Source organism: Leptotrichia trevisanii DSM 22070 (assembly GCF_000482505.1).
Classification (GTDB): Bacteria; Fusobacteriota; Fusobacteriia; order Fusobacteriales; family Leptotrichiaceae; genus Leptotrichia; species Leptotrichia trevisanii.
Genome location: NZ_AXVL01000006.1, coordinates 30,641 through 88,311 on the forward strand (window position 1 = coordinate 30,641; position 57,671 = coordinate 88,311).

Below are 57,671 nucleotides of genomic sequence, written 5' to 3' on the forward strand. Positions count from 1 at the left end.
TAGGTAATGGGGAAGGACATATCTTGGCTCAAGCGTTCGATCAGATGAGAGGACACATTTATGGTGGAGTTCAACAAAGAATCAAGGCTACATCTGATATTATCGGTGGAGAAATCAAGGGACTTAGAAATGATTCTAATGGCTCTAAAGACTCTAACAAGTTCAAAGCATTTGGACAAAGAAACGAATTCAAGACTGACACAGCAGGAATGCCTGACTGGTACAGTAATGCGGGAGGATTTGCCTACGTTCATGAAGACGAAACTGTAAGACTTGGTGAATCTTCTGGATGGTATGCAGGGGTTGTAAACAACTACTTCACATTCAAGGATCTGTCTAAATCATATGAAAATCAGGCAATGGCCAAAGTTGGAGCATTCAAACAGATACCGCTTGATGAAAACGGAACTCTTACACTTAACCTAGGTGGAGACGGATTTGTTGGTAGAACTGACACTAAACGTAGATTCTGGGTAGTTGATCAGGAATTCAGGGCAAAAGCTAGCTACTATACTTATGGTGCCGGAGCAAACGTTGGACTTGAAAAGGCATTCGTAATAAATGAAGGGTTCAGCATTGTTCCAAATATCGGAATCAAGGCTGAATATGGAAGATTCTCAGGAATCCATGAAACTGGTGATATGGCGTTGAACGTTAAGAGCGACGACTATATCTCAGTAAAACCAAATGCAGGAATCGACTTCAGATACAGTCAGCCAGTGTTCAAGAATACAAACTTCACAGCTGCTTTAGGATTTACTTATGAAAATGAAATCGGAAAAGTAAACGACATAAACAATGAAGCAAGAATAGTGGGAGCATGGACAGACTACTACACAATCAGAGGAGACAAGGAAGACAAGAAAGGAAACTTCAAGTCACACCTTAACCTAGGATTGGATAACGGAAGACTAGGATTCACAGTAAATACAGGATACGAAACAAAAGGACATAACTTCAATGCAGGATTAGGATTGAAAGTATTGTACTAGTAAGGGGTACAAACTTAAAGACTTAAGAAAGTATGAAGTAATGGAAATAGCTTAAACTTAGGAGGGAGGCTGCCCATATGGGTGGCCTTTTCTGGCAAGAGAGTTAAAATTTCTTATTAAGGAAAGCCTGGTGTGAATAAAAAAATTGTTTTAACATTTATATTTTTACTGCTGGGAAATGATTTTTATTTAAAGTATAAGTAAGGGTTTACAAAGTTTAATTTCTATTTTTTAATGAGGTTTGGTATTATACACAAAAAAAACTTATAAAATATTAAATTCTATAAGTTCCAAAAATTATTTTTATTTCTTTATTAAAGTTATTTATTTAACAACTTGCCATTTATTATCCTTACCTTTTTCAAATTTAACTGTTGATGTAGCTAAATTTATTTTTTTAGTATTTTTTAGATAATCGTATTCTAATTTTATGTATTTTTCAATATTAACTTCAATCTCATCTTTTACATTGTTTACTTTTGTTACATATTTGTCGGTATTTTCTCCCAGATACTTATCCAGAGCTTTTTCATCGTATCCTTTTATCAAAAACACAACTTCACCTTTATTGCCATTTTCATTCACTTTATAGACAGATACATCAAATTGTTCGATAAGCATTGTATTTGTATCTTCCCATTGCTTTTTCAAGGCTGAATTATTTGCTTTTGCAACATATTTATCCACATCAGGATTTATGGATTTAAGCATTTTTCTTGAACCATAGTTCGATATTTCCTGCAAGGCTTTTGCGTAATCTTTTGCAGCCGCATTTAATGAATCATATTTTTTTACTTCCACAGCCTCTTTTGCAGACGGTGCCGCATTCGCTATCACTGGTATAGCCACCAATTGCCCCAAAACCATTAGCCCCATTAACATTTTTCTTACTTTTGTAAATTTTATCATCTTTCTTCTTCCTCCAATTTTATTAATAATATAAAAATCAAAATTATTATTTTAAAGACAAACTCCGTTCTTAACTGTTCATCAAAAAACTTTTTATACTTTCCTCTTTTACATAAAAAAATTCCTTTATAGATTTTTCTTCAAAAGCACTGTAATTTTTTTCCAGCTCTCCTACAGCCAGCCTTAAAATTTCTCCCTTTCTGACTCTTTGAGAAATCCCATAAAATGCTCGCTCCAAAAAATCTATATTTTTGTAATTGGACATTACTTTCTCACTTTCAATCCATTTGAATGTTTTGGCGAATTTCTTTGGAAAAAAAACTTGATTTTCAGATATATTATACAGTATCTTCTTTTCAATATTATTAATATTTTCATTGAATAACCTATCAAAATTTTTGGCTAAAAAATGATCAATAAACATATCGGACACAATCCCTTTAAAAATTCCAAATCTTTCCACAAGCAATTCATTCAAAAAATTCTCATTCCTGTCAGAAATACCATCAATTATCCGATGTAAAATAATCCCATCCTTCAGCTCCTTGGGAAGTTCTATTTTATCAACCAGCCCCTTGTAAAAATCTCCAGTAAAATTTCCATATAATGTCTTTTTATTTTCCTGTTCATCAATTTCCAGCGAAATTAGTGAATGTGCTAAAAAATTCATAATTTTTTCTCTTTTCCAATTTACTTTTAAAACTAAACCAGATTAAACGATAAGAGTTAAACAAATTTAGGATTTTCCCTATTTTTCATTTAATTTCAAAAATAGTTCAATCTGATTAATTTCAGTTTTAAAAAATTCCATTAATTATTTTTCGTCCAATTCATCAGCAAATTTGAATCCTTGATCTTCCAAGTCCTGTTTTGATTTATTATAGAAATTTTCATAGATTCTTACAATCATTTCCTTGTATGATGGTAATTGTGGTGTTCCATTTTCTTCACGCCAAGCTACTGTATCTTTTTCGTGAAATTCTACACCTTCCTCCACTTTTTTTGCATCATAAGTATCTTCAAATACAAATGTATCTAATGGAACTCTTGGTTTTACCCTAGTCAATTTTCTTTCCACAGGCACTCCAAGCGTGCTTCCTACTATTGGAAATACATATTCTGGTAACCCAAGCATTTTTATAAATTCCTTTGTTTTCTTTCTAATTGCTCCAATTACGGTACTTCCGTATCCAAGAGCAAAAGCTGCTGTCTGCAACGCACTTACAACAATTCCCGCATCTACTGCACCAACTAGAATTCCATCCGCAGATTTTGGAGCGATATTTCTCTTTCCAACAGAATTTGCCGCATAAACTCCACGATGGAAGTCAACTAATACAAATACAAAAGCGTCAGCCTCTGCAATATGCTTCTGTCCTCCACAAAGTTCCGCAATTTTTGCCAATTTTTCCTTATCTCTTACAACAATCAACGAAGTTTGCTGTCCATTAACTGAATTTGCCGCCCTTTGAGCAGTCGCAAGTATTGTCTTCAAATCTTCTTCCTTTATCTTTTCTCCTGTAAATTCCCTTACAGAACGTCTATTTTGCAATTGTTTTATCAATTCATCCATCCAAATCACTTCCCTTTTTCAAATTTATTTAATTAATGTTATCACATTATATTTGTATTGTCAAACTATTTAAAATCATTCTATCCCTTTAAAATTGGAGTGGTATAAACTACATAAAATTAGCATTTGAACATAATAATTATAATTTAAAAATTTAACTTCAAAGTGGTTTTACTATGACTCTTTTTATGGTATAATTGGTTATTATAAGCATTTTTAATGCCTTACCCTTTATAAAAAAGAAAGAGAAAAAAATGTCAAAAAATAAAATAATAACTAACCAAACTTGTGGAAAACTTTATATTGCTGGAGAATATTCAATTCTAACAGCTGAACAAAGTGCAATCATAAAAAATATAAATATCTTTATGACTTCAAAAATAAATTTTGCTGATAAATACACAATTTTTTCAGATATGTTCGATTATGCTATAACTCTTGAAAAAACGGCTTTCGATAAAAAAACTTCACAAAATTTTGACAAAAATTATTCACTCATCTGTGAAACAATAGCTGTTATAAATGAATATTTAAAATTCCAAAACTTGGAAATCAAGACTTTCAATCTGGAAATTAATGGAAAAATGGAAATAGATAACAAAAAACTAGGAATTGGCTCAAGTGGCAGTGTTGTTGTTTTAACAATAAAATCCATTTTAAGCCTATACAATCTAAAAGTTTCAAAGGAAATACTTTTCAAGCTGTCTTCCTATGTGCTGCTAAAACGTGGAGATAACGGCTCTATGGGGGATATAGCCTGCATTTCCTACGAAAACTTAATTTTTTATAAATCTTTCGACAGAAAAAAAATTAGTGAGTTAATGAAAAACGAAACTCTGGAAAGTGTTCTAAAAACTAACTGGAATTACGAAATTTCTGAACTTCACTTCAACAAAAACAATTTAAATTGTAATTTTTTAGTCGGCTGGACAAAAGAACCTGCTATTTCTAGTAATTTAATAAACATTGTAAAAAATTCAATTGATGAAAACTTTTTAAAAAATGTAGAAAATATCGTACAAGATTTGAGAATTGCCATGAAAAATGGAGATAAGCCAATGATAAAAAAATGCATTAATAAAAATGGGAAATTACTTCAAAACTTAAATGAAAATATTTATAGCCAAAAATTATTAAAATTAGTAAATTCTGCTCAAAAACTGGATATTTGTGCCAAAAGCAGCGGTGCTGGAGGCGGAGATTGTGGAATCGCCCTTTCCTTTAACAAAAATGATACAAAAACTATTATCGACAGATGGGAAAAATTCGGGATTGAATTACTGTATGCTGAAAAATTATAAAAAATATAGGAGAAATATGAAAAATAGAAAAGATGAGCATATTAAGTATGCGCTGGAACATAGGAGCGATCATAACAGCTTTGATGATGTCGAGCTTATTCACAGTTCCATTCCAAAATACAATTTAGATGAGATTGATTTATCAACTCATTTCGCAAACCACGATTTTGAATTTCCATTTTTTATTAACGCAATTACAGGTGGAAGCGAAAATGCGAAAAAAATTAATCAAAAACTGGCAAAAGTCGCAAATGAATGCAATTTGCTGTTCGTAACAGGCTCGTATAGTGCCGCTCTAAAAAATTCTGATGATGATTCATTTAATATTGTAAAAAAGGAAAATCCAGATTTACAACTTGCCACAAATATTGGAATTGATAAAAATTACACAGCTGGAATTACCGCTATAAAGGCTCTAAATCCATTATTTTTACAAGTTCACGTAAATCTAATGCAGGAATTAATTATGCCAGAAGGTAGCCGAAACTTTGATGAATGGGAAAACAATTTAAAAGAATTTGTACAAAATATAAAAATTCCAATTATTTTAAAAGAAGTTGGATTTGGAATGACAGAAGATACCATAAAACAGGGAATTAGGCTGGGAATAAAGACTTTTGACATAAGCGGGCGTGGTGGCACAAGTTTTGCCTTTATTGAAAATATGCGACGTGAAAACAGCCTTGATTACCTGAATAACTGGGGACAGACTACTGTTTCCTGCCTTTTAAATCTAAAAAATTACACAGACAAAGTGGAAATTATCGCAAGTGGCGGGGTACGAAATCCGCTGGATATAATAAAATGCCTTGTTTTAGGTGCAAAAGCTGTCGGAATTTCCAGAACGATTTTAGAATTGGTTGTAAAATATGATGTTGAAAAAGTAATCGAAATTGTGGAAAACTGGAAAACTGAATGTAAAATGATAATGTGTGCCTTAAATGCAAAACATATTAAAGAATTGCAAAATGTAAAATTTATTTTGTATGAAAAAACATTAGAATTTTCTACGCAAAAATTTTAATAAATCTGCTGATAACTTAATTGTATATTAAAAATTAGTTTTAAACGAATATAATCAAAGAAAGAGAGTTAATTAATGAAAAAAAAAATTATAGTTTATGATTTTGACAAAACAATTTACGATGGAGAAACTGGTGTTAATTTTTCCACATTTTATTTAAGAAAATATCCGTTAAAGTCCATTTTATTTTTGATAAAATATTCAAAGGACTTGCTTTTTTATCTAGTAAAAATAATAAATTTGACTACTTTGAAGGAAAGATATTTTGAATTTTTGGAAACCTATTCAAGAGAAGAAATTGAAAAATTAGTAGCAGATTTCTGGGAAACTAAAAAACATAAAATTTATCCGTGGATAAAAGTCGAGCTGGAAAGAAACAAAAAAGACTGTGAAATGGTTATCGTATCTTCTGCAAGCCCTCTGTTCCTAATCGAACACTTTTTATTATCACTTGGCTATGACAAAGTTTTTGGAACAAATTTTGTAAATGATAACAAGGAAACCTTTATTGCCAAAATTGACGGAGAAAACAACAAAGGCGATGAGAAAGTAAAAAAACTGAATGAATGGGCAAAACAAAATAATTTTGAATACGAAATTATAGAATTTTACTCTGACAGTCTAGCAGACAAACCACTTTACGATATTTCCAAAAAAACATACTGGATTAAGAATGGAGTTAAGTTGGAAGGGATGCCAAAGAGAAAGACTTTGATTGATAAATTATTTTGGAAATAATCATTTAAAAAAGGGAATTTATTCTAATTCTATCAAAACTAGATATAATTCCCTATTTTTATTTCATTTCTAAATTTTATCTTAAAAATTAAACTGTCAACAATTCTTTTTCTTTTTTACTCAAAGCATCATCAACTTGTGCGATAAATTTATCTGTTGATTTTTGCACTTTTTCTTCACTTGATTTTAATTCATCTTCTGTGATTTCGCTGTCTTTTTCAAGTTTTCTTAGTTTATTGTTTACATCTTTTCTTACGTTTCTGATTGCAACTTTTCCTTCTTCAGCTTCTTTTTTTACCATTTTTACATATTCTTTTCTACGATCTTCTGTAAGTTCTGGTACAACAAGTCTGATAACTTTACCATCGTTTGACGGGTTAAATCCTAAGTTTGCCTGTAAAATAGTTTTTTCAATTACTGGAATTAGTGATTTGTCCCAAGGATCAATTACTAATAATCTAGCTTCTGGAGCTGAAACTGTTCCAACTTGATTAAGTGGAGTTTGAGCACCATAGGCTTCCACTGTTACTCCATCAAGCATAGAAACACTTGCACGCCCTGCTCTTACGTGAGAAAACTTATCTTTTGTGTTTTCCACAGATTTTTGCATTTTTTCTTCAGCTTCTTTTAAAATTGCATTTAACATTCTTACCACCTTTTTATTTTTTATTAAAATATTTTATACCAATTTTTTCCTATCAATTATTTTTTTACAGTTGTTCCTATATTATCGCCTTGAGCCATTTTTAAGATATTTCCCTCTTCCAAAGCGTTAAATACCACGATTGGCATTTGGTTTTCCCTACATAGTGAAAGTGCCGCTGTATCCATTACTCCCAGATTTTTTGAGATAGCTTCGTCAAAGGTTACTGTATCATATCTCACAGCGTCATTAAACTTCATCGGATCCTTATCATAGATTCCATCGACTTTTGTTCCTTTTGCAAGTACATCTGCCTGAATTTCCACAGCTCTTAGTGCTCCCGAAGAATCCGTCGTAAAGTAAGGATTGCTTGTTCCTCCTGCAAAGATAACAACTCTTCCTTTTTCCAAATGTCTTATTGCCTTACGTCTGATATAAAGCTCAGCTACTTGTGGCATTTGAAGTGCTGTCATAACTCTTGTTGGCACTCCTATGCTTTCAATTGCATTTTGCAGTGCAAGTCCATTCATAATTGTCGCAAGCATTCCCATTGTATCGCCAGTCACTCTGTCAAAGCCTTTTTCCATTCCGCTTATCCCACGGAAAATATTTCCACCACCAATAACAATGGCAATTTCCACACCTTTTTCATGTACATCCTTTATCTGTTTTGCAAAACTTTCAAGCACTTCATTTGAAAAACCAAATTCCTTGTTCCCTGCCAGTGCCTCTCCACTTAGTTTTAATAATATTCTTTTATATTTAAGCATTATAGGAGCCTCCATAAATTTTATAGGTTATACTAAACCCCGTTTAAAAATGAGAATAAATTTTTATAATAGGGTTGTTCAATAGCTAATTCATAATCATTCAACTTTTTTCTTTTTTATTAGAAAAGTTTATAATAAATTCGTTATTTAAATGGGATTTAGTATTAAATAAAAGTAATTATTTAAAAATTTGCGAAAAAATAAGGGGATAATTCCCCTTATAATTAATTTCCAGAAATTTGTGCAGCTACTTCAGCAGCAAAATCTACTTCTTCTTTTTCGATTCCTTCTCCAACTTTGAATCTGTCAAATGAATTTATTGTACTAGGGGCAATAAATTTTTCAATAGTAACGCTGTCATCTCTAACATATTTTTGTTGCACTAAGCAGTTTTCTTCGTAGAATTTTCTCATTTTTCCTTCTAATATTTTTTCAATTATATTAGCCGGTTTTCCTTCTGATTCCAATTGATGTCTTGCAATTTCCTTTTCTCTTTCCAAATCATCAGCCGTAACTTGTGATTTATCCAAATATTTTGGATCCATTGCCGCAATGTGCATTGCAACACCTTTTGCTTTTTCGATATTTTCAGGAGTAGCTTCTCCATTAACATTTAATAATACACCAATTTTTCCGCCTAAGTGAATATAAGTTTCGATGAATCCGTCAGTTGAAACAACTTTTAGTCTTCTTACATTCATATTTTCACCAATTTTAGCGATTAATTCTGTTAGGTGAGTTTCAACAGTTTTTCCTTCAAGTTCAAACGCTTTTAATTCATCTTCGCTTGTCAAATCGTGATTTAAAGTCAATGCTACTAATTTTTCTCCAAAAGATTTGAATTCATCATTTTTAGCAACGAAGTCAGTTTCAGAGTTAAATTCTAAGATAGCACCTTTTTTTCTATCTTCAGATATTGCTGCAAATACCAATCCTTCTGCTGCAACTCTTCCAGATTTTTTAGCTGCCTTAGCAATCCCTTTTTCTCTTAACCAGTCAATCGCTTTTTCAATGTCTCCGTCATTTTCTTGTAAAGCCTTTTTACAGTCAAGCATTCCTGCTCCTGTTCTTTCTCTTAATTCTTTAATAAGTGCTGTTGTAATTGCCACTTTATTTCCCTCCTATATTTTTAATTTTTTATTTATTTAATTCTCCATCTAACATCATTAATAATTGTTCTATATGTTTACTAAAAGAACCTTCTTTTTTTGCTCCATCCAATGCCTTTTTTGCCCAGCTTTCTGCTTCTTTAAACTTCTTAGTTTCAAAATATCCCATTGCTAAAAACCATTGTGCTTGTGTATTCCCTTTTTTCGCAAGTGGTAAAAGAAATTTCTCTGCTTCCGCATATTTTTTTTGTTCAAAATATGTTCCAGACAGCATTTCTATAATAAAGTAATCTTCTTTATCAAATTCTAAAAACTCTTTTGCATATTTTTCAGCTTGTCTCGGATGTCCAGAATCATAATAAAAAGCTGCTAATCTTAATATCGCATAAGCATTACCAGTTAATGCTTCGGTTTTACTTATTCTAAGTTCCCTAAGCCCTCTTTCCGAATAGCTTCCTTGTGATAATTCTTCAAAATATTTATCAGCCTGTTTCCTTTTGACTCCTTTTTTTTCATTTGCATATAAAAGAACAAAAGAATATTTACCAGTATCATCATCACCTAATTCAATAGCTTTTGAAAAATATTTATCAGCTTCCTTTGTATTATTCTCTGAAACATATAATGATCCCATAACTTCGTATGCATAGGCATCATTTGGATATTTTTCAATGTATTTTTTCATTAGGGCAATTAAACCTTTATTATCATTTTTTTCCTGCATAGCTCGGAAATTTTTTCTAAAATCATCTTTTTCTTTTGCATAAGTACTCATAAATTTTTCATAATCTGGTACATGACTAACTTCATCCAGCATTAAAAACTTATCTTCCCTATCAGTGCTTAATTTACGTTCGGTATTTACATTTGCACCTAGAACACTTAAACTTGCTAATAAAAATAGTCCAACTAAAAATTTTTTCATAGTTTTCACCATTCCCTCTATTTCTTATTTTGCTTAATGATTAACTTATTATTCACAAAAATTATTTTGAAATATTTTTTAGTATATTCAAAATTTCTGGATTTTTATTATCAAATTCTAAAAAGTCCTTCGCATATTTTTCTGCCATCTTATAATTTTTAGTACCATAATAATGGACTGCTAATCGGTATATTGAATAAGCATTACCAATTAATGCCATTTGTTTGTGGCTTCTAAGTTCTTTAAGTTTATCATGCGTAAAACCAGCATCTGAGAGTTGCTTTTCATATTTGTCTACTATGCTCTTTTTTTCATTTTTCTCTTTAGCAGTCAAATTTAATAATTTTAGAGAATCTTCATCACTGTATAATAAAGCCAGTGAGTACACGCCTGTGTCGTTATCTCCTAATTCAATTGCTTTTAAATAATACTTCTCTGCCTCTTTTTGATTGCCTAATATATCATAATCAGTTCCTATCTCTTCATAAGCGTAAGCATCATTTGGATATTTTTTTACATATTCTTTTAATAATGCAATCAGATTTTTCTTATCTCTCTTTTCAGTTAAAGCCATATATTTATTTTTAAATTCTGTTTTTTCTTTTGAATACATATTCATAAGGCTTCCGTCTACTGCAAAATACTGGTTATTTACATTTGCCGTATAATTTGAAGTGCTTGCAGTTTTTTTCTGGCTCTTTGCACCTAGAACACTTAAACTTGTTACCAAAAATAATCCAATTAAAACTTTTTTCATAATTTTCACCATTCCCTTTATTTTTTATTTAATTCTTTTAATTTTGAATTTATTCGATTCAGCAATTCTTTCGCTGCTTCAATATCATCTGACTGTTTTCTTTCAGGTTTTTCCAGCGTCTTTTTAGCCCATTTTTCTGCTTCCTTAAGATTTCCAGCGTGATAATATCCAAGTGCTAAAAGATATTGTGCCTGCATCATCCCTTTTTGAGCGAGTGGTAAAAATAGTTTTTCTGATTCTGCATATTTTTTCTGAGCAATGTATGCGTTGCTTAAAAACATTAAATTATCTAAATTTTCCTTATCAAATTCCAAAAATTCCGTAGCATATTTTTCTGATATTTTATAATTTTCATAATTATCATAATAAGCCGCTAATCCAAATATTGGTTCAGCATACCCTATTAACGCACCATTTTTAACATTTCTAAGATTTTCAAGATTATAGTGGGAATTAATTCCTTCATTCTCTAATTCTTTCAAATATTTCTCAGCAAGTTTTGTTTTTTCCTTATCGTTATCCTTTTCGCCTTTATCAGCATACAAAAGAGCTAAAGAATACTTCGCTGTGTCATCATCCCCCAGCTTTATAGCCTTTAAAAAATTTGCTTCCGCTTCCTTAAAATTATCCGACATATACGCTGTACCTAGAACTTCGTAAGCATAAGCATCATCTGGATATTTTTCAATATATTTTTTTACTAGAGCAATTAAATTCTTTTTATTATTATTTCCCCATTTATCCTTAAATTCTTTCTTTTCTTTTGAGAATAAGTTTTCATACTTAGAATCCAATTCATAATGATACCGTACATAATCTATATCACGCTGCATTGGGACTTTTCCTTTATTCACACCCAAGACACTTAAACTTGCTATTAAAAATAAACCAATTAAAACTTTTTTCATAATTTCTCATCCTTCCTTTTTTAATTTTTTGACCAATAAGAAATATGAGTTTATTCTTTTGCTTTTTTAATTACTATTTTTACAAGAACAGGGGAATGGCTTTATTCCCCTATTACTTTTATTTAATTTTTTTTGGATTATGTTTTAACTATGCTTCTGTAGTTTCTTCAACAACTTCTTCTACTACTTCCTCAACGATTTCTTCGTTTGCAGGAACTTCTACTTCTGCTCCTTCAACAACGTTTTCAATTCCACCGTTTCCTTCGATTGCTGCATTTGCAATAACTTGTGCAAATAATTTTACTGATCTTATAGCATCATCATTTGCTGGGATTTTGTAAGTTACTAAATCAGGATCTACGTTTGTATCGATTAATGCGATTACAGGGATTCCCAATTTTTTAGCTTCTTCTAATGCTAAGAATTCTTTTTTGATGTCAACTACGAACAATGCAGCTGGTAAAGTGTTCATTTCTTTGATTCCACCGATATTTTTAGAAAGTTTTGCCATTTCCTTTCTTAATAATCCAGCTTCTTTTTTAGTATATGCTTCGTCTAAAGTTCCATCAGCATCCATTTCTTCTAATTCTTTTAATCTTTTTACTCTTGTTTTGATTGTGTTCAAGTTAGTTAAAAGTCCACCTAACCATCTGTGGTTTACATAGAATCCTCCAGCTCTTTCTGCTTCTTCTTTAATAGCTTCCTGAGCTTGTTTTTTAGTTCCTACGAATAATACTTTTCCACCTTCTTCAGAAATTTGTCTTACAAATTCGTAAGCTGTTTCAGTTGCTCCTAAAGTTTGGTGTAAATCCAAAATGTGGATTCCGTTTCTTTCTGTAAAAATATAAGGTTTCATTTTAGGGTTCCATCTTTTTGCCTGATGTCCAAAATGAGCTCCTACTTCTAATAATTGTTTCATTGTAATTACTGCCATTACGTTTTTCCTCCTAATTTTTTTTGGTTTTTCTCCCACTTTTCTTTAAAAGACAGATTGTAATTTTCACTTTTTATTTCATTTTTTTTGTTTTTCTAATTTAATAAATAAAAACCTTTTTAAAAATAAATTGTAAAATTGCAACACCCTATCCCTAAACAATACAAAGTGTGATTAATCGTTGTATTTTAACATTTTTTTATAACTTTTGTCAATACTCTAAAAATTTTCTATCAATTTTAATTGTTTATCCAATAGAACTGTACGCATTTTTTCGTTTCTTTCCTGCTGTAATTCCTGATATTTTGCAATAAAATTCTCTTCTGTCAGTCTTTGATCCTTCAATTTGCCAACTTCTCTTTTAAAATCTCTCTCATATTTCAAAATACGTGACTTTTGCTCATTTGACAAATTCATACTGTCAATAAAGTTTTTAATCTTATCATTTTTTTCATTAAATAAGGCCTTCTGGGAATTTATGTAAGAATTATAGGCTTCTAGTTGTTCATTTGACAAAACTTTTGCAATCGCTCTGTATCTATCCTCTTCTATTTTACCAATTTTAGCTTTTTTCCCATCAAACTGAACTAAATCCTTTTCTACTCCCTCAGCTTTTTTCTGATATTCATCAAATATTTTGGACAATTTTTTTTGTTGACTTTTAGTTGCATTTACAATTTTGAATAAATCATTTTTAGAAATTTTTACTGTATAAATTTTTTGATAATAATCTTCGTAGGAATAAGATAAAACACTTATTCCAAACACCAATACTGATAAAAGTGCTATTTTTTTTACTTTATTCATTCTCATCCTTTCACAAATTCCTTTAATTTTAATTATTTGAATTATTATAATTAGGTGCTTCCTTCGTAATTATAACATCATGCGGATGGCTTTCCTTCAATCCTGCTCCTGTTATTTTTACAAATTTTCCATTTTCTTTTAAATCTTCAATTGTAGCTGTTCCACAGTATCCCATTCCAGAACGAAGTCCACCGCAGATTTGATAAACTGTATCTTTTAATGCACCTTTGTATGGAACCATTGATTCTATTCCTTCTGGAACCAATTTTTCTGTTGCCGCTTCAAGTTGAAAATATCTGTCACTGCTTCCTCTCTTCATTGCCGCAAGTGAGCCCATCCCTGCATAAGTCTTGAATTTTCTTCCATTATATAAAATTTCTTCTCCTGGTGCCTCATCAGTTCCTGCAAGCATTCCTCCAAGCATAACACAGTCTGCTCCAGCCGCAATAGCCTTTACAACATCTCCAGACAGTTTTATTCCACCATCGGCAATAAGTCCGATCCCTTTATCCTTACAAACTTCCGCAATATTCATTACAGCCGAAATTTGTGGCACTCCAACTCCTGACACAACTCTAGTCGTACAGATTGAGCCTGGCCCTACTCCCACTTTTACGGCGTTTACTCCTGCTTCTATCAAGTCAAGTGCTGCCTCTGGAGTTACGATGTTTCCTCCAATAATGTCTAAATCAGGAAAAGCCGCTCTAATTTCCTTTATTTTTTCAATAACTCCTCTTGAATGTCCGTGTGCCGAATCAACAGCAATGATGTCAACTCCAGCTTCCACTAAAGCTGCAACTCTTCTTACTGTATCAGTTCCAACTCCAACTCCTGCTCCTACTCTAAGTCTACCATGTTCATCTTTTGCAGCATTAGGATAATTTATAACATTGTCAATATCTTTAATTGTAATCAAACCTTTTAATTTTGTACCTTCTACGATTGGCAACTTTTCAATTCTGTTTTCCAGAAGAATAGACTTTGCACCTTCAAGAGTCGTTCCAACAGGTGCTGTCACCAAATTTTCCTTTGTCATAATATCTACAACTTTTGATGATAAATCTTCTCTATATTTTAAATCACGGTTAGTAATAATTCCCTTTAAATTGCCTTCACCATCAACTACAGGAAGCCCAGAAATTTTATAATTTTTCATTAAATCGTATGCATCCTTTAGAATAGCGTCTTCCTTCAATGTAATCGGATTTGTAATCATACCGCTTTCATATCTTTTTACCCTTGATACTTCTTCAGCCTGTCTGTCAATAGTCATATTTTTATGAATAAATCCAATTCCACCTTCTCTTGCAAGTGCAATCGCAAGTTTTGATTCTGTAACCGTGTCCATTGCAGCACTTAGTATTGGTATATTTAATACCAATTTTTTAGTTAAATTAGTTTTTAACAATACTTCATGTGGCACCACACTTGATGCTTGCGGAATTAATAGTACATCATCAAAAGTTAATCCTTCAGAAATTACAATTTTGTCTTTTTGACTCATTTTAAATATCCTCCTTATTTTATTTTCAAGTTCACAGTTCTGCAAATTCAGCAAGTTAAGAGAAAATTTTATAAAATTAAACTCTTCTGTATTACTTTTTGCTTTATCTTATTTTAAATTATATTATTTTATCACAAAACAAGGCATAATTTCAATACTTTTTTTAAAAGATTTTTTTATAATTTTTCCAAACTTAAACTAAGTATAATCATATATTTTTTTGATTTTTTTTACACATTCGGTGTTTCAGGCAATACCTGTCCCCCGTCTACAACTATTGTCTGTCCTGTAATGAAGCCGGCTTCACGACTTGCCAAAAAAACAGCTGTATACCCAATATCTTCAGGTTTTCCTAAAGTATAAACAGGGATTATCTCCTTCATTTTTCTCATATATTCCTCTCCAGCCTGTATTAATCCATCTGTCAATATATTTCCTGGCTGAATGGCATTAACTGTAATTCCATATTTTGCATATTCCAGTGCTGCACTTCGCATAAACCCCAGTTGTGCCGATTTACTCGCCCCATAGTGTGCCCAGCCTGAAAATCCTGTAATAGGCCCTGTAATCGAAGATGTCAATATTACCCGCCCATAACTTTGCTTTTTCATATATTTAAGTGCTGCCTGTGCCACAAAAAAAGTTCCTTTTGCATTTATATTCTGAACCTTGTCCCAATCTTCCTCCGTCATATTTTCAATACTCACTTGTGGAAAAATTCCCGCATTTGAACAAAGAATACTTAATTTCCCATATTTTTCATAAATACTTTGAACAATATACTGAACCTGATCTCTGTCTGTAACATCAAGATAATAAAATTCCCCATCCAGCTCACTTGCCGTTTCTTTCCCTTTTTCCTTGTCAATATCTCCAATAAGGACTTTTGCCCTTGCCTGTTTCAACGCCTTTGCGATTCCTTTTCCAATACCTTTCGCTCCGCCCGTGACAAGAGCAACTTCCCCAGCTAAATCAAACATTCCAATCATCACCTTTCTTATTTTTTTATTTTATATCTTTTCTTTATTATTTTTGAATTTAATCTGCCTTTAAAGGGCTGAATTTTATAACCTTATCCCCAGTTTTCCCACTTTTTATTTCATTATTTGCCTTTACCAATTCCTCTGCAAATCTTAATCTATTTAAATTTGAAATATATTCCTTATATTTAGCCTTATTTTTATTTTTCATCTCTTCTGTAATATCAACAAGCATATTATAAATTTGAAATCTCAAATCATTATCATTTTGTGCCATAAAAATATATGCTTCCTTAGAATATTCAAATGCCTCATCATACTTTTTCATTTGAATATAATTTAAAAATACGAGATAATGGGCATCCGCCTTGTATCTATTTTTTGCTGATTCCGTAACATAAGAATAGTCTAGTTTCTTCATTTTATCATATTTTTCTATAGCCAATTTTGTATATTTTATTGAATCTGAATAATTTTTATTTTGAAAATCTATTGCAGCTATCGAATAATAACCTTCTGGAAACTCAGGAAATAATGTTATCATTTTTTTTGCAAGCTCTACCTGCTCCTTTTCCATCCCCGCCTGTCCATATCTTGCCACAAGATTAGTATAAGCCATCGGATTTTTAGGATTAGCCTTAATCGCATCCTTGTAATACTCCATCGCAACTTTGATATTATCCGCCTCTTGTGCTAAATAATAATATGGCAGATAATTCTTTTTATCCTCCTCTATCGCCTGCAAAAATAGTTTTCTTCTCTTCTCATAGTCGTTTTCCTCTTTTATCGCCTTAAACGTAGTTTCAATGGATTTTTTATTAATTCCAAGCTCAGTCAATTCCTTCAAAGTCAAATCCATAACTTCCTTCTGCTCCCTTTTTTCCAAATCCAGCTCTTCAAATCTTTTCCTATCATTTTCACTAATTTCCTTAATCGTATCTTTTACAGACATTTCCCCAATATTCTTCCCAGCTTTATTTTCACTTTTTAAAGTATTACTCCTCTGCGTGCCTACTTTTGCTGAAAAACTATAAAAACTGCATAAAATAAAACTCATCAATAAAAATTTTTTCATTCTCATCACTCCTTCTATTAACTTAGTTCCAAAATTTTCTCCTGTGCAATTTTCCCCATATAAAGTTTATTCCCTTTTTCAGCTACTTCTTTATAAAATTCTATTGCTTTTTCAAAGTTCCCAGTCTCTTCATATGCCTTAGCTAAATTGAACTTTATCTCTATTTGGTACAATTTTCTTTTCCCTTTTAATAATTTTTCCAGTTCAACAATTTTCTGTTGCGGATTATTTTCATAGTCCAATAAAATTCCTATTTCCAGTTTTTCTCCACTTTTTCTAAAATTTTCATCAAATATTTTTCTTGCTTCCTCTTTTTCTCCCATAAAATACTTGTACTCCATTAAATTTCTATAATAACAGTATTTTATTATTGGTAATGTTAATCTAGTTATTTTTATTTCATTTAAATATTTTAATGCTTCTTTTCTTTCATTCAGCAGCCAATAACAAACTGATAAATTAATTCTGTTAAAATCTTTCATAATATTAATTTTAAAAATTTTGTACGTTTTTTCTACTATTAAAATATATTTTTCAGGATCTAATTTAACAAATAAGTAATGATTTCCTATCAAAAATAGTATTAAATACGGAAATAAATATATCATTATTATTACTGACAATATCCATAGTAAAAAATATACAAAATAAGACACTCTCAAAAATATGTCCATGCTTAATTTATAAACTAATATAAAAATTATTTCATACAGATAAGTTTTTAATGCCGCCTTTCGCATTTTTTTTACTCTCCTTCAGCGTTCAATCTTACAATCTCCACAATCACATCAGTTGCCAGAATCATACTCTCAAGTGCTACAAATTCGTATTTCCCATGAAAATTTTCCCCACCTGCAAAAATATTTGGTGTAGGAAGTCCCATGAATGAGATTTTTGAGCCGTCTGTTCCACCACGGATTGGCTTGATTATTGGTTTTATTTTAACGTTTTCCATTGCTTTTTTGGCTATTTCTACGATTTCCATGTGATCTTTTATAATTTCACCCATATTGTAGTATTGATCTTTTATTTCAATTGTTACTAATTCTTTTTTGTATTTTTCATTAATTTTTTTGGCAACATTTTCAGCAAATTTCTTTTTTTCTTCAAACTTCTGTCTGTCGTGATCTCTCAAAATGTATGATATTTCAGCATCTTCACAATTTGCATTGATTTTTTCAAGAAAATAAAATCCTTCGTAGCCTTCTGTCTTTTCAGGCACTTCATCTGCTGGAAAACTGTTTATAATTTCTGCCGCTATTAAGCTTGCATTTATCATTTTTCCTTTGGCTGTTCCTGGATGAACGCTTTTACCTTTTATTTTAAATACAGCTCCAGCTGCATTAAAACTCTCATATTCAAGCTCTCCGACAGGTCCTCCATCCATTGTATAAGCAAAATCCGCTCCAAATTCCTCAACATTAAAGTTATCTGCTCCACGCCCAATTTCCTCATCAGGCCCAAATGCTATTTTTACTGTCCCATGCTTAATTTCAGGATGATTAATCAAATATTTCATAGCCTCAATAATTTCCACAACTCCAGCCTTGTCATCGGCTCCCAGAAGTGTTGTTCCATCAGTAGTAATTACAGTTTTCCCAACATAATCTTTTAAATTAGGAAATTCATCCACAGAAAGCACAATATTTTGCTCCCTATTCAAAATAATATCTTTCCCGTCATAGTCTTCCACAATCTGTGGATTTACATTAACTGCATTAAAATCAGCAGTATCCATATGTGCAATAAATCCAACAGTTTTCACATCTTTATCAACATTACTTTTCAAAGTTGCATTAACAAAGCAATTTTCATTCACATATACATCTTCCAGTCCAATGTCTTCCAGCTCTTTTACAAGCATTTTAGCAAATTCAAGTTGTGTCGGTGTCGATGGGATACTCTCACTTTTTTCATCCGATCTAGTTTCAATCTTTACATATTTCAAAAATCTCTCTTTAAGTGTTTCATATTTGTTCAAATCCATTTATTTCCCCTACTTTCTCAAATATTTTGATATTTTAAATTTTATAACTTATTTTACAATTTTTTACAGTTTTTTTCAATGTTCTAGTTAAATAATTTATGAATAAATTTGATTTTTTTAATATTTATATGTATAATATTAACAAAATAAATATTAGGAGGTAACAAATTTGAAAAATATTAAACAATGGGCTAAATTATCACTAACTTTTGGTATTATTTCACTAATTTCATTAATTTTACAATAAATAAAAAACTCAAGTAATCATAAGTTAATACAATTTCTTGAGTCATATTTTTATTCTTTGTAATAATATTATTCGTTACTGCTAGTCATAATTACACCATTTGAAATCAATAGCTGTTTATCAGTTTCGCTTGCTGGTTCCCATCCTTTTTCAATTAGAGTTTTTGCATACATTCGATTGTATTTTAATCCAATAAGAACACGATATCCGATTGTTGCAAGTCCAAAAGTAAATCTACCAATAATTCCCGCTAAAAAGCCAATTATCAAAAACATAATCGCCTCCTCCTTATCACCTCTAAATAAAGGCACAAACCATCCAAAAAAAAATGTCGTCCATGAGAATCCTAATTTTACTTCTTTTCTCAAGCCATTATTTTCTACAATCGCTACTGCCATAAAAAATATCCTCCATTTTTAGATTATTTTATTAATTATATCTTCTTTTTATTAAGATTGCAAATTTTTACTGACTTCATTTATAGTTTTATTATAGTAGCTCACTTATTCCCAATTTGAAAAATGGTAAAAAACGGCTTTAATTTTATGAATTTTTTTTGTTTTGATTTCCACTATTTAAACAGAAAATAGTATAAAATGTGATAAAACAGTAAAAAGATTTAACTTTCAAATCAATCTACTGTTTTTTTTATTGCCAAAAACTTAGTCAGCACATCATCCTGTATTGTACCAGCCCACTTTGCCACTTGCCTCAACGTTATTTTTTCAGTAATTTCATTTTCAATATTTTTCTGACTTCCCACAATCACAACTTCATCATTCATTCCCACATTTTCTATATCCGTCAAGTCAACAAAAATCATATCCATGCAAATTTCTCCGATAATTTTTGCCTTCTGTCCATTTACAAGAACATACGCTTCTTTCGAATTTTCAATTTGTTTTTGAAATCCATGTGCATAGCCGACTGACATAATGCCTATTTTAGAATCCCTGTTTACAATACCTTTACTTCCATAAGAAATTTTATCATTCTTTTTTACACTTCTTATATTTATAATTTGTGATTTTACCGTTATAACATCTAATAATCCCACATCATAAGACAAAGGTTCCATTCCATAAAGTGCCATTCCCACTCTTGCAAAATCATAATTGTACTTTTCTTTATATTTAAAAAGTAACGGGCTTGCCTGTAAATGCTTGTATTGATATTTCATATTATTTTCGTCAAATATTTTTAAAATATTTTGATATTTCTCAACTTGCTTTTCAGTTTCAATTTGATTTTCTGCATCTGAAATATGAGAAAAAATCGAGATTATTTCCAGTTTGTTATTTTTAGAATTTATTTCATATTTTTTTATTTTTTCAATTAATTCCAAAATCTCATTTTCATCAAATCCAAGCCTGTTCATTCCGCTGTTTACTTTTATATGGATTTTCAAAATTGTGTTTTCAAAAGATTTATCCAGAATTTTTAAGTAATCAGACAATTGTGAAAAATTAAAAATTGTCAATTCAATATCATTTCCTATTGCATACTTCAAGTTTTTAGGCTCAATATAGTTAAGTGTCATTATTTTTATTTTCTTATTTTCCAAAATGTCCAACTTTTTCTCTTTTTTTAAATTTTTTAGAATTTCATGAATTTTTACTGCTTCCTCAATATACGCCACCGCAAAGTAATTACAGCTATTTTCAAGCAATATAGGAAAAATATTTTCAATTCCGAGTCCATAAGCGTTGTCCTTGATTACACAAATGAGATTTTTATTTATCGAACGGATTTTTTCCAAGTTTTTTTTTAGATTTTTCCTGTTTATTTCCAGATTTACTAACATTTTTTATTTTTGCTCTCCTTAATGTATTCCTAAACTGTTATTATTAATGGAGCCATTATTCCCAAAAGGATAACCAATCTCAAAAGTAGAATTTCACGATAAATCTTTTGATATTGTATTTCAGGTACTCCTTTTTCTTTTAGGAAAAATCCGATTGCTGTGATTTTATTAGAAGTGTCGCTTCTGCTGTAACGGTTTACGTAAGGCTCGAATAATATTTTTTCTCCGTTTACTGTCAAATGCAGTCTTGGGGTTCCCACATATTTATCCATATAGCCTGTCGTATTTTTACCATCCAGATTTTTCCCATTTAGTGAAACTACTCCATTTTCAACTTTTAATTTATCAATTCTCAAAAAAATAAACAAAATCCAGACAACAATGGCAGCTACTGGTAAAAAAGCCGAAATCGTCCTTGCAACTTGAATTTTTTCCAGCAAAGTAAACGCTATCCCATAGATAACTGACAATATCGCCATTAATATCAGAATTTTATCCACTCCCTTGTGAATTAATCCATTAAGTTCAATTTTTTCATTAGTAATTTCCATAATAATACAGCTCCTTACATATTTTATTTTTCTTCCAAAAGCCCCGATGCAATCAGTTTTCTAAATGCTCTTGCACGATGGCTCACACTTTTTCTTTCCTCATCATCAGCTTCCCCAAACGATTTTCCAAGTTCATACGAATAAAAAATCGGATTGTAACCAAATCCATTATTTCCTCGTGCTTCAAATAAAATTTCACCTTCTATTTCTCCACGAAATGAATGAATTTCCCCATTTGGAAAGGCAATGCTTACAACAGATACAAAATGTGCTTTTCTATTCTCTTTTTCCACATCCTTCAGAAGTTCCAGCATTTTTTGGTTCTTTTCGCTGTCAGTTGCATTTTCTCCTCCAAATCTCGCCGAATAAACTCCCGGTGCTCCATCCAGAGCGTCTACACAAAGCCCCGAATCATCTGAAATTGTTACAATATTCGTATAATCTGCAATTTCCTTTGCCTTCTTCTGCGAATTTTCCTCAAAAGTTTCCCCATCCTCCACAACATCAGGAATATCAAGCCCATCCAAAATCGTTACAACTTCCAAGTCCATTCCTTCCGTCAGCTTTTCAAAATCTTTTATTTTACCTTTATTTTTCGTTGCTAAAAATACTTTCATCGCATCACTTCCTTTTTTTAATAACTTGTTCTAAATTTATCCCTGTCCCTGGTTATTTAACTACGTTATTTATTTGTGAAAATTAATCACTAAAAATAAAAAAATAGAAATAACTAATTAAATAGTAAAAAATAGAATTTAGATTGTGAAAAAAATATGAACCACGATAAACAGGGGCATATTAAATTATCCCCTGCTTAACAATTGTATTCCTCATAGTTATCTTTTATAATTTTATTTACAATATTGTGAACATCTTTTTTTTCTTCCCTTGACATTTCCTTCAAGTCCACAGGCTTATCCACAATGATTTTTATATTTTTGTTTGAAGTTACTTTTAGACTTTTTCTGCTTTGGACCACATACGTTCCTACAATTGTAATTGGTAAAATTCTGGCATTTGTGTCAGTCGCAAGTTTGAAACTTCCTTTTTTGAAATCCCCTATTGTTCCATCACTGCTTCTGCTTCCTTCAGGGAAAATTACATAAGAATGTCCTTTTTTTATTTTATTTATTGCATCTTTCATATCCTTCATTCCCTGTCTTGCATTTTTTCTGTCCAGAAATATACAGTCAAAGGAACGCATCCAACGCCCAATTGCAGGCCACCTTTTCATTTCCTTCTTTGCAATGAACGAAAAATCAAGTGGTAAATATCCAAGTAATACAGGAATATCAACGTTACTTTGATGATTTGAAATTAATATAACCGCCTCATTTGTTTCACGTATTTTTTTTATTTCTTTCTCACTGCCATTTTTGTAAATGATGTTTACTTTGCTTCCAGCTCCCCAGATTAGATTTTTTCCCCAGTTTTTAGCTACTTTACACACATATCGGTATCTTTTTTCACCTTTATTAAATATTAGATACCATATGTGAACAATACTTCCATAAATAAAAGTTCCCACTAACACAAGATGGTAAAATATGGTTCTCATACTCTTCTCCTCCCTTACTATTTATTCGTAGTTTTCCTTGTACTCTTTTAACTTTTTAAAGATTTTATCCAGAGAAAAACCTTGTCTTGCCAGATATTGTATAAGTTTCTGCTCTTCCTTCATTTTTTTTTCATCCCGTCTGTTACTCACATTGATTTTTTTACTATTTTTTTCAATTAATTTTTCCAGCTTTGTATCGTCAACGTTTTCTTCCTTTTCCTCATCCAAAGCTAAATATGCCTCTTCAACTATACTTCTGTCAATCCCCTTTTGAAAAAGATTGTAGGAAATACGGTTTTTGCCATAAGTTCTGCTTTCAATATATGACACTGCATAATTCAAGTCATTCAAATATCCAAATTCTTCCAATTTTTCTATCGTTCGTAAAATTGCCGATTTATTCCAATATTTTTCTTCCAGCTTTAGCCGTACTTCCTTTTTTGTCCTATCTTTTAATGAAATTAAAAAAATACCTTTTTCAAGAGAGGCTTCATACGAAATCTCATCATAAAACCTCTCAATGTCATCATTTACCTTCAAATCATATTTTTGCCTGATAAATGGGCTTATATCCATAATTTCATCAGTATCAAGATATATTTTATTTCGATAAATTTTATTAATCTTCATTATTTTCTGCTACTTCTTCGTTTTCGGTATTTGTATCATTTTCCACTACTTCCTCAGACTTGTCAGCCTTTTTACCTTTAGCTGATTTTTTTTCAGTAGTTCCTCCATTTGCAGCAATTGCTTCAAGCACCTGTTTTTCAAATCTTCCGTACAATTCTGTATTTTCCTTAAGCATATTTTCCACGTTGACACGCCCCTGCCCAAGCCGTTCATCTCCATAACTGAACCATGCCCCACTCTTTGAGGCAATCCCAAGATTAATCGCCGCATCCAGCACTTCTCCAATTCTCGAAATTCCAGTTCCATACATAACACTGAATTTAGCTTCCTTAAATGGAGGTGCAACTTTATTTTTGGTAACTTTTACTACAACTTCATTTCCAACAACGTCATCACCCTGCTTAACAGAACCTACTCTTTTCACTTCCATTCTTACAGTTGAGAAAAATTTTAACGCACGTCCTCCAGAAGTCGTTGTCTGTACTCCTGGAACAAATGAAAATCCACCGATTTTTTCTCTTATCTGGTTAATAAAAATCATAACTGTATCAGATTTTGAGATACTTCCAGTCAATTTTCTAAGTGCCTTTGACATAAGTCTTGCTTGTAGCCCCATTTGCTGATCTCCCATTTCCCCTTCAATTTCAGCTTTTGGAACAAGTGCCGCAACCGAATCCACAACGATTACATCCATCGCCCCACTTCTTACAAGCATATCTGAAATTTCAAGTGCCTGCTCCCCTGTATCAGGTTGTGAAATTAAAAGCTCATCAATATTTACTCCAAGAGCCTTTGCATAAACTGGATCAAGAGCATGTTCCGCATCAATGAATGCCACAGTTCCCCCAGTCTTTTGAGCTTCTGCAATAATGTGAAGTGCAAGCGTAGTTTTCCCTGACGACTCCGCCCCATAAATCTCAACAATTCTTCCTCTTGGCACTCCACCAATCCCAAGTGCTATATCCAGATTCAAACTTCCTGTAGAAATAGCCCTAATATTCATTTTCTGATTTTCACCAAGTTTCATTATAGCACCTTCACCGTAGTCCTTTTCAATCTGCTTCAGTGCCAAGTTAAGCATTTTCTCTCTTTCGCTTAACCCTTTATCATCTTTTTCTTTTTCTTCTGCTTTTTTTCTAGCCATTTACCCTCTCCTTATTTATTGTTTTATTACAAACATTATTATACCACAATTTGATTTCTTTTTATATATTTTATTTCATATCTTTTATTATTTTTACTTTTCACTGCATTTGACCTGATAATTTATCACTCAATATTAATGGGATTCCTGTATATTTTATTATACAAAATTAAAATAATGGATAAATGATATTAATTTTAGCAAAAAAGTATTGAAATAATAGTAAAAAAGTGGTAAAGTTGAGGTGAAAACAAAATATTTAGGAGGAAATATGAAAATTGATAAAGCTGAATTAAAGGACAGTATTCTTAGGAAACTGAGAAGACAATATGGGAAAACCCTTGAGGAAGCTCATGAATTTGAACTATATTACGCAATTTCAAGGGCAGCTTTAGATTATGCAATGGAAAAATGGTATAATACTAAAAAGACTTATGCTAAAAAACAGGTAAAACAGATGTACTACTTCTCAGCAGAATTCCTGATGGGAAGATTTATGGGAAACAATTTAATCAACTTGCAAATTAATGACGTTATTAAAGAAACATTGAATGAATTAGGTGTAGATATTAACAAAATTGAAGATCGTGAAATGGACGCAGGACTCGGAAATGGAGGGCTTGGAAGACTTGCGGCATGTTTTCTTGATTCACTTGCAGCATTGGCATTACCAGGGCACGGATACGGGCTTAGATATAAATACGGAATGTTTGAGCAAAAAATCGAAAACGGATTCCAGATGGAGTATCCAGATGACTGGACAAAATACGGAGATCCCTGGTCAATCAAGAGAATGGACAGAGTATTTGAAGTAAAATTTGGCGGGCAAATTGAAGTTCACCGTGATGAATTTGGAAAAGAATACTTTAAACGTGTAAATACCGAAACAGTTCATGCTGTGGCTTATGATGTGCCAGTTATCGGTTATGGAAACGACACAGTAAATACGTTGAGACTATGGGAAGCAAGATCGCCAGAAGGATTTGACTTGAAATTATTCAATGATCAGACTTATTTACAGGCTTCTGCAAAAGCAGTTCAGGCAGAGGACATTTCAAGAGTATTGTACCCAAATGACACTGAAAAAGATGGAAAGCAATTAAGACTGAAACAGCAGTTCTTCTTTACATCAGCTTCATTGCAGGATATTATAAGAAGATATAAATCTGTTTTTGGAAATGATTTTTCTAAATTTGCAGAAAAAGTGGCAATTCAGCTAAATGACACACATCCAGTTGTTGCAATTCCTGAATTAATGAGAATCTTCCTGGATAAGGAAAAATTAGGATGGGATGAATCTTGGAACATATGTAAAAATGTATTTGCATACACAAACCATACAATTTTATCAGAAGCATTGGAAAAATGGGATATTTCACTATTCCAACCATTACTTCCAAGAATTTACCAAATTATAGAAGAAATTAACAGAAGATTTGTCGCAGAATTACAGCAAAAATATCCAGGAGATTGGGAAAGAATCAATAAAATGTCAATCATTGGAAACGGACAGGTTAGAATGGCGTGGCTTGCAATCGTAGGATCGCACAAAGTAAATGGAGTTGCGGCATTGCATACAGAAATTCTTAAAAACAGCGAATTAAGAGAATGGAATGAACTTTATCCTGAAAAATTCCTAAACAAAACAAATGGAATTACTCAAAGAAGATGGCTATTAAAATCAAATCCAGAACTAGCCACATTAATTACAGAATTAATTGGCGACAAATGGATTACAGACTTGTACGAACTTAAAAAATTAGAGCAATACCTTGATGATGATAATATTTTAAACAGGGTTTCTGAAATTAAACTACATAATAAGGAAAAATTGGCTAAATACATAAAAGATACGACAGGAATCGAAGTAAATCCTCATTCCATCTTTGATATTCAAGTTAAGAGATTACATGAATACAAAAGACAATTGTTAAATGTGCTTCATATTATGGACTTGTATAACAGATTAAAAGAGAATCCATATTTGGATGTTGAACCAAGAACATTTATCTTTGGAGCAAAATCAGCCGCTGGATACAGACGTGCAAAAGGAATCATCAAATTAATCAACTCTGTTGCGGAAAAAGTAAACAACGACAGCGACATTAACGGAAAAATCAAAGTTGTATTCCTTGAAAACTACAGAGTTTCACTTGCAGAAAAAATATTCCCATCAGCGGATGTATCAGAGCAAATTTCTACAGCAAGTAAGGAGGCATCTGGAACTGGTAATATGAAATTTATGCTAAACGGTGCATTGACTCTTGGAACAATGGACGGAGCAAATGTGGAAATTGTCGAAGAAGTCGGATTAGAAAATGCGTTTATTTTTGGACTTTCTGCACAGGAAGTTGAAAATTATCAGGCAAATGGCGGATATAATCCATTTGATGAATATAACAATGTGGAAGGACTCAAGAAAGTTGTAGATCAGCTAGGTGACGGAACTTATGACGACAACCACACAGGAATCTTCCGAGAGCTACAAAATTCATTGCTATATGGAGTAGACGGTTCCCGTCCAGATGTGTACTTCCTATTAAAAGACTTTGCATCATACAGAGAAGCTCAAGACAGACTTCAAAATGCCTTCAAGGACAGAAGGGAATGGACTAGAAAAGCTCTTAAAAATATTGCAAATGCAGGTAAATTCAGTTCAGACAGAACAATTGCCGAATATGCAAAAGAAATTTGGAATATTGAGCCAGTTGAAATTCAAGATTATATAGAAGGTTAATTTAAAAAATAAAATATAATTCAAATAAAAAGGAGTTATTTTTAATATTAGAAGTAATTCCTTTTTTTATTTTCCTTGATTTTTCTTGTTTATTCTAGTATAATTTATACTAAGTAAAATATTTATTACATAATTTCGCATTTCAAAAAAATAATATAGCAAAATCGCTTTAAAACTGAACCTAAAAATTATAACTATTCTACTCAAACCTTAAGTTTATTTAATTTTATCAGTTCAATGTTAGAGAGATTTAGAATATAAACTGAAATGGAGGATTTTTTTTTAATATGAAAAGGAGTTTGCCTATTGGCATAAGTGATTTTAAAAGAATAATAGAAGATAACTATTATTACGTGGATAAAACAAGTTTAATTAGTAGCATTTTAAAAGATGGGGCAGGTGTAAAATTATTTACTAGGCCGAGAAGATTTGGGAAAACATTAAATGTGTCCATGATTAAATATTTTTTTGATATAGAAAAAAGAGAGGAAAATCGAAAATTATTTGAAGGACTGGACATTTCAAAGAGCAAATATTTTGAAAAACAGGGAACGGCTCCAGTAATCTCAATTTCCTTTAGAAACTATGATGAAAAGAACTGGAAAGAAGGATTTAGAAGAATAAAGACTGAAATTGGAAATGTGTATTCAGAATTCAAATTTCTGATGGATGTTCTGGATAAAAAGGAATCAAAAAAATTTGAGGACATTTGGCTTGAAAAAGATGAGGCAGACTGGAAAAATTCCTTATTAAACTTATCAAAATATCTGTATAGCTATTATGGAAAAAAAGTAATAATCTTAATTGACGAATATGATCAGCCGATAATAGACTCTTATGTAAAGGGCTATTATGGCGATGCAATTAATTTTTTTAAATCGTTTTACGGTTGTGTCTTAAAAGATAACAGCAGACTAAAAATAGGAATTCTTAAAGGAATATTAAGAGTTGCAAAAGAAAATATCTTTTCAGGATTAAATAATCTGGAAGTACATACGATACTGGATGATAGATTTACAGGATATTTTGGACTTTTAGAAGAGGAAGTTGAACAGGCTTTAAAAGACTTTGGCTTGGAAAGCGAACTGAGCAATGTCCAAAAATGGTACAATGGATATTTATTCGGCAATACAAAAGTCTACAATCCATGGTCAATAATAAGTTTCTTAAACCGTGATGTCCTAAAACCTTACTGGGTAAACACAAGTAAAAACGAATTAATTAAAGTATGTCTTAAAAAATGCAAAAATGAAATGTTTCCAGACTTTTCAAAACTTTTAAATAAAAAAACTATTTTAAAGAGAATAAATGACAATATAACTTTCTGCCATCTAGAATTTAACTATCCAAAAAATATATGGAACCTGTTCTTTCACAGCGGATATTTAACCTTATCAGATAAAATAACAGATGATGGCAGATGTAATTTAAAAATTCCAAACGAGGAAATTTTAAAAATGTTTTCTGAAACTTTTATAGAAATATATTTTGATGACTATGATATGTTTTTGGATATGACAGATGCCTTAAAAGACGGTAATATTGAGCTTTTTCAAAAAAATTTGAAAGAAGTGCTGCTAGAAAATACAGGAATTTTTGATTTAAGTGGAAAATACAAGGAGCAGTTTTACCATGGACTTTTATTGGGAATAATGCTCGTTCTGAAAAATGAGTATGAAATCACATCAAATAATTTTTCAGGAAAAGGAAGATATGATTTGTTATTGAAACCTAAAGATCTGAAAAAACAAAAAGAAGGCATAGTAATAGAAGTTAAAATTGTTAATTTGGAAAATGAAAAAAATGTGCCAGAAAACAAAGTTCAGGAAATATTGAAAAAGGAATGTGAATTGGCATTAAGACAAATTGAAGAAATGGAATACTGTGCGGCACTAAAAAATGCCGGAATTGATAATTTCCTAAAAATTGGTATTGCTTTTTACGGAAAAGAAGTTGAAGTTGCTTTTAAAAATGAAGAATATACAGATTTTTATAAAATATAAAGCAAAAACAGGAGGAAGTGATTTTTATGAAAAAAAGTCTACCAATAGGAATAAATGATTTTAAAACAATAATAGAAGAAGATTTCTACTATTTTGATAAAACAAATTTTATTAGCAATATTTTGGAAGAAAGAATAAAGGGAAGATGAATGAATATAAATAAAAATTTGGATTTAGGAAAAATTCGGGAAAAAATTGATAAATTGGATAGTCAGCTTGTGGAACTGTTGGAGGAAAGGTTGCATATTGTGCAGGAAGTGGCACAGTTTAAGAAGTTGACTGGAAAGAAGATTTTTGATGAAGAACGGGAAAAGGAAGTTATTCGGAAAAATTTGGAAAGAGTGAAAAATAAGGAGCTGGATCATTATATTGAATTGATTTTAAAGGATATTATGGATTCCAGCAAGGAATATCAGAAATTTAAGATAGGGATTTCGACTAGATATGTGAATGATTTGGAATTGGAAAATAAAAGGCTGGGCTACACTGGGGTGCCAGGTTCTTATGCTTATGAAGTGCTTATGAACCTGCTTAAAAATAATAAAAATTCAAATGTTTATAATATTGAAGAGAATAAAAATATTTTTCATTTTAATTCGCATAGGGACTTGGTGGAGGCTGTGCATACTGATCAAATTGATATTGCGATATTGCCGATAGAAAATTCTATTGTGGGGGAAGTGCGGGATAGCATTGATTTGATTAATACAAAAAATATTCATATAATTGGGGAAGTTAGACATAAGATTTCACATAATTTGCTTGGTGTAAAAGGGAGTAAAGTTGAGGATATAAAAAATATTTATTCTCACGAGCAGGCTTTTATGCAGTGTTCGGAATTTCTATCAAAGCACGAATGGCATCTTAACCGGATGACAAATACTGCAATTAGCGGAAAATATATTGCGTCAAAAAATAAAAAGGAAAATGCCTGTATTGCGAATATGAAAACAAAAGAAGTATACGGCTTGGAATTACTGAAAGAAAATATTAATAATGAAGAGGAAAATTATACGAGATTTTTTGTTATTTCAAATGAAGATGTTGTAATTGACGGAAGCGATAAAATAAGCATTGTAACAAGTGCGAATAATGAGTCAGGAGCATTAATCGAATTATTGCAGATTTTTTATAAATATGGGCTGAATATGGTAAATCTGAAATCACGTCCGAGAGTAAATAAACCTTGGGAATATTATTTTTACATTGACTTCGAGGGGAATATGTCTAGTGAGAAAGTAAAAATGGCACTTGAAGAAATGAGGGAAAAATCAAATTATTTACAAATTCTTGGAAATTATAAACTATATAATTTGGAAATATAAAAAACTGTATGATTTGAAATTTTGATTTTAGCCTAATTTTGAAGGAGTTTAAGAGCAATGAGATTGGATAAATTTTTGGCAAATTCGGGCATTGGAACGAGAAAAGAAGTCAAGGATATTTTAAAAAACAGGAAAATTAGTGTTAATGATGTTTTTGTGAAAGATGGAAAAATTCAGATTGATGAAAAAAAAGATATTGTAAAATATGAAAATAAAATTGTGAATTATAAGCCATTTGTCTATATTATGATGAATAAACCCGCTGGAGTAATTTCTGCAACGGAAGACAATCATCACAAAACTGTCATTGACTTGCTAAATGATGAATACAGAACTTACGATATTTTTCCAGTCGGACGGCTGGATATTGATACGGAAGGCTTGCTTTTGCTTACAAATGATGGAGTTTTGTCACATAATTTGCTTTCTCCCAAAAAACACGTGGATAAGAAATATTATGTAAAAATAGCAAATCCTCTTAGTGAAGATGATATAAAAATGTTGGAAAATGGAATAAAACTGGAAGAAAACTTTGTAACAAAAAAGGCAAAAGTTGAAATAATTTGTAATGGTTCTGAAAAGGAAAGTAAAAATTCTGATTTTGATGAAAATAAAAATAATAAAAATGAAAATTTGGTATATATAACAATTTCTGAAGGAAAGTTTCATCAAGTGAAGAGAATGTTTAAAGCTGTCAATAATGAGGTGCTTTATTTGAAGAGGGTAAAAATGGGAAATCTTTTACTGGATGAAAAGCTGGAACTTGGGGAATATCGGGAATTGACAGAGGAAGAACTGAATAATTTGAAAGTTTAATTTTACAGAAAGAAGGAAACAGTAAAATGGAAAGATATGGATTATTGGGGGAAAAGTTGGGACATAGCTATTCAAAGGAAATTCATGAGATTTTTTTTGAACTGACTGGAAAAAAGGCGAGCTATGAAATGATTGAAAGGGAGACTGACGAGATTGGGGAATTGCTGGAAAGTATAAGAAATGGAAAGTTTAATGGGATTAATGTTACAATTCCGTATAAGCTGGAAGTTATTAAATATCTTGATGAGGTGTCGGAAACTGCTAAGAAGATTGGGGCGGTGAATACGATAACGTTACGAGATGGCAAGTTGATTGGGGATAATTCTGATTACTTTGGATTTTTGAAAACTTTGGAATTAAATAATATTGATGTGAATGGGAAAAAAGTGCTTGTACTAGGAACTGGAGGGGCTTCAAAGGCTATTTACAATGCACTGGTTGATAATGGGGCAAAAAATATTTATCTTGCTACAATTATTGAAAATGATCCATTTAAGGTGAGAACGCAGGATAGGTTGCTTCATTATTCGGCGATTTCGTCATTACGGGACATTGAATTAATTGTAAACTGTACACCGGTTGGGATGTATCCTGCCATTGATAACTGCCCACTTGAGAAGAAAAATCTAATTAACACAAATGCAGTGGTTGACATCGTATACAATCCCGAAGAAACGGTTCTTATGACAAAATATAAATTAAAGGGCGTAAAAGTGGCAAACGGACTTATAATGCTCATTTCACAAGCTATAAAATCAGAAGAGATTTGGCACAATGAAAAATATGACACAGAAATTCTGAAAGAAATACACAAAAGATTAGCAAAAAAATTATATAAATAAAAAAGAGTTGAGAAGAAAGGAAAGTTTAATGTTAAAAAAAATAATATTGGGAATACTTATTTTTTCAAGTATTGGCGTTGCACAGACAAATAAGGAAATTATTGATGCAGGAAATGAAAGACAGAAGATGGTTTTTGACAAAAATTTTAATTCCACTAAAGATAGGACGGCTGTTGCAAATTCAAATTACACGGAAGTAATGACAACTTTGTATAATGAAAATCGTGCATATTTTGATAAGGAATTCGCAAGACTTTCGGGAAATCGGCGTTCCAACTTTAGGACAATGTATGCATATTATAGTGATTATGTCGTGGAATACCGTAAATTTTTACAAAATGCGTTTGGAGCATTTTTGGCTGATGTAGGGGATTTTCAATCGTATGCCTATACTAATAACTATTTATTGCTGGAAACATTTAACTTAAATATGAATACTTATCTTGAAGCTAAAAAAGATGGAAAAACTGTGGATGAAAATATAAATGCAATTTATGATTATTTATACAGTGCAGGGGATAAAATTGATAAAGAGGAATATAAAAAAATGCCAGTCAGCAGAATGCAGGCAATTGTAAATGAAGAATATGACAAACTGGAAAAATTGCTGGATGTAAGAGGAAATGAAGGAAAAGGGATGAAAAAAGCTGCGACTACCTCAAAATCAAGCCTAAAAAAAATTAGAAAATCATATAATAATTATGATAAATGGTTTGACGACTATGTGAATACATCTTCATTGTCGTATGAAAATAAGGAAAAATTGAAAAAAATAGTAAAATTTGAAACTATTTCCAATATTAAATTTGTAATTCAGGCAATTGAGAAAGAAACGGATAAATAAAATAACAAAATAAAAGTTAGAAAACGAAAGGAGCTAAAATGAGTGAAAAAAATTTTAACAACAACGAGGATTTCAAAAATGCAACTGAGGAAAAAGACGGGAAGGTTTATACTCTGGAAAGTCCAATAGAAGAGGATAAAGGGATTTCAAGGGATAGAAAATATATAAATTTAACTGATAAAACTAAACATCTTGATTTGTCTGTTTACAATGAACTTGATGATTTTGCTGCAGAAGTGCTGGACACAGATACCCTTTTAAAATATGTGGAAGCTAGAAGGGAATATTTATTTGAGCCTGAAGAAACTGTAAAAAAATATTTTGGTGAAGAATTTCTGAGTGATGAAAACAGTGAAAATAAAATTGCGACTTTTTCAGATTTTTATTACCAGTATTTAATAAAATATTCAGACAGCTATCTTTACGACTTTATGGCAAAAGGCTATACCGACGGATTTAGAGCCTTGCTTACAGGAAAAGGGATAGATCCTGATGAACTGAATGTAGACTGGGAAAGCATCCGTTCAAAAGAACTGGAATATGATGAATCACTTGTGGATATTTTGTATTCAATTGTAAATTATGAGCTGGAGCACCGTGGATATGCTATTTTTGGAATAAATATGGGCTATGAGTCAACATTATACTTCATTCTTCCTGAAAAAGCATTTCTTAGAATAGACAATGAACCTCAATTATTCACGATTTTTGATATTGGCTTTTTGGAAACAATTTATAATGAAATTTATGAAGTTGTTGGAAATATTGGCACAGAAAATGTCAGAATTGGAGATTTTTTGGAAAAACGTGGAAATGAATATTATACTTTATTTGCAGATGCAAGTAAAAATGTTGTAATTGAAAACATTGATGAAAATGATGAATCAAAAGTGAAAATAATTTTGTAAAAAAGGGAGCAAAAAATGATAAATTTTGAAACAAAAGATATAATGCTGCTTTATAGCCTTGTAAACATGAAATTGCGGGATGAATTTCTGGATTTGAACGATTTGGTAAATTACTATGGTGTTGATAAAAATGAGCTTTTGAATAGATTTAATAAAGCAGGATATAAGTATATGGAAAGTGAAAATCAGTTTAAAAAAATGTAATTTTGAAAATAAAAAAACATAGAAAAAAGGTAAATGGTTTATGAAAAATATTGTATTAATTGGAATGCCTGCCTGCGGAAAAAGTACAGTTGGATATTGGCTCTCAAAGAAGACGGGGTATCCACTTTTAGATGTGGATAAATACTTGGAAGAAAAGGAAAATAGAGTTATTTCAGATATTTTTTCAAACGAAGGTGAAGAATATTTTAGGGAACTTGAAACAAAGTATTTGAAGGAATTGTCGGAAAAGGAAGGAATTATTATTTCGACGGGCGGTGGAGCCGTTAAAAAGAAAGAAAATATTGATATTTTGAAACAAAATGGAATTGTAATATTCTTAAACAGGGGAATTGCCGATATTTCCAAGGAAAATCACGAAAATCGCCCTCTTTTGCAGGATATTGACAATATTCAGAAATTGTATGATGAAAGAATAGATTTGTATAGGAAATACGCAGATATTATTATAAAAAATAATGATGATATGGATGTAATTGTGAATAGAATAATTACATCTTTAAAAGGAAAGCTTTAGGCTAAAAAAATGAGGATGGTAAAATAGAAATGAAAAAAATAATGATTATAAATGGCCCTAATCTGAATTTTTTAGGAATCAGGGAAAAAGATGTTTATGGAAATGATGATTATGAAAGTATTTGTAGCTATATAAAAGAAAAGTTTTCAGATAAAAAGGTGAGAATAGATATTTTACAATCAAATTCGGAGGGAAAACTTATTGATTTTTTACAGTCAGCATATTTTAGGAACTTTGATGGAATTGTAATAAATCCGGGAGCCTATACTCATTACAGTTATGCAATTCTTGACGCAATAAAGTCAATATCAATTCCAACAGTGGAAGTACATTTGAGCAATATTCACGAAAGGGAAGATTTTAGAAAAATTTCAGTTACGGCATCTGCCTGCATTGCCCAAATTTACGGGAAAGGCAAGGATGGATATGTAGAAGCTGTGGAACTGCTGATAAAGGATGAAAATTAAATGAGTCAATGTAAACAAAAAATTATTCTTTAAGGAGATTCCAAAATGGAAGAAAATAATAAAAGTGTAGAAATATGCAGAACAGCACTAAAAATGGCTATTTCTTCACGAGATGAAGAAAAAAAATTGATGCAGGACTACCGAAAAATAGGGATAAAAACTGCTGCTGTAAATGTTGGTGGTGCAATGCCCCAGTCCCGTTTTAAATTTATCGAAAGTGCATTAATGGCGGCAAAACGCAATAATCTGATTCAGGACGTGCATGCTCATGATGGTGCAGTTATCGGTGCAATGAGGGAAGCAATGAGCCAGATTGAAGCGATTATAAACGGGCTTAGCGTTGGTGGAAAAATTGGGCTGGCACGAGAAGGGGAACATCTGGCTGTGGCGATATTTTTAAGTGTGGGAATATTACAGTTTAATGAAGTGATAACTTCTGTTGCTCATCGTTCTGTTTCAATACTTGATAATGAGAAATAAAATTTTAATAAGGAAATAAAAAATGGGAAAATTAATAATTATTGAAGGTACAGACGGAAGCGGAAAACAGACGCAGACAGAATTGCTGTACAACAAACTGAAAAAAATAAAAGGGAAAAATAAGATAAAAAAAATATCTTTCCCGAACTATGAAAGCAGAGCCTCCGAGCCAGTGAAAATGTATCTTGCAGGTGAATTTGGAAAAACGGCTGAAAGTGTGAATGCCTATGCAGCTTCGGTTCTTTACTCAGTTGACAGGTTTGCCTCGTTTAAGACAGAATGGGAAGACTTTTATAATAATGGCGGCATTGTTATTAGTGACAGATACACAATTTCAAATATGATTCATCAGGTACCCAAAATTTTGGATGAAGCTGAGAAAGAAAAATATTTAAATTGGTTGATAGATCTGGAATGGGATAAAATTGGAATACCGAAGCCAGATATTGTGTTTTTTCTGGACATTCCTTTTGAGTTTAGTCAAAAACTTATGAAAGACAGGGAAAATAAAATAACTGGTAAAAAAGAGAAAGATATTCACGAAAAAGACAAAAATTATTTAAAAAATGCGTATGAAGTTGCTAAAAAGTTGTCAGTAAAATATGGATGGAACGTGATTTCGTGTGTTAATGAGAATAATTTAAGAGCAATAGAGAATATAAATGATGAAATGCTGGAAATAGTATTGAAAAATATATAATCTTGATTTTATTTACACATTGTTTTAACCTATCTCTAAACCACAATAAAACCATCTCAAAATCAAACTTACAAATTTTAAATTTTTATATTGTATTTTCAAGTAAGGGCATTGTTATTATCATGCCCTTACATTTTTTATTAATTATTTTATTTTTATTTATAAAAGAAAATAAGTTATAAATCTTGTAAAAAACTATCTCATTGGTGTAATTGCCGTTAATTCCCACTTATGAATCCCTTCATCCTTTAATGACGAATCATAACCAATATACACATTTTTTAGCCGTTTATTTATCGGATAAAGTTTGTATCTGTACATTAACGGGACTTCCGCTGCTTGCCCAATGTAGTATTTTTGCCAGTTTTTGTATGCTTCCACTTTATAATTTGGAACTGTTAATGATTTTTCTCCTAATATTTCACCTATTAGCCTGTCATTTTCTTCTGATGCAAAACGAGAAAAGTTAAGCTGGGATTTTCTTCCTGCTGATCCAGTTGGATCTAGACTTGTTCCAACTCCCCAAGCTCCAAAGAACACATCTATATCTTTAGAATCTCCCTGCACTTTTTCGTAAAAATTCTGGAAAGCTAGCAATCTTCCTGATGTAAGAACAGCTTTTATTCCTATCTTTTTCCAGCTTTGAATGTAATTTTGAGCAAGCGGCTCTGCCACATCCCCACCAGCCATAAATGCCATCTTTATTTCAAAAGGTTTTCCATTTTTATCTTCACGGATTCCATCGCCATTTACATCCTTGTATCCCGCTTCATCCAATAACTGTTTTGCTTTTTCAGGATTATACGGATAACCTTTCAAATCCTTTGGAAAATATTTCTTGAAAACAGGAGGAATTGCTGAAGTCGCTTCCTGCCTTAACCCAAAATAAAATGCCTGTGCTATTTCCTCAACATTTATACCGTATGCAAGTGCTTGCCGTAGTCTCACATCTGACATCTTGGCATTCGGATCTGTCACATTTTCACCTTTAGCCTTGTCATAATGCCCCAATTTAAAAGCTAAATACGAATAATACAAATCCTGTTGCCCTAAAGTTTCTATATTTTTCAAATCTTTATAATTATTGTACAGTGAATCCGGCATATCCAATACAAAATCATATTTTCCAGCTTTTAACGCAGCCACTATTGATTGCGAGTTTACCACTTGCACTATCGCCTTGTCAATTCTTGGCTTTCCTTTGTAATAATACGGGTTTGCCGTAAATTCCAGACTCTCTCCACGTGAAACTTTTGTCAAATTATACGGCCCCAATGTTACTGGTTTTATTCTAATTTTATCCGATGAAATCAAGTCCTTTATCGGAGTTCCTTTTAAATAGTGTTTTGGTAGTGCATTTCCAACTAAACCGTTTGCAACTGTGTAAATACTTTGTCCCAGTTGTAGAAATGAGATCTCCACCGTTTTATTGTCTATTTTTTTTATTCCTGAAATATTTTGGGCTTTCCCATCGTGATATTCCTTCATCCCAACAATTTTCTGAGTTTCTTCAGTATATCTCACACCTGTATAATCTTTATTTCCTATAATTTCATAAGGGAAAATAATGTCATCAGATGTTAGAGGCTGTCCGTCAGACCATTTTATGCCATCTTTTATTTTTATTGTAGCTTTTTTATTTTTTGCGTCAACTGTAAGAGTTGCAGGTCCTGTATCTGTTATCTCAAAATTTTCGTCTACTTCAAATATACTCGAACTTAAAAACATTGAGATAATCTCGCCATCATAGCCATCTGAATAAAATGTTTCATTAAAAACCCCAACCAATGGATCATCCTTTACTATCGCCACTTTCAAAGTTCCGCCTTCTACTGCAGGCTCATTATTTGATGTTTTTTCTGGAAATAATGATAAATTTAGTTTTGCTCCCGGCATTTCACTTCTCTTTTTACCAGGATTACACGAAACTGCGAATATTAATACAAGAAACGTGATTATTAATTTCCATTTTTTCATATTGTCCTCCTATCCTCTTCTCTGTTTTGCGTCAGCTGCCCTGTTTAAAGCCTGTCCGATATAATTAATACACAGCATCATAATTAAAATTAATATTGACGCTGGAAGCCAAATCCATAATTTTGTTGACAATACTTCCGGATCTGCTGCATAACCGACCAAAGTCCCAAGGCTTGGAGTAGAAAGCGGTAATCCAAAGCCAAGAAAACTAAGCCCTGTTTCAATTCCAATATTTCCAGCAAAACCTAATGTCAATTCCACAATTATAATTGAACTCAAGTTAGGCAGTATTTCCCTGAAAATTATCGTAAAATCCTTTGTTCCCATAGTCTTTGAAGCCAAAATGTAATCTTTCTGACTTTCTGCAAGTGCCTTACTTCTAATCAGCCTTGCTGCTCCAACCCAGTAAAACGCACTCATTATCAGCACAAAAGTCGCTATCGTATACTTTGGAACAATAGTAACAAACACAATAATTATCATAAGTGTAGGCAAAATCGTAATAAAATCGATAACTCTCATAATTACGTTATCCACCCATTTTCCATAATATCCTGCAATCAAACCAAAAAATATCCCAATTCCTGATGTCAGAATCGTTATTGTAAAACCAATAATAATCGAGTTTCTAGCACCTAGTATCAACTGCCCCAATATTGAACGCCCTCCAGAGTCAGAGCCTAGCCAAAATCCCTCTTTCATAGGAATAGCATATTTATCCAGAAGACTTATTTTCATAATTTCCTCCTGATTTGCAAAAAGCGATCCAATAAAAATTATTCCAAAAAGTATGATAAGAATAATAAGCGAAGCAAGTGCCAGCTTATCTTTTAAAATCTCTCTTACAATAACACTAATTCCAGTCGGTTTGTCGCTTTTCTTAATTTCGTCAAAATTTTCTGCTTTTTCGTTATTTTCCTTTAAAATTTCGTTATTAGACATTTTTTCACCACCTACTCTATTCTAATTCTAGGATCAACAATGCTAAGAATAATGTCTGAAAGCAAACTTCCAAGCAATGTTAAAAATCCAAACAGCAGTATTAATGCTGTGACAACGCTGTAATCCCGTGTTATAATTGAATTTACAAACAGTCCTCCCATTCCAGGATAACTAAATATTTTTTCAATAAAAATTGAACCTCCCAGAAGCCCTGTTATCGAATAACCAAAAAACGCTGCAATCGGTAAAATCGAATTTCTGAAAATATGTCTTGAATAAACTTTATTTTCTGGCACTCCCTTACTTTTCGCCGTTTTTACATAATCCAAATTCTTAGCGTCAATTACTTCATTTCTCAAATACTGCACAATCCAAGTTGTTCCTAGCAATGCATATGTAATTGCAGGCAATATAATGTGATAAATCCTGTCCAAAATATGTCCCAAAGTACCAGTATTAAGTCCAGCCGTCACCGATCCAGTTGTTGGAAACCATCCAAGCGTATATCCAAAAAACCAAATCATTATAAGCGAAAGCACAAAAGTCGGAATCGCATAGCTCACATAATTATAAAATGTAACAAATTTGTCAAGAAATGAGTTCTGATAACGTCCAGCAAGCATTCCAAGCGGTATTGCAATACAATATGTCAAAATAAGGCTAAGTAGCGATAAAATAAAAGTATTTACTGCACGTTCCCCAATAAGCGTCTTTACAGGAACATTATAAGTGTAGCTCATCCCCAAATTTCCAGAAACGGCATTTTTTAGCCATCTTACATACTGAATATGCCAAGGATCCAGCAATCCTGCCTTTCTTCGCAATTCTTCAAGTGCCGCAGGATCAGTCTGTGGTGTAATCAGCCCAGTAAACGGATCTCCCGGCATAAGTTTTGCCAGAACAAAGATTAATAGGCTAAGTATAAATAGTTGCGGTATCATAACCAGAATTCTTCGTAAAACTGTTTTCCACATTGATTATTTTCCCCCTTTTCCGTTATTTTTCACTATTTCATCTTTAAAAGCAACAAAATGGGTATCCGTCAATTTTTTCAAATCAAAGACACGCCCATTTTCATCATAATATTTTTTTTCATTTTTCAAATATTCCTTTTCAATTTCTAATCGTCTTTTCTTATTTTCCAGCCTTTTTTCAGGATGTACTTCTGGAATTGCGGCAATTAGCCGTTTTGTATAAAAATGTTCAGGATTTTTATAAATATCATTCTTTGTCCCAGTTTCCACAAACCTTCCACGATACATTATAAACATATAATCGCACATATGCTTTACAACTCCCAAATCGTGGGAAATAAAAAGATAACTTAGCCCAAACTGCTCCTGAATATCCTTCATATAATTCAAAACTTGTGCCTGAACCGATAAATCAAGTGCTGACACAGGCTCATCTGCAATAATTAGCTTAGGCTTTGTCGCAACAGCCCGTGCAATTCCCAGCCTCTGCCTCTGCCCGCCAGAAAATTCATGCGGATATTTGTAAATATCTTCCCTATTCATTCCTACAATTTCCAGCAATTCCGATACTTTCCTCTTTTCTTCATCTGACGTCAAATTCTCAAAATTTCTCAAAGGCTCAGAAATCAAGTCAATCACTCTTTTCTTAGGGTTTAAACTAGACAACGAATCTTGAAAAATCATCTGAACATTCCTATTATACTCACTTCTTCTATTCCGAAACTTACCATCAATTTCCTTACCTTCATAAATAATCTTTCCACTTTTTATCTTCTCCAGCCCAATTATAGCCTTCCCAATCGTAGACTTCCCAGACCCTGACTCCCCCACGAGCCCGTAAGTCTTCCCTTCTTCAATAGTAAAACTGACACCATCCACAGCATAAACGTAATCAATTATCTTATTGAAAAAGCCCCCACGAATAGGATAATGAACCTTCAAGTCTTTCACTTCAATAAAACTCATATTTCTATTTTTCCTTTCCAATATTCAATGTTTTTAAGTTCTTATTTCCAATTAATAATTATAATTATTTTCTATTTATACTTTCTGTTTTAACGTAAGGGCATCAAACGCCATGCCCTTACAACCCCGCTTTACACAAAACTTTCTTATAAAGAAAAAATAAAACTCGATTTTGAATTAAGATTATTTCAACATTAATAACTGTATATAATTTAAAATTTAATCCAAAATCTCAAACAGTTATTTTTTCTTTAACGAAATTTTGCTTAATTTTTATTTTAGTTAGATTATTCGCATCAATTAAACTAAAAATTATCCTGATTTTTTGGAAATAAAATTGATTAAACATATTTATATGTTTCTTTCGTCGTAACTTCTATAATAAATCCGTTTGTAGAATTAAATTCACTTTATATTCGCGAAAGTGAGCGAAGTTTTACACAGCAATTTTCGATTTTGCTTTCAAAAAATGCTTAGACAAGCCGGGATTGTAAAAAGGGACGAATTATCCCCCTTACTTATAAAAAAAGAAAATACAGAAAAAATATTTATTAACAAAAAATTTATTATATTAAAATTTTAAAAATAAGTTAACTCTATGATTTATTTTTCAAAATGAAAATTTTTCCAGCAAGTACATCTTACAAAATGCTCTTTTTCCACTTCATGCAATGTTGGATTTTTTTCGTGTTCACTTTCCTTTATCCATGGAATTCTTTGAGAAAAACGGCATCCTGTTCTAGTTAATTTAGTTAATGACGGAACAATTCCCTGAATTACGTGTAATTTTTCAGTTTCTGTATCAAGTTGCGGAATTGAGTTTAGTAAGGATCTTGTGTAGGGATGTTTTGGATTATTGAATAAATCATTTACGTTTGCGATTTCTACAATTTCTCCAGCGTACATTACTGCCACTCTGTCCGCCATTTCAGCAACAACGCCCAAATCATGTGTAATCAGTATAATCCCAGCATTTATTTCACTTTGTAAAGTTTTTAGCAAATCCAGTATTTGTGCCTGTATTGTAACATCCAGTGCAGTTGTCGGCTCATCAGCTATAATAATTTCAGGCTTGCAGGAAAGTGCTATTGCAATCATAACTCTTTGACGCATTCCTCCAGATAATTCGTGCGGAAATTGCCTTGCTACACGTTTTGGATTTTTTATTCCTACATTTTGCAGTAATTCCAGCATTCTATCTTCTCTTTCAGTTTTGGACAATTTTGTATGATAAATCATTCCCTCTTCAATTTGTTCTCCTATTCTCATAAGCGGATTTAAAGCCGATAGAGGATCTTGAAATATCATGCCAATTTTATTTCCCCTAATTTTATTATATTCTTCTTCATCAATTTCTACCAAATTTTTCCCTTCAAAATTGATTTCTCCCTTTAATTTAGTGTTATTCGGATTATGCAGTCCAATAATAGAAGTTGCAAGCGTACTTTTTCCACATCCTGACTCCCCCACTATCGCAAGTATCTCATTTCTTCTAAGTTCCAGTGAAACATTATCCACAGCGGGAAAATATTCATCCTTTATCCGAAAACTTGTAACAAGATTATTAATTTTTATCAATGTTTCAGTTTGCTCCATATTTTTCTCCTCATACAAAAATTTTAATTAAAAAATTTATTTTCTTATAATAATAATATTGTAACACAGATTTTAACATTTTACCTTATGATTTTCAAAAAATTTACATAATAATTTTTGCGATTATAAAAAATAAAACCACAGCTAGCCTAAATAACTGTGATTTTTTATATAATTATCATTTATTTTTTGTGGTGCGAGTGACGGGAGTCGAACCCGTACGGCTACTGCCACTACCCTCTGAAAATAGCATGTCTACCAATTCCATCACACTCGCAAATTATTTTTTAGTTAGTTTTGTTGAAATTTGTTGAAAAATATATTTTTTCTTAAAATAATTTTATATAGAAATTTATTTAATCGGTGGTGCGAATGATGGGACTTGAACCCATACGGCTAAAAGCCACTACCCCCTCAAGATAGCGTGTCTACCGATTCCACCACACTCGCATAATTATTTTAAATTAATTTACTTTTTCCAATAACTAAGTTTATTATACATAGAAATTTCTAAATTGTCAATCAGAAAAAAATAATAAAATATCATTAAATGTTTGACTTTTTAATTATCAAATGTTATAAATATTATAGTGGAAAACAATGTTTAAAAATAGTTAAATTTAAGGAGGAGAATGATGATTTACACGTTGACATTGAATCCAGCATTGGATTATGACATGTATCTGAAAGATGATTTACAGGCTGAACATCTGAATCTTGCTCACGAAGTAAATTATAGGGCTGGAGGAAAAGGAATTAATGTTTCAAAAGTATTGAAAAATCTGGATGTGGAATCTACAGCAATTGGCTTTGTTGCTGGGTTTGTTGGGGATTTTATTATTAAGGATCTAAAAAAGGACAACATAAAATCTGAATTTGTGGAACTTGAAGGAAATACTCGAATTAACGTAAAAGTTAATGGCAATGACAAGGAAACAGAACTTACAGGAGTTTCACCAGAAATTACAGCGGAAAAATTACAGGAACTGACTAACAAAATTTCTGATTTGAAAGATGGAGATATTCTTGTGCTTTCAGGAAGTATCCCAGCTTCAATTAGCAGCAAAATTTACAAAGAGTTATCTGAAAATGTAAAAGCTAATGTGGAAATTGTGCTTGATACAAGAGGAAATTTATTGCAGGACAATATTCACAATAATCTTTTTGTTAAACCTAATATTCACGAACTGAGGGAAATGTTTAATGAAAAATTGGAAACAAAGGCTGAAATTGTGGAAAAATGTAAATTCTTTTTAGACAAAGGTGTAAAAAATGTTATTCTTTCCAGAGGTGGCGAAGGCGCATTGCTTGTAAACAAGGATTTTGTGCTGGAAGCATCGGTTCCAAAAGGACAGCTGATTAACTCAATCGGAGCAGGAGATTCTATGGTTGCAGGATTTATCGCCGGATTTGTAAAAGGTCTTTCTCCAGAAGATTCATTTAAACTGGCAGTCGCTTCAGGAAGTGCAACAGCTTATTCCTATGGACTTGCAGAAAAAGATTTAGTAAATAAATTATACAGCGAAATTGAAATTACAAAAGAAACTTTCTAAAATAGACTTAAATTAATAAAAATCAAATTTCAATTTGAGTAAAATAATGATGATTTTGGAATCGAATTTTAAAGTGGTTTTATTATGTTAAATACAAAAATAAATTTAATAAGGATGGTATAAATATGAAAATATCAGATTTACTGATTAAAGATAGAATAAATCTGGATGTAAAATCTACAAATAAAGTAGATGTTATTAAAGAACTTGCAAAATTGCATGAAAAAACAGGTGTCTTAAATGACTATGACGGTTACGTTAAGGCGTTGATGGCAAGGGAAGAGCAAAGTTCGACTGGAATTGGGGAAGGAATCGCAATTCCACATGCGAAAACAGAATTTGTAAAAGAGCCTGCACTTGCTATGGGAAGAAAGCCTGAAGGAATCGACTATGATTCATTGGACGGAGAGCCTGCGACACTGTTCTTCATGATTGCAGCTCCAGATGGTGCGAACAACACTCATATCGAAACACTTGCAAGATTATCACAATTATTACTGGATGATGATTTTAAGGCGGCATTAGAAAATGCAAAAACTGCCGACGAAGTATTGGAAATCATCAACAAGGCCGAGGCAGAAAAATTTGCAGAGGAAGAAAAGAAAGAAGCAGCGCCTGCACAGACTTCATCAGATGAAAACGCTCCTTACATAATCGCAGCAACAGCCTGCCCAACAGGAATTGCTCACACTTATATGGCGGCAGAAGCCCTGAAAAAAGCAGCTGACGAAATGGGAATAAACATAAAAGTTGAAACAAACGGTGCCGACGGAAGAAAAAATGTCTTAACTGATGAAGATATTAAAAAAGCTACAGGTGTAATTTTAGCAATTAACAGAAATATTGAAGTTGACAGATTTGATGGAAAACCATTAATTCAAGTAGAGGCAAAAGAAGGAATTAACAACGCAAAAGCATTAATTCAGCAAGTTTTAGATGGAAAAGCTCCTATTTTCCATGCAAGCGGTTCTTCTACAGCTTCTTCTGAATCATCTTCATCTGAGAAAAAAGGACTTTACAAACACTTATTAAGTGGAGTTTCATATATGCTTCCATTAGTAATAAGTGGAGGTATCTTAATTGCATTAGCATTTTTAGTAGATACATTGTCTGGTAATGGTGGAGCTGGAGCAGAATATGGTTCTAAAGCACCACTAGCTAAAATGTTAAAAGATATTGGCGGACAAGCATTTGGATTATTTGTGCCAGTTTTAGCTGGATATATTGCTTATAGTATTAGTGAAAGAGCGGCACTTGCTGCAGGATTAGTAGCGGGAGCTATTGCCTCAGCTGGTGGTTCTGGATTTATCGGTGCGTTACTTGGTGGATTTTTAGCAGGATATGTTGTACGAGGTTTAGTAAAAGCATTATCTGGAATGCCAAGATCTTTAAGTGGATTAAAAATGATACTGTTATACCCAGTTTTATCAGTATTAATTACAGGTATAGCAATGGTACTTGTTATAAATCCTTTTGCAGCAATAATTAACAATGCTTTAAATACCTGGTTAAACGGAATGTCTGGTTCAAGCGCTGTTCTATTGGGTGCAGTTCTTGGCGGAATGATGGCTATTGATATGGGAGGCCCTGTAAATAAAGCAGCTTATGTATTTGGTTCTGGAACATTAGCAGCTACAATGACTTCAGGCGGAAGTTTACCAATGGCAGCTGTTATGGCAGGCGGAATGGTTCCTCCAATCGCAATTGCATTAGCATCATCAATCTTTAAAAATAAATTTACAGCAGAAGAAAGAGAAGCTGGACTTACAAACTACATTATGGGATTCTCATTCATTACAGAAGGTGCAATTCCTTATGCGGCGGCAGATCCTACGAGAGTTATTCCAGCAAGTGTTATTGGTTCAGCAATTGCAGGAGCATTGACAGGTTTATTCAACATAAAAATACCCGCTCCACATGGCGGAATTTTAGTAATGGCATTGAGCAACAACTTCTTCCTATATTTAATAGCAGTTATTATTGGAAGTATCGTAGCAGCTTTCGTATTGGGAACATTAAAACCTGTTGTAAAAAAAGACTAGAATTTTAAATTTTATAACCAATAGCAAAAAACCGTCTTATTTGATTAATTCATTTAAAACGGTTTTTTCTTTTTTTCTCATTTTTAACCAACACCTTTATTGTATTGTCTTTTCCTCTTCATAATTTATTTCCAGAACTTCCTTAATTTCATTCCCAAAATAAATCATTTTCGCCTCATTTGATATTGCCTGTGTCAATTCAAAAACATTATTCTGTGTCAAAATCTTCTCTGCCACCTCAAAACTTTCCAGACTGTTTAAATGTGAATCAAATACCACTTCAATCATTGCTAGTCCATATCCTAAATTCGCAGATTTTTTTAAATATTTAAAATAATCATTCTGTAAACTTGTTTCTGTTTCAGAAAATTTTTGGCTTTGCAATTTTGAAAGTCTGTAAAAAGACTTATAATTCTCATTTTTTGTAGATATTTCGTACCAGTTTATTGCATCGGAAAGATTGTTTTGGTGTTCACTGTATCTTCCAAGTTGATAAGAGGATTCTGCTCGTATTTGTTTTAGAAAATTATTTTTAAAAATCTTTTTTAGTTTTTCATATTTATCAAATTCTGCAGATTTTCCATAAAATTTAGCTAGTTCTATATTTCCATATTCATTATATTCAATGGATTTTTTATAAAACTCCTCTGCTCTTTCGACTTCACCCAATTTCTCAAAATTTTTAGCATTTTCCACAAATTTTATATATTCCCTGCTCTTTTCATCCCCAAGCATACATTCAACATTGTATAAAATTTCTTTTGTCAAATACAAAATCTGGCTTTCATTCAGCAGTTTATTCTGAATTTCCCTTATTTTTTCAAAATCATTTCTCCAAAAATAATATTTTGCAAATTCATATAGATTTTTAGCACTTTCCTCATATTGTAACAAATAATAAAAATATCCATCTATTGCCCAGAAATTCTGTTCTCTAATAGCAAAATAAAACAGCTTCATAACAGACTGCTCAGAAAAATTAAAACTGGTAACATACCAATTTCTAGCCAAATTTATATTTCCACTCTTTTCCTCTAACAACCCCAAACAATACCCAGCCTTCACAATCCCATTTTCAAACGCAATATACAAGTTGCTCTCCGCCTTGCTCAAATCCCCCTCACAAAAATAATAATACTTCCCAAGTTCGTAATACCCCATCCGATGAAGCCCCTTCATCTCTTCCAAAACACTTCTCGCCCTTTTAAATTCTCCCTTTTTTATAAAATCATTAACTTTTTTAACATTCTGATTGTACTCAAATACATTCCCCTCTTCATCTACCACACTTTTTGTCTTTCTTTCCAATTCCTCCAAAGTCCGAATATTCACCAAAATATTTCCAAGTCTTTGATTTATCCCTTTTAAATAATTTTTCATCTTACTATTTCCCCCATCTTTTATTTACTTATTTTTTTCTATTATATCATATTTTTTAAAAAATTTATTCTTAAGCATTATTTCTATTTAAAATATATCAAGTTATGATTACTAATAAATAATTTTTAAATTTTTTTCTTTATTTAGTTTTCGCAGGAATGCTCATTGTCACAAATCCTCCACCTACGTCTAGACTATGGCTTTTATTTAAATTTACAATGACTTTATAAAATGAAAAGAATTTTTATTATACTAAACCTCATTTTAATAATGAATTTATTACAAACTTTTCTAATAAAGTATATAAGCCTAATATTTTTAAGCAATTCTAAGATATAATTCTCATTTTTTAAAGAAAAACTAGTCAGAGATGCAAGGGAAAGGCGTTTATTTCCCTTGTTTTAAAATTTTGTTTTTATTTTAAAAATAAAATAATAATATTTAAAAACTTCCAGCAAAACAAATATGCCTCTTACATAAGGATTACTAAATTTAATTATTGGAAATAGCATCATTCCGCTTGAAAAAAGTAATATTCCTATTTTGGCTTTTAAACTCATACTTCTGTTTTTTTCAAAGTCTTCCAGATGGTTTTTATACAGCTTTGTTGATTTGAACCATCTGTCAAATCGCCTCGAGCCCTTTGCAAAGCAGAAGCTAGCTAATAATAAAAATGGTGTCGTCGGCAACCCTGGCAGAAAAGCTCCTATAAATCCCAGTGTTACTGCCAGTAATCCTGCAATTACATAAATTATTTTCACAATTTATCCCCCTTATTTTTATTCTTAATTTTACAATCCTCCAAATATTCTCTTAGCATTTTCAATATCCTTTTCGTCTGGATGTTTTACCGCTTCTGCCCATCTGGTTTCTCTTTCTGGAGTTGCTGCAAAAGGCCCTACTATACCCTGTTTTGTCATTTCACGGAATTTATTTATTAGATTAGGATCAATCGCACCTTGACATACAAATATTTTTTCTACAATGTTTCCATTTTTTTCCAATGATTTTTTTATTTCCTGAAAGCAGTTTTTCGCCCTGTCTGTTTCTGGATTTCCACCCATTGTTACAAAAAGTCCTAGTTTTTTATTTTTTAGCTTAGTCAAAAACTCTTTGGCTTTTTCATCAATCTCTCCCTTGTCAATCCAGCCACCAATAATAATTTTGTCAAATTTATTGAAATTTACTTTATTTATTTCATTCACATCCACTATTTTTTTATCTGTATCCTTTAAAGCTGAAAAAATGGCATCAGCTATTTTTCTTGTGTTTCCTGTTGATGTGGAAAAGACTACTAGGCTTGACATCCTTTACACCTCCTAAACATTTTTTTAATATTGTTGCACTTATGTTGTTTCCCCAGAAAATTCCTTCTGGCGTGAGTTCTGTGTAAGTTTCATGAATTTTCAAGTATCCTTTTTTTTCAAAATTTTCAAAAATCTTATAAATTTCATCAAACATTTCATCGGAAACATATTCTTTTAATTTGTCAAAATAAACTTTCGGATACTGTAAAAGTCCACTTATTCGTTTCATCTTCAGTTCATTTTCATCTGAAGAAATTGCATAAAATGCCTTGTCCTGACTTAATCTAAAAATTTCAAAATTATCAATTTTCCCGCCTGCACCTACTCCAATCGGCAGAATATCCTTCCCTTGATGTGTATTTCTTATATATCTATACTCATCTCTTCCTTTTCTGATAATTTTTGTATGCTCCATCACTTCATATTCTCCACTTTCAAGCATACTTTTGAGAAAAGCATCATGCAGTTCAAAGTCTTTTTTCAGTTCATAATTCAACTCCAATGTGTTATTTCGTATATCCTTAGACATTTGAGAGCCTTCATAAATCATAAGCGAATAAAAACTTGTGCTATCTATTTTGAGATCCTTCACGATTCTCGCATCTTCCAGCACTTCCTCAACCGTTTCATCGGGATAATTGTAAATTATATCAGTACAAACCATTCCACTAAAACTCTCTTTAAGATTTTTCAGTCTTTTTACAGTTTCTTCCTTTGAAAAAGTCCTGTTTAGAATCTTCCTTCCTCTGTCAGAAAAAGTCTGAATTCCAACACTTAGCCGATTTACTCGGCCTTTTTCCAGAACTTTTATTTTTTTTGGATTTAAGTTGTGCAATGTTGTTTCAAATGTAAATTCACAGTCGTCTGTTAACGTAAAGTTATTATTTATAGCCTTTAAAATTCGTTCCAGCTGGTGTTCCTTATAAATAGTCGGTGTTCCACCACCAAAGAAAATTACATTTATTTTTTTACTTTTCATATAAGGTGTCTTTCCGTATTTTTCAAATTCTGAAACAAGAAAATTTGTGTAATCTTCCAAATCATTGTCAATCTGCTTTCGGTTCAAGTTGCAAAATGAACAGATTTTATCGCAGTATGGAGTATGGACGTAAATTGTTCCAAGTTCATTTTCCGCAGGTTTCTGCATTCTTTCCAGCAGTTCCGCTTCTGTTCCAAATTTCTTATTTTTCCTGAAATAATCCGATACAATTCCCGCCGAATCATTATGTGACTTAAATCTTTTTGGGAAAATTCCCTGCTCCTCCAAATTTGGCTCTGAAATTTCACCTTTTCGCATTTCCTTTGGCATTTCTTTTCAGCTGTTTTCCGTTGCTCCCAGCGTAACTTCCACAACTCTTCTGTCCTTTGTGATGTCAAAAGCCTGTCTAGGTCCTTTCACATATCTTCCACTTGCCAATTTTGCTCTTACCAAGTGAAAAACTGGCACGTTTCTAGTCATTTGTATTGAAAAGTCATTTTTCTGAAATTCGTCCAAAATTTCATTATAGTAATCATTTTTTTCTAAAAATTGAATTTCTGCATTATATGTAACTCTTTGTCGCATTGACGGCACCATTGCCTGTCCTTCATCCTGAATAAACAGCAAACTTGCTTTCCCATTTTTCTTAAAATTTTCAAAATATGCTTCTGTTTCATTAACATATAAGTAACTGTCCCCGTGATACTTAAAAAATGGTGCATAACTTGCATTCGGCTCTCCTTCTTCCGACACAGTTCCAATTATAACTGATTTAAAGTTTCCAATAAAATCACTTATTTCCATTTTCATTTTTTCTTCTTCTTGATGCCCTTTATCCTTATAATGCTCAGGTGCAGGTACATTCAAGGCTCTTCTTGCAATCTTTGCCATCTTTATCATTTCCAAATGAATCCCTTTAAAATCAGTCTTTTTCGTAAATTCAATCTGAACTCTCTCATTCCCGTTTACAAGTAAAGTCATCCCCTCTTCATTCACATCAATCAGCTTTGCTTCCTTCACATCTTCTCTCTTACAAAAATGCCTTACATACAAAGGCAAAACATCTTCATGATCGTTATTCATGTGATCCAAAATTCTTTCTATGCTTATATCCATTTTTTTCACTCCTTCTATTTTGATTTAATAAATTATCCTCAAATTCTTACTTTGCAACCGCTTTTGCAATTTCTTCAATCTGATCAATAGTTCTTGGCGAACCTCTTAAAATTTGTGATGAATTTACAACAATAAATTTGCTGTTTTTTATTGCATTCACATTTTTTAACTGTGGATTTGTAGCCACAATTTGAGATGGATTTGGTAATAATGTAATTATGATGTCTGGATTTTCCTTTATTATAAATTCAGGCGTTACAATCGGATTTCTCCCCTTCTGATTTTCTGCGATATTCTTAATATTCAGCAATTTCATTATGTCATTTGGTAAATTATCGTTTCCAAACACCATAAGCGGGGAAACTGACATAACAAACAGTCCTTTTTTATTACCAGTTGCTATCTTTTTAATTTCTTCCAGCTTTGCTTTTTTTTCAGCGATTATTTTATTTGCTTCATTTTCTTTCCCAAGCATTTTTGCCACTTCCAGAAAATTGGTAAATATTTCTTCTATCGAATTTGCCTGAACTCTTTTTGTCTCAATATTATTTGATTTAAGCCCATTATTCAACTCTTCGCCTGTAAGGGCTGACATTATAACCAGATCAGGCTTTAGGGCTATTATTTTTTCAAGCGACGGCTTCATAAAAGTTCCCACACTCTCAAGTTTTGCAACCTTTTCTTCAGGCCATACCTTTGAACGCTCCAAATTGGCAACTCCCACGATTTTATCTTCTGCTCCAAGCATATAAATCATTTCAACAGTCGCAGGATCCAGCACAACAATCCTATTATATTTTTTATTTTCCCTCTTTTTACCATTTTCAGCATTTTTCTTTGAACAAGAAATCACAAATATTGAAATAACTAGCAATGCAAAATAAAAAGAGTTTTTTATTATTTTTTTCATTTTCTCCATCCTTTCCTATTAAATTTTTTTAGGTATTACATACAAAAGTTCATTATTTTCCACAATCTCACATTCAAATCCATAAATTTCAGAAAAAACTTCCTTTTTGTAAAGCTCCTTTGGACTCCCTGAATATGCAATTTTTCCATCCTTTAAAAACATCACATTATCACAGTACATCGAAGCCAGATTCAGATCGTGTAAAACCATAACAGCCGTAATCTTTTTCTCCTTCACAAAATCCGATGTAAGCTTCATAATTTCAAGAGCATAATTCATATCCAATGCAGAAGTCGGCTCATCCAGTAGAATAATCCTCGTTTCCTGCACTAATGCCCTTGCCAGCAAAGCACGCTGAAATTCTCCACCTGAAAGTGAAAAAATCGATCTGTCCCTAAATTTTTCAAGTTGCAACTTTTCCAAAATCTCATTTACCTTCCGCTCATCTTCTTTATCAAAACCAATCCACTTATTCTTAATATGTGGCGTACGTCCCATATAAACCATTTCAATTACACTTATCGGCATATTCAAAGCTGACTTTTGAGGAACAAAACTTATTATTTTTGCCATTTCCTTAGGACTATACAAACTGATATTTTTGTCATAAATCTCAATATTCCCCGTTTCTATCGGAAAATATTTCAAAACCATTTTCAAAAGTGTCGATTTTCCACTCCCATTTGCACCAAGAATCCCGACAAATTCACCTTTTTTTATATTTATATTTAATCCATCAATTATCTTTTTTTGGGAATTATCATAGCTAAAACTTACATTTTTTATCGAAATTTCTGAATTATTATTTCCACTACTCATCCTATCCATCTTTTTTCCTTCTTATCGCCAAATATAGAAAAAATGGTGCTCCAAAAAATGAAGTTACCACTCCTATCGGAATTTCCGTCGGTGCCAAAATTGTACGTCCAATCGTATCACAAATCAGCAAAAACAGCCCTCCACCCAATGTTGCTAAAGGCAGTAACCTAGTATTACTTCCACTTTTTAGCACAAGCCTTACCGTATGTGGTGCAATCAGCCCAACAAATCCTATCATTCCAGTAAATGCCACAGAAAAGCCAACAATCAGTGCCGAAACAATCAATAAATTCCTTTTTAGCCCATCCACGTTCACTCCAAGCGAATGTGCCTCTTCATCCCCACTCATCAGTAAATCCATCTCATATCTTTTCAAATAAAAATAAACAACAGAAACTACAAGAGGTATCATAAGAACTCCGATTTTCAGCCAAGAAGCACTTCCCATATATCCCATCATCCATGTTACTATTCTAAAAGAATCCTGCCCAATCAAATACATACTGAACGACGTAAATGCCCCTAAAAAAGATGAAATCGCAATCCCAACAATTAGAAGCACCGCCACATCCGTCCTAGTCCTGCTTCTTGAAATCCTAAAAATTATCAATGCCACGATAACCGATACAATAAACCCACAAATTCCATACATAACATCAGGAAAATTAAGGACATACGCAATAACAGCTCCAAGCGTAGCACTAGCCGAAATACCAATTATATAAGGATCCGCCAATGGATTCTGAAAAACCGACTGCACAACTGTCCCCGAACTAGCCAGCAGCATCCCAATCAATACCGCCATAATAATTCTCGGAAACCTCACATCAATTATTATTGATTTCATCGATTCATCCCCCATTTTCCCACCTAAAAGACTCCTAAATATATCTTTTGCCGAAATATCCACAGTTCCTATTTTCAAAGACAAAAATGCCACTACAATTATAAAAATTGTTATTCCAGAATACATTTTCCACGTATTACTATCACGCTTTTTACATTTTACTTTTCTACTTTCAATTTCCATCTTTTATTCCTTATCTGCATTTATTAATATTTTTTTCTTAATTTATATTAATCTTTTTTTATTTAAGACTATTAATTCCATTTTTTACAATCTTGCTTAAGAATTTTTTATTAAAATAACTGTTGTAATTAAACTAAAATCGTCGTGATTTTTTTGAAATGAAAACTACTGTTTGAGCTTTTTCAAAATATTAAAATTGCAATTATTTAAAGAGTTGACAATAACTTTTATTAAAAAGCGAGTTTAGTTTTCGTAGTAATTCAGGTTTATCCAAACAATAAATGTTTAGACTACTTTCCCAAATAAAATTTGGGAATATTTCAAAAAAATGCTTAGACAAGCTGGGATTAGTGCGTAGAACTTTCGCCAAAATCTTCAGATGTTATAATTTAAAGAAATTGAAATAACTAATACTGCGAAATAAAAGGGGATGGCGATTGATCCCGTTTACACATAAAAAAAGAAAAAATATAAAAATTATTGAAAAAATATTTATTAATAACTGTATCTTATAAAAATTAACAATTTTATTTATTTATAAAATACAGCCAAACAACTTTATAACAATTGCTTGACTGCCATTTTCCATATTTAAAATTATTTTTAGAAATTATAACTTACACCAATATAATATGTTCTTTCAGATTCAGGAACATAACTATCTCCACTTTTATATTTATAGTATTTTTTATCAAATACGTTTTTAATTCCTGCTTGCACTCCTAAACCTGTTTTATGAGCGTAACTTATCCCTAAATCTGTTGTAGAGTAACCTTTGATTTTTTCGTAGTCGCTATCCACAGAATTTGAGAAGTAGTTAAAATCCGCCATTAAATTTAGTCCTTTTACAATTTCATAATTCGTTCCTAAAGTTGCTTTTGTTTTTGATACATAAGGAATTTTTTTATTTTTATCTGTACCCTTACTAATTTTTGCATCCACATAAGAAACTGACTCATTTACTCTAAAAGGCCCAAAATATTGCTCTGCAAACAGTTCCACACCTTTTCTTTCTGTTTCCTGCAAGTTTTTATATGTCCAGTTTATTCCATGCCCTAACATATTTATAAGAATTTCATCATTTTTCTTAGTGTAAAATCCTGTCAAGCTCACAAATGATGGCCCAACCATATCTTTTATACCAATTTCATAAGTATCATATTTTTCAGATTTTAAATTATTTAATACATATCCGTATCTTGCTGATTTATCTACCATTTCTGTTGGACTTGGTGATCTGTATCCTCTTTCGTATTTTGCATAAACATTTCCTGTATCAGAATATTTAAAGTTCAAACCTGTTTCGTAAGCACTATTATTTTTTTTAGACTTTTTATTTATAACATTTGTTCCGTCTGTTCTATAAATGTCATAATCAGCATGCTCGTATCTGTATCCCAAAATTCCATCCAATTTATTTGTAAATGAGTGTCTACCTTGTACAAATGCTGAATGTGTATTTTTTTGTAAATCAATATCAATAGTAGATGTTGGGAACAGCCTTCTGTTTCTCATATACATTGCTCCATAGGCACTTCTGTTTGAGTTATTTTTTATATATTCATACCCAAAAATAATATCTCCCACTCCATAATTATACTTACCTTTTAAGTCAACTCCTGTTTTTCTATCCTTAAATTGTCCATCCGTCTTATGTGTCATTCTTCCAGCAGGCGAATCCTGATCATAATCCCTAATTGTTTTCTGATTATATCCTAACAATGAAAATGTCAAATTATCAGTTGGTTTAATGTCATAGTTCAAGCTATATTCTGTTCTGTCCAAAGTAGAATCTGTCAAAGTAGTTCCAGGCTGTTTTCTGTCTTGTTCAAGCTGAACCTTAGTTATTCCACTTGTTTCATTTGATTCTTCCTTATATCTTGTCGCTCTAAATCTCAAAGTTTGATTATCAGCGATATTATATGTAAATCCACCTCTTAAATTTTCACCATCTCTTTTATCTCCACGTCTATACCCGTTCCCATTAACATTTTCGTATGCCAGATCCAGCAAGAAATTATCTGTAAATTTGATACTTGTCCCAAATCCAAATTTATTTGTATCGAATGAACTGTTTTGATAATAAACTTTGTTTTTTACAGCTTCTTCCTGTCCTTTTTTTGTAATGATGTTAATTACTCCACCAGCAGTTCCTCCACCATAAAGCACAGTTCCTCCACCGTTAATAATTTCTATTTTCTGAATATCTTCCACTGAAACAGAATTTAGTGGTAAAATCGCATGCGACATATCAAGTATGTTTAAAGGCGAACCGTCCACAAGAACTTTTACATTTTTAGCAGCTCCCTGAACTCCCTGTCCTCTGACATCTACAATATATCCAAAAGCATTATTTACAAAATTCACTCCTGGAGTACGTTTCAATATTTCCTCCACAGTATTATATCCCTTATCATGTATATCCTGAGCCGTTACAATTGTCGTATTCTTAATCTGATTACTTTGAACATCATCAAATCCCGTAGCCGTTACAACCGACTCTTCCAATTTTACATTAAACGTATCATTTTCATCCCCAAACGCCATCATTCCAACTACAATAAAACTCAAAACCGCTAATTTTTTTAACATAACTTTTCCTCCCTATTCCAATTCATTAAAACACCTAAATTTTTTTAAAAATCAAACCTAAAACTTAAATTTCCCTTTAAAATTTATTTTTTTTATAATATACTTTTATATTATTCAAAAAATACTTTGATTATAAAATAATTTTACTACAAAATATTATTGATGTCAATATTTTATTTTGATTGATAATTTAAAAAAAATGATATAATAAAATTACCTTAAAACCCTAAGGGTTTAAACTATTATAAATTGTTAAAAAAAGTGTTACAAATTAGGCTGGAAATATTCAGTCTTTTTTGTTATAACAAATAAGTGAGTTTTAACACAACTCATAAACAATTTAATAATAGGAGATGGCAAGATGGTAGACATTATTGCAATTATTAAATTATTTATTACAGTTTAAGCAGATAATCCTAATCCTATAATTTCACCTCTACCCCTCAGCCCTTAGGGCTTTTAAAATTAATAATTAAATAAAAAAATATCCGAATGATTTTGTTTCTATCAAACAGATACTTTTTTATTTTTATTTAATATTTTTTAAAACCCTATTTTTTCTTTTCTTCCTCATCAATTTTAGCCTCTATCATCATAATCAAGTAATCGAGTTCCAGTTCTCCACGCATTGCAATCATTTGAAGAGTTGCTATTTTAGACATCATCATATATTGAACAGGATCTAAAAGACGTTTGTACTCTGGAGAAATTAATGGCATATATTCCTTAATATAAGGATATTTTTTAACAATGTCCC

General features: G+C 31.8%; 57 protein-coding genes and 2 tRNA genes (1 of these 59 cut by a window edge). 19 read left to right on the top strand and 40 right to left on the bottom strand.

Annotated elements, in window-relative coordinates:
- A partial coding sequence (locus tag K324_RS0101790; RefSeq protein WP_211231540.1) for an autotransporter outer membrane beta-barrel domain-containing protein occupies positions 1–992 on the top strand: 992 nt, incomplete at its 5' end.
- A gap of 324 nt (positions 993–1,316) precedes the next feature.
- On the opposite strand, the gene K324_RS0101795 is transcribed toward K324_RS0101790, so the two are convergent.
- The 3 genes from K324_RS0101795 to K324_RS0101805 all read right to left on the bottom strand — a co-directional run bounded on the left by K324_RS0101795 (position 1,317) and on the right by K324_RS0101805 (position 3,474).
- Positions 1,317–1,901 (bottom strand): hypothetical protein, encoded by a 585-nt coding sequence (locus K324_RS0101795; protein ID WP_026747634.1) that lies wholly within the window; start codon positions 1,899–1,901, stop codon positions 1,317–1,319.
- Positions 1,902–1,971: 70 nt separating this feature from the next.
- Positions 1,972–2,571, bottom strand: a complete 600-nt coding sequence (locus K324_RS0101800; protein ID WP_026747635.1) for an ACP phosphodiesterase — start codon at positions 2,569–2,571, stop codon at positions 1,972–1,974.
- A gap of 144 nt (positions 2,572–2,715) precedes the next feature.
- Positions 2,716–3,474: a nitroreductase family protein gene (locus tag K324_RS0101805; protein WP_026747636.1), complete on the bottom strand. Its 759-nt coding sequence runs from the start codon at positions 3,472–3,474 to the stop codon at positions 2,716–2,718.
- A gap of 254 nt (positions 3,475–3,728) precedes the next feature.
- Here K324_RS0101805 and K324_RS0101810 point away from each other — a divergent pair, with 254 nt between their 5' ends.
- From K324_RS0101810 to K324_RS0101820, 3 genes are all read left to right on the top strand, one after another.
- The gene (locus K324_RS0101810; protein ID WP_026747637.1) at positions 3,729–4,775 is read left to right on the top strand and encodes a phosphomevalonate kinase; all 1,047 of its coding nucleotides are present in this window, start codon (positions 3,729–3,731) and stop codon (positions 4,773–4,775) included.
- A 16-nt stretch (positions 4,776–4,791) separates the two neighbouring features.
- Positions 4,792–5,799, top strand: coding sequence for a type 2 isopentenyl-diphosphate Delta-isomerase (gene fni, locus K324_RS0101815; protein WP_026747638.1), 1,008 nt, complete (start codon positions 4,792–4,794; stop codon positions 5,797–5,799).
- A gap of 75 nt (positions 5,800–5,874) precedes the next feature.
- Positions 5,875–6,537 carry an HAD family hydrolase gene (locus tag K324_RS0101820; protein WP_026747639.1) on the top strand — a complete coding sequence of 221 codons (663 nt, stop codon included), beginning with the start codon at positions 5,875–5,877 and terminating at the stop codon, positions 6,535–6,537.
- 88 nt (positions 6,538–6,625) lie between these two features.
- Here the strand turns inward: K324_RS0101820 and frr are convergent, their stop codons facing one another.
- The 20 genes from frr to recA all read right to left on the bottom strand — a co-directional run bounded on the left by frr (position 6,626) and on the right by recA (position 24,870).
- Positions 6,626–7,183: a ribosome recycling factor gene (frr, locus tag K324_RS0101825; protein ID WP_026747640.1), complete on the bottom strand. Its 558-nt coding sequence runs from the start codon at positions 7,181–7,183 to the stop codon at positions 6,626–6,628.
- Between the two features lie 56 nt (positions 7,184–7,239).
- Entirely contained in the window at positions 7,240–7,950 is a 711-nt protein-coding gene (pyrH, locus tag K324_RS0101830) for a UMP kinase (RefSeq protein WP_026747641.1), read from the bottom strand.
- A 224-nt stretch (positions 7,951–8,174) separates the two neighbouring features.
- Entirely contained in the window at positions 8,175–9,059 is an 885-nt protein-coding gene (gene tsf, locus K324_RS0101835; RefSeq protein WP_026747642.1) for a translation elongation factor Ts, read from the bottom strand.
- 28 nt (positions 9,060–9,087) lie between these two features.
- A complete protein-coding gene (locus K324_RS0101840; RefSeq protein WP_026747643.1) occupies positions 9,088–9,984 on the bottom strand; it encodes a tetratricopeptide repeat protein in 897 nt (298 codons plus the stop codon).
- Between the two features lie 61 nt (positions 9,985–10,045).
- A complete protein-coding gene (locus K324_RS0101845; protein WP_036094978.1) occupies positions 10,046–10,741 on the bottom strand; it encodes a tetratricopeptide repeat protein in 696 nt (231 codons plus the stop codon).
- A gap of 17 nt (positions 10,742–10,758) precedes the next feature.
- Positions 10,759–11,649: a tetratricopeptide repeat protein gene (locus tag K324_RS0101850; RefSeq protein ID WP_026747645.1), complete on the bottom strand. Its 891-nt coding sequence runs from the start codon at positions 11,647–11,649 to the stop codon at positions 10,759–10,761.
- Positions 11,650–11,797: 148 nt separating this feature from the next.
- Positions 11,798–12,583: a 30S ribosomal protein S2 gene (rpsB, locus tag K324_RS0101855; protein ID WP_026747646.1), complete on the bottom strand. Its 786-nt coding sequence runs from the start codon at positions 12,581–12,583 to the stop codon at positions 11,798–11,800.
- Positions 12,584–12,802: 219 nt separating this feature from the next.
- Positions 12,803–13,390, bottom strand: coding sequence for a hypothetical protein (locus K324_RS0101860; protein ID WP_026747647.1), 588 nt, complete (start codon positions 13,388–13,390; stop codon positions 12,803–12,805).
- Between the two features lie 28 nt (positions 13,391–13,418).
- Positions 13,419–14,894, bottom strand: coding sequence for an IMP dehydrogenase (gene guaB / locus K324_RS0101865; protein ID WP_026747648.1), 1,476 nt, complete (start codon positions 14,892–14,894; stop codon positions 13,419–13,421).
- A 230-nt stretch (positions 14,895–15,124) separates the two neighbouring features.
- Entirely contained in the window at positions 15,125–15,874 is a 750-nt protein-coding gene (fabG, locus tag K324_RS0101870; RefSeq protein ID WP_026747649.1) for a 3-oxoacyl-ACP reductase FabG, read from the bottom strand.
- Between the two features lie 58 nt (positions 15,875–15,932).
- Positions 15,933–16,949 carry a tetratricopeptide repeat protein gene (locus tag K324_RS0101875; protein ID WP_026747650.1) on the bottom strand — a complete coding sequence of 339 codons (1,017 nt, stop codon included), beginning with the start codon at positions 16,947–16,949 and terminating at the stop codon, positions 15,933–15,935.
- A 17-nt stretch (positions 16,950–16,966) separates the two neighbouring features.
- On the bottom strand, positions 16,967–17,689 hold the full coding sequence (locus K324_RS0101880) for a tetratricopeptide repeat protein (RefSeq protein ID WP_026747651.1): 723 nt from the start codon (positions 17,687–17,689) through the stop codon (positions 16,967–16,969).
- A 5-nt stretch (positions 17,690–17,694) separates the two neighbouring features.
- Positions 17,695–18,936 carry a peptidase T gene (gene pepT, locus K324_RS0101885; protein ID WP_026747652.1) on the bottom strand — a complete coding sequence of 414 codons (1,242 nt, stop codon included), beginning with the start codon at positions 18,934–18,936 and terminating at the stop codon, positions 17,695–17,697.
- 315 nt (positions 18,937–19,251) lie between these two features.
- Positions 19,252–19,581 carry a hypothetical protein gene (locus tag K324_RS0101890; RefSeq protein ID WP_026747653.1) on the bottom strand — a complete coding sequence of 110 codons (330 nt, stop codon included), beginning with the start codon at positions 19,579–19,581 and terminating at the stop codon, positions 19,252–19,254.
- 233 nt (positions 19,582–19,814) lie between these two features.
- Positions 19,815–20,987: an alanine racemase gene (gene alr / locus K324_RS0101895; RefSeq protein WP_026747654.1), complete on the bottom strand. Its 1,173-nt coding sequence runs from the start codon at positions 20,985–20,987 to the stop codon at positions 19,815–19,817.
- 29 nt (positions 20,988–21,016) lie between these two features.
- Positions 21,017–21,538 (bottom strand): hypothetical protein, encoded by a 522-nt coding sequence (locus K324_RS0101900; RefSeq protein ID WP_026747655.1) that lies wholly within the window; start codon positions 21,536–21,538, stop codon positions 21,017–21,019.
- A gap of 23 nt (positions 21,539–21,561) precedes the next feature.
- A complete protein-coding gene (locus K324_RS14145) occupies positions 21,562–22,155 on the bottom strand; it encodes an XTP/dITP diphosphatase (protein ID WP_036094980.1) in 594 nt (197 codons plus the stop codon).
- Between the two features lie 197 nt (positions 22,156–22,352).
- A complete protein-coding gene (locus tag K324_RS0101910) occupies positions 22,353–23,096 on the bottom strand; it encodes a lysophospholipid acyltransferase family protein (protein WP_026747656.1) in 744 nt (247 codons plus the stop codon).
- Between the two features lie 21 nt (positions 23,097–23,117).
- A complete protein-coding gene (locus K324_RS0101915) occupies positions 23,118–23,726 on the bottom strand; it encodes a regulatory protein RecX (RefSeq protein ID WP_026747657.1) in 609 nt (202 codons plus the stop codon).
- Positions 23,716–24,870 carry a recombinase RecA gene (recA, locus tag K324_RS0101920; RefSeq protein WP_026747658.1) on the bottom strand — a complete coding sequence of 385 codons (1,155 nt, stop codon included), beginning with the start codon at positions 24,868–24,870 and terminating at the stop codon, positions 23,716–23,718. Before recA ends, K324_RS0101915 begins: the two co-directional genes overlap by 11 nt.
- 271 nt (positions 24,871–25,141) lie before the next feature.
- Here recA and K324_RS0101925 point away from each other — a divergent pair, with 271 nt between their 5' ends.
- The 13 genes from K324_RS0101925 to K324_RS0101985 all read left to right on the top strand — a co-directional run bounded on the left by K324_RS0101925 (position 25,142) and on the right by K324_RS0101985 (position 36,731).
- Positions 25,142–27,607 carry a glycogen/starch/alpha-glucan phosphorylase gene (locus K324_RS0101925; protein ID WP_036094983.1) on the top strand — a complete coding sequence of 822 codons (2,466 nt, stop codon included), beginning with the start codon at positions 25,142–25,144 and terminating at the stop codon, positions 27,605–27,607.
- A 287-nt stretch (positions 27,608–27,894) separates the two neighbouring features.
- Positions 27,895–29,610 (top strand): AAA family ATPase, encoded by a 1,716-nt coding sequence (locus K324_RS0101930; protein ID WP_026747660.1) that lies wholly within the window; start codon positions 27,895–27,897, stop codon positions 29,608–29,610.
- A gap of 26 nt (positions 29,611–29,636) precedes the next feature.
- On the top strand, positions 29,637–29,759 hold the full coding sequence (locus K324_RS15380; protein WP_084533522.1) for an AAA family ATPase: 123 nt from the start codon (positions 29,637–29,639) through the stop codon (positions 29,757–29,759).
- Positions 29,760–30,935 (top strand): chorismate mutase, encoded by a 1,176-nt coding sequence (locus tag K324_RS0101940; protein ID WP_026747661.1) that lies wholly within the window; start codon positions 29,760–29,762, stop codon positions 30,933–30,935. It abuts the gene before it with no gap.
- A 57-nt stretch (positions 30,936–30,992) separates the two neighbouring features.
- A complete protein-coding gene (locus tag K324_RS0101945; protein ID WP_026747662.1) occupies positions 30,993–31,751 on the top strand; it encodes a pseudouridine synthase in 759 nt (252 codons plus the stop codon).
- A 26-nt stretch (positions 31,752–31,777) separates the two neighbouring features.
- The gene (gene aroE / locus K324_RS0101950; protein WP_026747663.1) at positions 31,778–32,593 is read left to right on the top strand and encodes a shikimate dehydrogenase; all 816 of its coding nucleotides are present in this window, start codon (positions 31,778–31,780) and stop codon (positions 32,591–32,593) included.
- A 28-nt stretch (positions 32,594–32,621) separates the two neighbouring features.
- Positions 32,622–33,437 (top strand): hypothetical protein, encoded by an 816-nt coding sequence (locus K324_RS0101955; protein WP_026747664.1) that lies wholly within the window; start codon positions 32,622–32,624, stop codon positions 33,435–33,437.
- 38 nt (positions 33,438–33,475) lie between these two features.
- Positions 33,476–34,345 (top strand): hypothetical protein, encoded by an 870-nt coding sequence (locus K324_RS0101960; protein ID WP_026747665.1) that lies wholly within the window; start codon positions 33,476–33,478, stop codon positions 34,343–34,345.
- 15 nt (positions 34,346–34,360) lie between these two features.
- A complete protein-coding gene (locus tag K324_RS0101965) occupies positions 34,361–34,549 on the top strand; it encodes a DUF4250 domain-containing protein (protein WP_026747666.1) in 189 nt (62 codons plus the stop codon).
- A 40-nt stretch (positions 34,550–34,589) separates the two neighbouring features.
- A complete protein-coding gene (locus tag K324_RS0101970; protein WP_026747667.1) occupies positions 34,590–35,084 on the top strand; it encodes a shikimate kinase in 495 nt (164 codons plus the stop codon).
- A gap of 29 nt (positions 35,085–35,113) precedes the next feature.
- Entirely contained in the window at positions 35,114–35,551 is a 438-nt protein-coding gene (gene aroQ, locus K324_RS0101975) for a type II 3-dehydroquinate dehydratase (protein WP_026747668.1), read from the top strand.
- 45 nt (positions 35,552–35,596) lie between these two features.
- Entirely contained in the window at positions 35,597–36,031 is a 435-nt protein-coding gene (locus K324_RS0101980; RefSeq protein ID WP_026747669.1) for a HutP family protein, read from the top strand.
- 22 nt (positions 36,032–36,053) lie between these two features.
- Complete coding sequence (locus K324_RS0101985) at positions 36,054–36,731, top strand: dTMP kinase (RefSeq protein ID WP_026747670.1); 678 nt, start codon at positions 36,054–36,056, stop codon at positions 36,729–36,731.
- Between the two features lie 195 nt (positions 36,732–36,926).
- Here the strand turns inward: K324_RS0101985 and K324_RS0101990 are convergent, their stop codons facing one another.
- The 7 genes from K324_RS0101990 to K324_RS0102020 all read right to left on the bottom strand — a co-directional run bounded on the left by K324_RS0101990 (position 36,927) and on the right by K324_RS0102020 (position 43,636).
- Entirely contained in the window at positions 36,927–38,708 is a 1,782-nt protein-coding gene (locus tag K324_RS0101990; protein ID WP_026747671.1) for an oligopeptide ABC transporter substrate-binding protein, read from the bottom strand.
- Positions 38,709–38,717: 9 nt separating this feature from the next.
- The gene (locus tag K324_RS0101995) at positions 38,718–39,650 is read right to left on the bottom strand and encodes an ABC transporter permease (RefSeq protein ID WP_026747672.1); all 933 of its coding nucleotides are present in this window, start codon (positions 39,648–39,650) and stop codon (positions 38,718–38,720) included.
- An 11-nt stretch (positions 39,651–39,661) separates the two neighbouring features.
- Positions 39,662–40,624, bottom strand: coding sequence for an oligopeptide ABC transporter permease (gene opp4B / locus K324_RS0102000; protein WP_026747673.1), 963 nt, complete (start codon positions 40,622–40,624; stop codon positions 39,662–39,664).
- 3 nt (positions 40,625–40,627) lie between these two features.
- Entirely contained in the window at positions 40,628–41,590 is a 963-nt protein-coding gene (locus K324_RS0102005) for an ATP-binding cassette domain-containing protein (protein WP_026747674.1), read from the bottom strand.
- Positions 41,591–42,193: 603 nt separating this feature from the next.
- On the bottom strand, positions 42,194–43,186 hold the full coding sequence (locus tag K324_RS0102010; protein WP_026747675.1) for an ABC transporter ATP-binding protein: 993 nt from the start codon (positions 43,184–43,186) through the stop codon (positions 42,194–42,196).
- A gap of 192 nt (positions 43,187–43,378) precedes the next feature.
- A tRNA-Leu gene (locus K324_RS0102015) sits at positions 43,379–43,463 on the bottom strand.
- A gap of 87 nt (positions 43,464–43,550) precedes the next feature.
- Positions 43,551–43,636: transfer RNA gene (locus K324_RS0102020), tRNA-Leu, on the bottom strand.
- A 185-nt stretch (positions 43,637–43,821) separates the two neighbouring features.
- Here K324_RS0102020 and pfkB point away from each other — a divergent pair.
- The gene (gene pfkB / locus K324_RS0102025) at positions 43,822–44,739 is read left to right on the top strand and encodes a 1-phosphofructokinase (RefSeq protein ID WP_026747676.1); all 918 of its coding nucleotides are present in this window, start codon (positions 43,822–43,824) and stop codon (positions 44,737–44,739) included.
- A gap of 125 nt (positions 44,740–44,864) precedes the next feature.
- Complete coding sequence (locus K324_RS0102030) at positions 44,865–46,781, top strand: PTS fructose transporter subunit IIABC (RefSeq protein WP_026747677.1); 1,917 nt, start codon at positions 44,865–44,867, stop codon at positions 46,779–46,781.
- A gap of 96 nt (positions 46,782–46,877) precedes the next feature.
- On the opposite strand, the gene K324_RS0102035 is transcribed toward K324_RS0102030, so the two are convergent.
- The 10 genes from K324_RS0102035 to K324_RS0102080 form a co-directional block, all read right to left on the bottom strand.
- Entirely contained in the window at positions 46,878–48,161 is a 1,284-nt protein-coding gene (locus K324_RS0102035; protein WP_026747678.1) for a tetratricopeptide repeat protein, read from the bottom strand.
- 401 nt (positions 48,162–48,562) lie between these two features.
- A complete protein-coding gene (locus tag K324_RS0102040; RefSeq protein WP_026747679.1) occupies positions 48,563–48,922 on the bottom strand; it encodes a YbaN family protein in 360 nt (119 codons plus the stop codon).
- Positions 48,923–48,952: 30 nt separating this feature from the next.
- On the bottom strand, positions 48,953–49,468 hold the full coding sequence (locus tag K324_RS0102045; protein ID WP_026747680.1) for a flavodoxin family protein: 516 nt from the start codon (positions 49,466–49,468) through the stop codon (positions 48,953–48,955).
- Complete coding sequence (locus tag K324_RS0102050) at positions 49,413–50,777, bottom strand: coproporphyrinogen-III oxidase family protein (RefSeq protein ID WP_051354371.1); 1,365 nt, start codon at positions 50,775–50,777, stop codon at positions 49,413–49,415. Before K324_RS0102050 ends, K324_RS0102045 begins: the two co-directional genes overlap by 56 nt.
- 6 nt (positions 50,778–50,783) lie before the next feature.
- Entirely contained in the window at positions 50,784–51,563 is a 780-nt protein-coding gene (locus K324_RS0102055) for a DUF2470 domain-containing protein (RefSeq protein ID WP_026747682.1), read from the bottom strand.
- A gap of 46 nt (positions 51,564–51,609) precedes the next feature.
- Positions 51,610–52,473: an ABC transporter substrate-binding protein gene (locus K324_RS0102060; RefSeq protein ID WP_026747683.1), complete on the bottom strand. Its 864-nt coding sequence runs from the start codon at positions 52,471–52,473 to the stop codon at positions 51,610–51,612.
- A gap of 18 nt (positions 52,474–52,491) precedes the next feature.
- Positions 52,492–53,301, bottom strand: coding sequence for an ABC transporter ATP-binding protein (locus K324_RS0102065; RefSeq protein WP_248615322.1), 810 nt, complete (start codon positions 53,299–53,301; stop codon positions 52,492–52,494).
- On the bottom strand, positions 53,294–54,265 hold the full coding sequence (locus K324_RS0102070; protein WP_026747685.1) for a FecCD family ABC transporter permease: 972 nt from the start codon (positions 54,263–54,265) through the stop codon (positions 53,294–53,296). The genes K324_RS0102065 and K324_RS0102070 overlap by 8 nt, the downstream gene beginning before the upstream one ends.
- Positions 54,266–54,925: 660 nt before the next feature.
- A complete protein-coding gene (locus tag K324_RS0102075) occupies positions 54,926–56,914 on the bottom strand; it encodes a TonB-dependent receptor (protein WP_026747686.1) in 1,989 nt (662 codons plus the stop codon).
- Positions 56,915–57,465: 551 nt separating this feature from the next.
- Positions 57,466–57,671, bottom strand: partial view of a PAS domain-containing protein gene (locus K324_RS0102080; RefSeq protein ID WP_026747687.1) — the 3' end only. The gene runs 1,390 nt beyond the window's last position; the window shows 206 of its 1,596 coding nt (coding positions 1,391–1,596); its start codon lies off the right edge, out of view; it ends in the stop codon at positions 57,466–57,468.

Excerpts from the sequence above, each read along its gene's own strand:
- K324_RS0101795 (WP_026747634.1), bottom strand. The coding sequence starts at position 1,901 with ATGATAAAATTTACAAAAGTAAGAAAAATGTTAATGGGGCTAATGGTT.
- K324_RS0101800 (WP_026747635.1), bottom strand. The coding sequence starts at position 2,571 with ATGAATTTTTTAGCACATTCACTAATTTCGCTGGAAATTGATGAACAG.
- K324_RS0101805 (WP_026747636.1), bottom strand. The coding sequence starts at position 3,474 with ATGGATGAATTGATAAAACAATTGCAAAATAGACGTTCTGTAAGGGAA.
- K324_RS0101810 (WP_026747637.1), top strand. The coding sequence starts at position 3,729 with ATGTCAAAAAATAAAATAATAACTAACCAAACTTGTGGAAAACTTTAT.
- fni (WP_026747638.1), top strand. The coding sequence starts at position 4,792 with ATGAAAAATAGAAAAGATGAGCATATTAAGTATGCGCTGGAACATAGG.
- K324_RS0101820 (WP_026747639.1), top strand. The coding sequence starts at position 5,875 with ATGAAAAAAAAAATTATAGTTTATGATTTTGACAAAACAATTTACGAT.
- frr (WP_026747640.1), bottom strand. The coding sequence starts at position 7,183 with ATGTTAAATGCAATTTTAAAAGAAGCTGAAGAAAAAATGCAAAAATCT.
- pyrH (WP_026747641.1), bottom strand. The coding sequence starts at position 7,950 with ATGCTTAAATATAAAAGAATATTATTAAAACTAAGTGGAGAGGCACTG.
- K324_RS0101840 (WP_026747643.1), bottom strand. The coding sequence starts at position 9,984 with ATGAAAAAATTTTTAGTTGGACTATTTTTATTAGCAAGTTTAAGTGTT.
- K324_RS0101845 (WP_036094978.1), bottom strand. The coding sequence starts at position 10,741 with ATGAAAAAAGTTTTAATTGGATTATTTTTGGTAACAAGTTTAAGTGTT.
- K324_RS0101850 (WP_026747645.1), bottom strand. The coding sequence starts at position 11,649 with ATGAAAAAAGTTTTAATTGGTTTATTTTTAATAGCAAGTTTAAGTGTC.
- rpsB (WP_026747646.1), bottom strand. The coding sequence starts at position 12,583 with ATGGCAGTAATTACAATGAAACAATTATTAGAAGTAGGAGCTCATTTT.
- K324_RS0101860 (WP_026747647.1), bottom strand. The coding sequence starts at position 13,390 with ATGAATAAAGTAAAAAAAATAGCACTTTTATCAGTATTGGTGTTTGGA.
- guaB (WP_026747648.1), bottom strand. The coding sequence starts at position 14,894 with ATGAGTCAAAAAGACAAAATTGTAATTTCTGAAGGATTAACTTTTGAT.
- fabG (WP_026747649.1), bottom strand. The coding sequence starts at position 15,874 with ATGTTTGATTTAGCTGGGGAAGTTGCTCTTGTCACGGGCGGAGCGAAA.
- K324_RS0101875 (WP_026747650.1), bottom strand. The coding sequence starts at position 16,949 with ATGAAAAAATTTTTATTGATGAGTTTTATTTTATGCAGTTTTTATAGT.
- K324_RS0101880 (WP_026747651.1), bottom strand. The coding sequence starts at position 17,689 with ATGCGAAAGGCGGCATTAAAAACTTATCTGTATGAAATAATTTTTATA.
- pepT (WP_026747652.1), bottom strand. The coding sequence starts at position 18,936 with ATGGATTTGAACAAATATGAAACACTTAAAGAGAGATTTTTGAAATAT.
- K324_RS0101890 (WP_026747653.1), bottom strand. The coding sequence starts at position 19,581 with ATGGCAGTAGCGATTGTAGAAAATAATGGCTTGAGAAAAGAAGTAAAA.
- alr (WP_026747654.1), bottom strand. The coding sequence starts at position 20,987 with ATGTTAGTAAATCTGGAAATAAACAGGAAAAATCTAAAAAAAAACTTG.
- K324_RS0101900 (WP_026747655.1), bottom strand. The coding sequence starts at position 21,538 with ATGGAAATTACTAATGAAAAAATTGAACTTAATGGATTAATTCACAAG.
- K324_RS14145 (WP_036094980.1), bottom strand. The coding sequence starts at position 22,155 with ATGAAAGTATTTTTAGCAACGAAAAATAAAGGTAAAATAAAAGATTTT.
- K324_RS0101910 (WP_026747656.1), bottom strand. The coding sequence starts at position 23,096 with ATGAGAACCATATTTTACCATCTTGTGTTAGTGGGAACTTTTATTTAT.
- K324_RS0101915 (WP_026747657.1), bottom strand. The coding sequence starts at position 23,726 with ATGAAGATTAATAAAATTTATCGAAATAAAATATATCTTGATACTGAT.
- recA (WP_026747658.1), bottom strand. The coding sequence starts at position 24,870 with ATGGCTAGAAAAAAAGCAGAAGAAAAAGAAAAAGATGATAAAGGGTTA.
- K324_RS0101925 (WP_036094983.1), top strand. The coding sequence starts at position 25,142 with ATGAAAATTGATAAAGCTGAATTAAAGGACAGTATTCTTAGGAAACTG.
- K324_RS0101930 (WP_026747660.1), top strand. The coding sequence starts at position 27,895 with ATGAAAAGGAGTTTGCCTATTGGCATAAGTGATTTTAAAAGAATAATA.
- K324_RS15380 (WP_084533522.1), top strand. The coding sequence starts at position 29,637 with ATGAAAAAAAGTCTACCAATAGGAATAAATGATTTTAAAACAATAATA.
- K324_RS0101940 (WP_026747661.1), top strand. The coding sequence starts at position 29,760 with ATGAATATAAATAAAAATTTGGATTTAGGAAAAATTCGGGAAAAAATT.
- K324_RS0101945 (WP_026747662.1), top strand. The coding sequence starts at position 30,993 with ATGAGATTGGATAAATTTTTGGCAAATTCGGGCATTGGAACGAGAAAA.
- aroE (WP_026747663.1), top strand. The coding sequence starts at position 31,778 with ATGGAAAGATATGGATTATTGGGGGAAAAGTTGGGACATAGCTATTCA.
- K324_RS0101955 (WP_026747664.1), top strand. The coding sequence starts at position 32,622 with ATGTTAAAAAAAATAATATTGGGAATACTTATTTTTTCAAGTATTGGC.
- K324_RS0101960 (WP_026747665.1), top strand. The coding sequence starts at position 33,476 with ATGAGTGAAAAAAATTTTAACAACAACGAGGATTTCAAAAATGCAACT.
- K324_RS0101965 (WP_026747666.1), top strand. The coding sequence starts at position 34,361 with ATGATAAATTTTGAAACAAAAGATATAATGCTGCTTTATAGCCTTGTA.
- K324_RS0101970 (WP_026747667.1), top strand. The coding sequence starts at position 34,590 with ATGAAAAATATTGTATTAATTGGAATGCCTGCCTGCGGAAAAAGTACA.
- aroQ (WP_026747668.1), top strand. The coding sequence starts at position 35,114 with ATGAAAAAAATAATGATTATAAATGGCCCTAATCTGAATTTTTTAGGA.
- K324_RS0101980 (WP_026747669.1), top strand. The coding sequence starts at position 35,597 with ATGGAAGAAAATAATAAAAGTGTAGAAATATGCAGAACAGCACTAAAA.
- K324_RS0101985 (WP_026747670.1), top strand. The coding sequence starts at position 36,054 with ATGGGAAAATTAATAATTATTGAAGGTACAGACGGAAGCGGAAAACAG.
- K324_RS0101990 (WP_026747671.1), bottom strand. The coding sequence starts at position 38,708 with ATGAAAAAATGGAAATTAATAATCACGTTTCTTGTATTAATATTCGCA.
- K324_RS0101995 (WP_026747672.1), bottom strand. The coding sequence starts at position 39,650 with ATGTCTAATAACGAAATTTTAAAGGAAAATAACGAAAAAGCAGAAAAT.
- opp4B (WP_026747673.1), bottom strand. The coding sequence starts at position 40,624 with ATGTGGAAAACAGTTTTACGAAGAATTCTGGTTATGATACCGCAACTA.
- K324_RS0102005 (WP_026747674.1), bottom strand. The coding sequence starts at position 41,590 with ATGAGTTTTATTGAAGTGAAAGACTTGAAGGTTCATTATCCTATTCGT.
- K324_RS0102010 (WP_026747675.1), bottom strand. The coding sequence starts at position 43,186 with ATGGAGCAAACTGAAACATTGATAAAAATTAATAATCTTGTTACAAGT.
- pfkB (WP_026747676.1), top strand. The coding sequence starts at position 43,822 with ATGATTTACACGTTGACATTGAATCCAGCATTGGATTATGACATGTAT.
- K324_RS0102030 (WP_026747677.1), top strand. The coding sequence starts at position 44,865 with ATGAAAATATCAGATTTACTGATTAAAGATAGAATAAATCTGGATGTA.
- K324_RS0102035 (WP_026747678.1), bottom strand. The coding sequence starts at position 48,161 with ATGAAAAATTATTTAAAAGGGATAAATCAAAGACTTGGAAATATTTTG.
- K324_RS0102045 (WP_026747680.1), bottom strand. The coding sequence starts at position 49,468 with ATGTCAAGCCTAGTAGTCTTTTCCACATCAACAGGAAACACAAGAAAA.
- K324_RS0102050 (WP_051354371.1), bottom strand. The coding sequence starts at position 50,777 with ATGCCAAAGGAAATGCGAAAAGGTGAAATTTCAGAGCCAAATTTGGAG.
- K324_RS0102055 (WP_026747682.1), bottom strand. The coding sequence starts at position 51,563 with ATGGATATAAGCATAGAAAGAATTTTGGATCACATGAATAACGATCAT.
- K324_RS0102060 (WP_026747683.1), bottom strand. The coding sequence starts at position 52,473 with ATGAAAAAAATAATAAAAAACTCTTTTTATTTTGCATTGCTAGTTATT.
- K324_RS0102065 (WP_248615322.1), bottom strand. The coding sequence starts at position 53,301 with ATGGATAGGATGAGTAGTGGAAATAATAATTCAGAAATTTCGATAAAA.
- K324_RS0102070 (WP_026747685.1), bottom strand. The coding sequence starts at position 54,265 with ATGTATTCTGGAATAACAATTTTTATAATTGTAGTGGCATTTTTGTCT.
- K324_RS0102075 (WP_026747686.1), bottom strand. The coding sequence starts at position 56,914 with ATGTTAAAAAAATTAGCGGTTTTGAGTTTTATTGTAGTTGGAATGATG.